Origin of the sequence: Streptomyces liliifuscus (assembly GCF_016598615.1) — a bacterium.
GTDB classification, from domain to species: domain Bacteria; phylum Actinomycetota; class Actinomycetes; order Streptomycetales; family Streptomycetaceae; genus Streptomyces; species Streptomyces liliifuscus.
Map to the genome: position 1 here is coordinate 8,535,677 of NZ_CP066831.1, position 57,671 is coordinate 8,593,347.

The 57,671-nt window shown below is 71.6% G+C and carries 43 protein-coding genes and 1 tRNA gene (2 of these 44 running past the window's edge); 30 read left to right on the forward strand and 14 right to left on the reverse strand.

The window, feature by feature from the left end; genetic code table 11:
• From JEQ17_RS36845 to JEQ17_RS36935, 19 genes are all read left to right on the forward strand, one after another.
• Nucleotides 1-302, forward strand: the 3' portion of a protein-coding gene (locus tag JEQ17_RS36845) for a phage tail protein (protein WP_055614510.1). It extends 223 nt beyond the left edge of the window; 302 of the gene's 525 nt are visible here — the last part of the coding sequence; the start codon falls outside the window, past its left edge; its stop codon occupies nucleotides 300-302.
• Between the two features lie 66 nt (nucleotides 303-368).
• Nucleotides 369-1,097 carry a T4 family baseplate hub assembly chaperone gene (locus JEQ17_RS36850; protein ID WP_200399295.1) on the forward strand — a complete coding sequence of 243 codons (729 nt, stop codon included), beginning with the start codon at nucleotides 369-371 and terminating at the stop codon, nucleotides 1,095-1,097.
• The gene (locus JEQ17_RS36855; RefSeq protein ID WP_200399296.1) at nucleotides 1,090-1,869 is read left to right on the forward strand and encodes a hypothetical protein; all 780 of its coding nucleotides are present in this window, start codon (nucleotides 1,090-1,092) and stop codon (nucleotides 1,867-1,869) included. Before JEQ17_RS36850 ends, JEQ17_RS36855 begins: the two co-directional genes overlap by 8 nt.
• Before the next feature lie 76 nt (nucleotides 1,870-1,945).
• Nucleotides 1,946-2,986 (forward strand): DUF4255 domain-containing protein, encoded by a 1,041-nt coding sequence (locus tag JEQ17_RS36860; RefSeq protein WP_200399297.1) that lies wholly within the window; start codon nucleotides 1,946-1,948, stop codon nucleotides 2,984-2,986.
• Between the two features lie 33 nt (nucleotides 2,987-3,019).
• A complete protein-coding gene (locus JEQ17_RS36865; RefSeq protein ID WP_234048501.1) occupies nucleotides 3,020-5,185 on the forward strand; it encodes an ATP-binding protein in 2,166 nt (721 codons plus the stop codon).
• Nucleotides 5,176-5,508 carry a hypothetical protein gene (locus tag JEQ17_RS36870; protein WP_200399298.1) on the forward strand — a complete coding sequence of 111 codons (333 nt, stop codon included), beginning with the start codon at nucleotides 5,176-5,178 and terminating at the stop codon, nucleotides 5,506-5,508. The genes JEQ17_RS36865 and JEQ17_RS36870 overlap by 10 nt, the downstream gene beginning before the upstream one ends.
• Nucleotides 5,505-12,305, forward strand: coding sequence for an eCIS core domain-containing protein (locus tag JEQ17_RS36875; protein WP_200399299.1), 6,801 nt, complete (start codon nucleotides 5,505-5,507; stop codon nucleotides 12,303-12,305). The genes JEQ17_RS36870 and JEQ17_RS36875 overlap by 4 nt, the downstream gene beginning before the upstream one ends.
• A 29-nt stretch (nucleotides 12,306-12,334) precedes the next feature.
• Nucleotides 12,335-13,042 carry a hypothetical protein gene (locus tag JEQ17_RS36880; protein WP_200399300.1) on the forward strand — a complete coding sequence of 236 codons (708 nt, stop codon included), beginning with the start codon at nucleotides 12,335-12,337 and terminating at the stop codon, nucleotides 13,040-13,042.
• A complete protein-coding gene (locus JEQ17_RS36885; protein ID WP_200399301.1) occupies nucleotides 13,039-13,740 on the forward strand; it encodes a hypothetical protein in 702 nt (233 codons plus the stop codon). Before JEQ17_RS36880 ends, JEQ17_RS36885 begins: the two co-directional genes overlap by 4 nt.
• A gap of 10 nt (nucleotides 13,741-13,750) precedes the next feature.
• Nucleotides 13,751-14,185: a hypothetical protein gene (locus JEQ17_RS36890; protein WP_200399302.1), complete on the forward strand. Its 435-nt coding sequence runs from the start codon at nucleotides 13,751-13,753 to the stop codon at nucleotides 14,183-14,185.
• Nucleotides 14,178-15,317, forward strand: a complete 1,140-nt coding sequence (locus JEQ17_RS36895) for a hypothetical protein (RefSeq protein ID WP_200399303.1) — start codon at nucleotides 14,178-14,180, stop codon at nucleotides 15,315-15,317. Before JEQ17_RS36890 ends, JEQ17_RS36895 begins: the two co-directional genes overlap by 8 nt.
• Nucleotides 15,318-15,371: 54 nt before the next feature.
• The gene (locus JEQ17_RS36900; protein ID WP_200399304.1) at nucleotides 15,372-15,908 is read left to right on the forward strand and encodes a phage baseplate assembly protein V; all 537 of its coding nucleotides are present in this window, start codon (nucleotides 15,372-15,374) and stop codon (nucleotides 15,906-15,908) included.
• 20 nt (nucleotides 15,909-15,928) lie between these two features.
• Nucleotides 15,929-16,282, forward strand: coding sequence for a hypothetical protein (locus JEQ17_RS36905; RefSeq protein WP_383390876.1), 354 nt, complete (start codon nucleotides 15,929-15,931; stop codon nucleotides 16,280-16,282).
• Nucleotides 16,279-16,665, forward strand: a complete 387-nt coding sequence (locus JEQ17_RS36910) for a GPW/gp25 family protein (RefSeq protein WP_200399305.1) — start codon at nucleotides 16,279-16,281, stop codon at nucleotides 16,663-16,665. Before JEQ17_RS36905 ends, JEQ17_RS36910 begins: the two co-directional genes overlap by 4 nt.
• Nucleotides 16,662-19,856, forward strand: coding sequence for a putative baseplate assembly protein (locus tag JEQ17_RS36915; RefSeq protein ID WP_200399306.1), 3,195 nt, complete (start codon nucleotides 16,662-16,664; stop codon nucleotides 19,854-19,856). The genes JEQ17_RS36910 and JEQ17_RS36915 overlap by 4 nt, the downstream gene beginning before the upstream one ends.
• Entirely contained in the window at nucleotides 19,853-23,887 is a 4,035-nt protein-coding gene (locus tag JEQ17_RS36920) for a putative baseplate assembly protein (RefSeq protein WP_200399307.1), read from the forward strand. The genes JEQ17_RS36915 and JEQ17_RS36920 overlap by 4 nt, the downstream gene beginning before the upstream one ends.
• Nucleotides 23,888-23,924: 37 nt before the next feature.
• On the forward strand, nucleotides 23,925-26,066 hold the full coding sequence (locus JEQ17_RS36925; protein ID WP_200399308.1) for a hypothetical protein: 2,142 nt from the start codon (nucleotides 23,925-23,927) through the stop codon (nucleotides 26,064-26,066).
• A 90-nt stretch (nucleotides 26,067-26,156) separates the two neighbouring features.
• On the forward strand, nucleotides 26,157-27,752 hold the full coding sequence (locus tag JEQ17_RS36930; protein ID WP_200399309.1) for a DUF6519 domain-containing protein: 1,596 nt from the start codon (nucleotides 26,157-26,159) through the stop codon (nucleotides 27,750-27,752).
• Nucleotides 27,752-28,645 carry a peptidoglycan-binding protein gene (locus tag JEQ17_RS36935; protein WP_200399310.1) on the forward strand — a complete coding sequence of 298 codons (894 nt, stop codon included), beginning with the start codon at nucleotides 27,752-27,754 and terminating at the stop codon, nucleotides 28,643-28,645. Before JEQ17_RS36930 ends, JEQ17_RS36935 begins: the two co-directional genes overlap by 1 nt.
• A 79-nt stretch (nucleotides 28,646-28,724) precedes the next feature.
• Here the strand turns inward: JEQ17_RS36935 and JEQ17_RS36940 are convergent, their stop codons facing one another.
• From JEQ17_RS36940 to JEQ17_RS36950, 3 genes are all read right to left on the reverse strand, one after another.
• Complete coding sequence (locus JEQ17_RS36940) at nucleotides 28,725-30,179, reverse strand: M1 family metallopeptidase (protein WP_200399311.1); 1,455 nt, start codon at nucleotides 30,177-30,179, stop codon at nucleotides 28,725-28,727.
• A complete protein-coding gene (locus tag JEQ17_RS36945) occupies nucleotides 30,167-34,042 on the reverse strand; it encodes a Pls/PosA family non-ribosomal peptide synthetase (RefSeq protein ID WP_200399312.1) in 3,876 nt (1,291 codons plus the stop codon). The genes JEQ17_RS36940 and JEQ17_RS36945 overlap by 13 nt, the downstream gene beginning before the upstream one ends.
• Nucleotides 34,043-34,347: 305 nt before the next feature.
• A tRNA-Leu gene (locus JEQ17_RS36950) sits at nucleotides 34,348-34,432 on the reverse strand.
• 145 nt (nucleotides 34,433-34,577) lie between these two features.
• Here JEQ17_RS36950 and JEQ17_RS36955 point away from each other — a divergent pair.
• From JEQ17_RS36955 to JEQ17_RS36965, 3 genes are all read left to right on the forward strand, one after another.
• Nucleotides 34,578-35,957: a M20/M25/M40 family metallo-hydrolase gene (locus tag JEQ17_RS36955; RefSeq protein ID WP_407700113.1), complete on the forward strand. Its 1,380-nt coding sequence runs from the start codon at nucleotides 34,578-34,580 to the stop codon at nucleotides 35,955-35,957.
• A gap of 181 nt (nucleotides 35,958-36,138) precedes the next feature.
• The gene (chpH, locus tag JEQ17_RS36960) at nucleotides 36,139-36,372 is read left to right on the forward strand and encodes a chaplin ChpH (protein ID WP_055613317.1); all 234 of its coding nucleotides are present in this window, start codon (nucleotides 36,139-36,141) and stop codon (nucleotides 36,370-36,372) included.
• A 208-nt stretch (nucleotides 36,373-36,580) separates the two neighbouring features.
• Nucleotides 36,581-37,390, forward strand: a complete 810-nt coding sequence (locus JEQ17_RS36965; RefSeq protein WP_200399314.1) for a chaplin — start codon at nucleotides 36,581-36,583, stop codon at nucleotides 37,388-37,390.
• A 132-nt stretch (nucleotides 37,391-37,522) separates the two neighbouring features.
• Here the strand turns inward: JEQ17_RS36965 and JEQ17_RS36970 are convergent, their stop codons facing one another.
• Entirely contained in the window at nucleotides 37,523-37,711 is a 189-nt protein-coding gene (locus JEQ17_RS36970) for a DUF5703 family protein (RefSeq protein WP_030778823.1), read from the reverse strand.
• Nucleotides 37,712-37,758: 47 nt separating this feature from the next.
• On the opposite strand from JEQ17_RS36970, the gene JEQ17_RS36975 reads away from it, so the two are divergent.
• Nucleotides 37,759-38,463, forward strand: a complete 705-nt coding sequence (locus JEQ17_RS36975; RefSeq protein WP_200399315.1) for a hypothetical protein — start codon at nucleotides 37,759-37,761, stop codon at nucleotides 38,461-38,463.
• A gap of 282 nt (nucleotides 38,464-38,745) precedes the next feature.
• Here the strand turns inward: JEQ17_RS36975 and JEQ17_RS36980 are convergent, their stop codons facing one another.
• Nucleotides 38,746-41,151, reverse strand: a complete 2,406-nt coding sequence (locus JEQ17_RS36980; protein ID WP_407700114.1) for a helix-hairpin-helix domain-containing protein — start codon at nucleotides 41,149-41,151, stop codon at nucleotides 38,746-38,748.
• Nucleotides 41,148-42,131, reverse strand: a complete 984-nt coding sequence (locus JEQ17_RS36985) for an aldo/keto reductase (protein WP_200399316.1) — start codon at nucleotides 42,129-42,131, stop codon at nucleotides 41,148-41,150. Before JEQ17_RS36985 ends, JEQ17_RS36980 begins: the two co-directional genes overlap by 4 nt.
• Nucleotides 42,132-42,281: 150 nt before the next feature.
• Here JEQ17_RS36985 and JEQ17_RS36990 point away from each other — a divergent pair, with 150 nt between their 5' ends.
• Nucleotides 42,282-43,337, forward strand: a complete 1,056-nt coding sequence (locus JEQ17_RS36990) for an LLM class F420-dependent oxidoreductase (RefSeq protein ID WP_200399317.1) — start codon at nucleotides 42,282-42,284, stop codon at nucleotides 43,335-43,337.
• A gap of 245 nt (nucleotides 43,338-43,582) precedes the next feature.
• The gene (locus JEQ17_RS36995) at nucleotides 43,583-44,371 is read left to right on the forward strand and encodes a ferritin-like domain-containing protein (RefSeq protein WP_200399318.1); all 789 of its coding nucleotides are present in this window, start codon (nucleotides 43,583-43,585) and stop codon (nucleotides 44,369-44,371) included.
• Between the two features lie 64 nt (nucleotides 44,372-44,435).
• On the opposite strand, the gene corA is transcribed toward JEQ17_RS36995, so the two are convergent.
• Entirely contained in the window at nucleotides 44,436-45,434 is a 999-nt protein-coding gene (corA, locus tag JEQ17_RS37000) for a magnesium/cobalt transporter CorA (RefSeq protein ID WP_200399319.1), read from the reverse strand.
• A 62-nt stretch (nucleotides 45,435-45,496) separates the two neighbouring features.
• Between corA and JEQ17_RS37005 the strand changes: the two genes are divergently transcribed.
• The 4 genes from JEQ17_RS37005 to mshC all read left to right on the forward strand — a co-directional run bounded on the left by JEQ17_RS37005 (nucleotide 45,497) and on the right by mshC (nucleotide 48,986).
• Entirely contained in the window at nucleotides 45,497-46,183 is a 687-nt protein-coding gene (locus tag JEQ17_RS37005; RefSeq protein ID WP_200399320.1) for a histidine phosphatase family protein, read from the forward strand.
• Between the two features lie 103 nt (nucleotides 46,184-46,286).
• On the forward strand, nucleotides 46,287-46,877 hold the full coding sequence (locus JEQ17_RS37010) for a DUF3090 domain-containing protein (RefSeq protein ID WP_055613325.1): 591 nt from the start codon (nucleotides 46,287-46,289) through the stop codon (nucleotides 46,875-46,877).
• Complete coding sequence (locus JEQ17_RS37015; protein WP_200399321.1) at nucleotides 46,841-47,656, forward strand: SCO1664 family protein; 816 nt, start codon at nucleotides 46,841-46,843, stop codon at nucleotides 47,654-47,656. The genes JEQ17_RS37010 and JEQ17_RS37015 overlap by 37 nt, the downstream gene beginning before the upstream one ends.
• A gap of 100 nt (nucleotides 47,657-47,756) precedes the next feature.
• On the forward strand, nucleotides 47,757-48,986 hold the full coding sequence (mshC, locus tag JEQ17_RS37020) for a cysteine--1-D-myo-inosityl 2-amino-2-deoxy-alpha-D-glucopyranoside ligase (RefSeq protein ID WP_200399322.1): 1,230 nt from the start codon (nucleotides 47,757-47,759) through the stop codon (nucleotides 48,984-48,986).
• 97 nt (nucleotides 48,987-49,083) lie between these two features.
• Here mshC and JEQ17_RS37025 read toward each other — a convergent pair whose 3' ends face one another.
• Entirely contained in the window at nucleotides 49,084-49,743 is a 660-nt protein-coding gene (locus JEQ17_RS37025; RefSeq protein WP_200399323.1) for a hypothetical protein, read from the reverse strand.
• A gap of 97 nt (nucleotides 49,744-49,840) precedes the next feature.
• Complete coding sequence (locus JEQ17_RS37030) at nucleotides 49,841-51,589, reverse strand: S8 family peptidase (protein ID WP_200399324.1); 1,749 nt, start codon at nucleotides 51,587-51,589, stop codon at nucleotides 49,841-49,843.
• A gap of 383 nt (nucleotides 51,590-51,972) precedes the next feature.
• Here JEQ17_RS37030 and JEQ17_RS37035 point away from each other — a divergent pair, with 383 nt between their 5' ends.
• Nucleotides 51,973-52,959 (forward strand): SMP-30/gluconolactonase/LRE family protein, encoded by a 987-nt coding sequence (locus JEQ17_RS37035; protein WP_200399325.1) that lies wholly within the window; start codon nucleotides 51,973-51,975, stop codon nucleotides 52,957-52,959.
• A gap of 72 nt (nucleotides 52,960-53,031) precedes the next feature.
• Here JEQ17_RS37035 and JEQ17_RS37040 read toward each other — a convergent pair whose 3' ends face one another.
• The 5 genes from JEQ17_RS37040 to JEQ17_RS37060 form a co-directional block, all read right to left on the reverse strand.
• Complete coding sequence (locus JEQ17_RS37040; RefSeq protein ID WP_200399326.1) at nucleotides 53,032-54,222, reverse strand: PAC2 family protein; 1,191 nt, start codon at nucleotides 54,220-54,222, stop codon at nucleotides 53,032-53,034.
• Nucleotides 54,223-54,495: 273 nt separating this feature from the next.
• Entirely contained in the window at nucleotides 54,496-55,167 is a 672-nt protein-coding gene (locus JEQ17_RS37045; RefSeq protein WP_143635689.1) for a FadR/GntR family transcriptional regulator, read from the reverse strand.
• Between the two features lie 97 nt (nucleotides 55,168-55,264).
• Nucleotides 55,265-56,599, reverse strand: coding sequence for an amidohydrolase (locus JEQ17_RS37050; protein ID WP_234048503.1), 1,335 nt, complete (start codon nucleotides 56,597-56,599; stop codon nucleotides 55,265-55,267).
• Nucleotides 56,596-57,348, reverse strand: coding sequence for a nucleoside phosphorylase (locus JEQ17_RS37055; RefSeq protein WP_200399327.1), 753 nt, complete (start codon nucleotides 57,346-57,348; stop codon nucleotides 56,596-56,598). The genes JEQ17_RS37050 and JEQ17_RS37055 overlap by 4 nt, the downstream gene beginning before the upstream one ends.
• Nucleotides 57,345-57,671 carry the final stretch of an ABC transporter permease gene (locus JEQ17_RS37060; RefSeq protein ID WP_200399328.1) on the reverse strand. 543 nt of this gene lie beyond the right edge of the window, so 327 of the gene's 870 nt are visible here — the last part of the coding sequence; its start codon lies off the right edge, out of view; it ends in the stop codon at nucleotides 57,345-57,347. Before JEQ17_RS37060 ends, JEQ17_RS37055 begins: the two co-directional genes overlap by 4 nt.

The following is a 57,671-nucleotide window of genomic DNA, read 5'->3' on the forward strand; positions in this document are numbered from 1 at the left end:
ACGACCCCGAGTTCGACCGCTGGGCCAACAAGGTCTGGCAGGTCGGGGCCGGTCTCGGCTCCGAGGTGTCCCTCGCCGACTTCCGCAAGGACATCGTGATCCAGGTCCTCAACGAGGCCGGTCAGGTCGCCGTCTCGCACAAGCTCTACCGGACCTGGCCGAGCGAGTACCAGGTACTCGGCGAGCTGGACGCCAACGCCAACGCGGTGGCCATCCAGTCGCTGAAGCTCGAGTGCGAGGGCTGGGAGCGGGACTACGAGGTGCCCGAGCCGGAGGAGCCCTCGTTCCTCAACCCCGCCTGAGCGGCGGCGGGTTGAGCAAGAGATGGGCCGTGGGGGCAGCAGGGCGGGTACGGAACGGGGGCGGGCATGACGAACACTCGGGCGGCTGAACTGCTCACCACCTGGGAGACCGGGCTTGCCCAGGCCCCGTCCGGACGCGCCCTGCTGCTGCACCGCGCCGCACGCCCCGACACCGGTGGCGAGACGCTGTCCGCGCTGCCGGTCGGCGAGCGGGAGGCGGACCTCTTCGCACTGCGCCGGGCCCTGTTCGGCGAGCGGATGCAGGTGCGCCTCGGCTGCTCCGCCTGCGGCGAGGACATGGAATTCGACCTGGACGCCGGGGAGTTGGCCCGGTCGACAGGCGCTCCCGCCGAGCCCTCGGTACGAGTCGCCGAGGACGGCTGGGAGATCGAGTTCCGGGTGCCGGGCGTCGCCGACCTGACGGCGGCCGCCCGGCACCCGGATCCACGGCGGGCACTGCTCGCCCGTTGCGTCGTCTCGGCGGTGCGCGGCGGGGTGGACGTCCCCGCCGACGCGCTGCCCGAGACGGTGCAGCGGCGGCTCGCCGAGGCGGCCCAGGAGGCCGACCCGGGCGCCGACGTCACGCTCAACGTCAACTGCCCCGAGTGCGGCGCGGCCACCCGGGCCGAACTCGACATCGCCTCCTACCTGTGGACCGAACTGGACGCCTGGGCACGGGACGTGCTCCTCGACGTCCATCTGCTCGCCACCGCGTACGGCTGGAGCGAGCCGGAGATCCTGGCGCTCAGCCCACTGCGGCGCCGCTACTACCTGGAGCTGTGTGCGGATGTCTGACTCCGTGGGAGGGCACCCCGTCAAGGACGGGGACGTGGGGGAGTCCCGGGCGCCCGACTTCTTCGACCGGCTGCTCGCCCGGCACACCCCGGCCGCTGCGCCGCGCCCCGGCGTGGCGCGCGTACGCCCGCGACTCGCCGGACCCTTCGAACGGGTCGAGGCGGTACGGGCCGGCGCACAGGAACCGGAGGCGGCGGAGCCGCTGTGGCCGACCTCCGCCCAATCACCCACGTCCGACGGCGACTTGGCACGCCCGGCGGTCCGCGAGGTCCAGTTCCGTACGGAGCGCGAGCGGACCCTCGTACGGCCCGAGCGGGCGCCCTCGGTCGAACCCGCGCCCCGGGCCGTGGCGCGGGACCTGCCCGAGGCGCCGCTGCTCAGGCCCGCGGTGCCGGTGGCGCCGGGGCCGCGGCCCGTTCCCGACACCGGGCGGCGCTCCGCCGGGCGGGGCGAGCCGGAGCGGTCCTCCTCCCAGAGCGCGGTGTCCGTGCCCCTCCCCTCGGGTGCGGCCACCGCTTCCCCTGCCGCCGTGTCCGCCGCGCTGCGACCCAGCTCGGCGGACACGGCGGCGGCCCGGGACGCCGTACGGCAGGCCGCGGGCCGACGGTCGGGCCGCGGGGGAGAGCAGGTGGTGCAGGTGCAGATCGGACGGCTCGAAGTGAAGGCGGCGGGTCCCGCGGGCGCGGGAGGCGGGAGCCGGGGCCCCGCTTCCCCGGCGCGGCAGGGTGCGACGGTGAGCCTGGCGGAGTACCTGGCGAGGGGGCGCGAGTGAGGAACGTACGACGAACCCGGAGCACCGAGGGCGGACACGGTGATGCCGAAGAACCTGGGACTGAGGAACTGACGTCATGAGCAACGCACTTGCCATCGCCCACGTCACCCAGGCCCTCGCCCTGCTGATCGAGGCCAATCTCCAGCCCGAGATCGACATGGCCGTCAAGGTCGAGCCCCGCAAGCCGTCGGCGGATCCGCCGGCCGAGCCGACGATCACCGTGTTCCTGTACCAGGTCACGCCCAACACCTCGCAGCGGAACAACGACCTGCCGACCCGCGCCTCCGACGGCACGCTGCTCAAGCGGGCCGCCGCGGCACTGGACCTGCACTTCCTGATCAGCGCGTACGGCGAGGAGTCGGAACTGGTCGGGCAGCGGCTGATCGGTTCCGTGGTGCGCACGCTGCACGAGATACCCGTCCTGCCCAAGGACATCATCGAACTGGCCGCGGAGAAGCCCTACTTGGCGAGCAGCGACCTGGCCGAGGCGGCGCAGCGCGTGCGGTTCTCACCAACGGTGATGGACATCGACGAGACCTCGAAGCTGTGGGGGATGCTCCACCAGACCCCGTACACGCTGTCCGTGGTGTACCAGGCCGCCCTCGTCCTCATCGAGGGGCGCGAGGTGCCTGTGCCGGCGAAGCCGGTGGAGCGGGCTGGGGTGCGGGTGTTGCCGTTCGGGGCGCCGGGAGCGCCGGGAGCTTCGGTTCCGGCCGGCGCGTCCGCGGATGGGTCCGTGAATGGGTCCGTGTCCCCGGAAGGCGGGGGTTCCGAAGAGGCGTCCGGTGAGGCGGGGGCGAAGGTTGCCGCCCGAACGCCCGCCAAGTCCGAGGCCAAGCCCGAGCCTGAGCCCAGGGCCAAGCCTGCCGCGAAGGTCCCGGCCAAGACGCCGGCGAAGGCTCCCGCGAAGGCACCGGTGAAGGCCGCCGCCAAGACGCCGGCTCGCTCCCGCAAGGAGGGACAGCCCAGCAAGGCTGCCCAGTCGGGCAAGTCGGCCCGGTCCGGCAGGTCGGCGCACGGCGCGGCCAAGAGCACGGGAGCCGCGCCCTCCCCATCAACCGGGTCCTCCGCGGACGGCTCGACGGCCGACGACGGCCCCGAGGGCACGGAGGACTGAGGCGGCGTGGGAACGACGGGGGCAGGTGAGGGCATGGGGACGAACGGGACGGGCACACCCGGCACGGCGGGCGGCGGCACGACGCTGACCGCTGAGATCCGCCGTGTCCTGGCCCGTGTCGACGCCCACGCGGCTCATGCGGCTGGTGCGGCTCATGCGGCCCGTGCCGCCGAGACGGGTCCGGGAACGGGAAGGGGCACGGGGCCGGAGCCGGAGCCGGGATCCGGCTCTGGAGAGGGCGGCTCGGAAGCGGGATCCGGCTTGGGAGCGGGCTCGGCGCCCGAGTCCGACGATGGCACCGGCACTGGCACCGGAACCGGCGCTGGCCTCAGCCCCGGCCCCGGTCCCGGTGAGCCGGAGGACGCCGGTCACCCCGTGCAGCCCCCGGCGGGCCCCGCCACCGCGCCCCTCGACGCCCTGGTCGCCTGCTTCGGGCTCAGCGTCTTCGAGCGGGACCTCGTACTCCTCACCGCCGCCTACGAGTTGGACGCCACGACCGCTGCCCGGTGTGCCGCGGCGAGCGGTGACCCGGAGCGCGCGTACCCCACCTTCTCGCTCGCGCTGGCAGCCCTCGCCGAACCGCACTGGAGTGCGCTGACCCCGGTCGCGCCCCTGCGGCGCTGGCGGATCGTGGAGCTGGACGACGACTCGCGACTGACGCTGTCCCGGCTGCGACTCGACGAGCGCATCCTGCACTTCCTGCTCGGCTCGCCCTACCTGGACGCCCGCCTGCACGGCCAGTTGCGCCGCACTCCGGTGCCGGACGAGCTGCCGCCTTCGTACGACCTGGCCGCGAGCCGGGTCGCCACGGGCTGGACGACCGGTGCGCGGCCCGACGCGCCGCTGCTCGTCGAGGTGGTCGGCGGCGATCTGCGCAGCCGGGCCGACATCGCCGCCGCTGCCGCCGCCCGCTCGGGGCTAGGGCTGTACGCGATGAGCGCCGAGGACATCCCCACGGACCCCGCGGACCGCGACCGGCTGGCCCGGCTGTGGCAGCGCGAGGCGATCCTGCTGCCCGCCGCCCTGCTCGTCGAGGCCGGCGAACTCGACCGTGACCAGCACGCGGCCACCGACGCGTTCCTCGCCGGAGCCGCCGTCCCCGTGGTCGTGTCCAGCGCCGACCCGCGCCAGACGGACCGCCCGCACGGCGAACGGGTGGCCGTGCCGCGACTCGACGACGAGGAGCAACTCGGCCTGTGGACCGGCGCGTTCGAGGGCGTCGCAGAGATCCCCGAAGGCGAACTGCGGTCGCTGGTCGCGCAGTTCCATCTCCCGCCCCATGTCGTACGTGCCGCTGCCGCCGCCGTACGCCGTGATCTGCCCGTCGAGGACGAGCTGGACGCCGGTCGACTGGCCTGGCGGGCCGGAATGAACGAGGCGCGTGTCGGCATGGACGACCAGGGCCGCCGTATCGAGCCCGAGGCGGGCTGGGACGACCTCGTGCTGCACGAGCGGCAGACGAGCGTGCTGCGCGAGATCGTCGCGCACGTGCGTCAGCGGGCAACTGTGCACCAGGAGTGGGGATTTGCGGCCACTCTGCGCCGAGGGCTGGGCGTGACCGCCCTGTTCGCGGGCGGTTCGGGGACAGGCAAGACGCTCGCCGCCGAGGTCATGGCCAAGGAGCTCGGTCTCGACCTGTTCATCGTCGACCTGTCCCAGGTGGTCAGTAAGTACATCGGAGAGACCGAGAAGAACCTGCGGAAGGTGTTCGACGCCGCCGAGGCCGGTGGCGCGCTTCTCCTCTTCGACGAGGCCGACGCCCTGTTCGGCAAGCGCAGCGAGGTCAAGGACAGCCACGACCGGTACGCCAACCTCGAAGTCAGCTATCTGCTGATGCGGATGGAGGCCTACCGCGGGCTCGCGATCCTCACCACCAACATGAAGAAGGCCCTGGACACGGCGTTCATGCGCCGGATCCGGTTCGTCGTCGACTTCCCCTTCCCAGCTGAGGACGAGCGCGCCGAGATCTGGCGCCGGGTGCTGCCGTCGCGGACCCCGACGAAGGGCATCGAGCCGGAACTGCTGGCCCAGCTCACCGTCGCGGGCGGCTCGATCCGCAACATCGCCCTGTCCGGCGCGTTCCTCGCAGCCGAGGAGGGCGACCGGCTGCAGATGCGGCACATGCTCGCCGCGGCCCGCACCGAATACCTCAAGCTGGAGCGCTCCCTGACGCCGGGGGAGGTCCGCGGATGGGTGTGAGCAGGGACGCGGGCAGAGGCGTGAGCAGGGACGCGGGCCGGGGCGCAGGAAGGGAACCGAGCGCGATCCGGGTCAACGTCGGCGAGCTGGTCCTCGACGGCTTCCGGGTGGACCCCGACCGGGTGTCGGCCGCGTTCGAGCACGAACTCGCCCGGCTCGTGCGCGAGCGTGGCGTACCCCTGGCGGCGAACGGCGAGGTGAGCGTGGACGCGCTGTCCGGGCTGCCGCCGCTGCCCGCCGGGCTGTCCGCGCGACGGCTCGGCCAGGAACTGGCGCGCGCGGTGCACGCGGGGCTCTCCGGCCGTGGGGAGGTGACGCCGTGAGCAGCAACAACTCCCAGACACAGGAAGACCGTTCGGAACAGTCGGCCGAGGAGCGCCGCCGTAAGCGCAAGGAGCGCGCGGCCAAAGCCCGTACGCCCGAACCGAAGGACATCGTCAGCGGCGCCGGACAGCCTCTCGACGTCGGCGTACGAAGGGAGTTGGAGGAGCAACTCGGCCACGACCTCAGCCGAGTACGGCTGCACACCGGGCGGGACGCCGGGCAGCTGACGGAATTGCTGGGCGCGGACGCGGTCGCCGTCGGCCAGGACATCTTCTTCCGCGAGGGCGCCTACCGTCCCGGTACGGCGGATGGCCAACGTCTGCTCGCCCACGAGCTGTTGCACACCGTGCAGAACCCGGACGGCCTCGGCGCATTGCGCGCAGGCCGCGATCCGGGCGCGGTGAGCCTGCCCCAGCAGGCCATCGAGCGCGAGGCGGAGTCGGCAGCCCAGGACCTCGTACGTCCGGCCGCCACTCAGGAGTCCACGCCGGAGGTGGAGGAGGGGCAGGCCACGCCCGGCTGGCTGCGGTACGCCACCGTCGACGCGGACCGGAACCGGCTGGAGCAGATCGACCCCGCCACTCTCGTCGACCGGCTGACGAACTCGGTCGTGCGCTCGCTGCGCGGCGACCCGGAGGACCGCTCGAAGCGCACGCGCAGGCAACTCGCCCGGCTGCCCGAGGAGTTGCTGGACGGCGTCCTCGACCGCCTGGAGGACCGGCTGCTCGGCCCGGAGCACGACCGGGTGCTCGACCTGGTCGACGAGATCGAGGCCGACGGGGATCTTCCGGAGGAGACGGACTCGTACGACGCTCCGGCCGTCGAGCCGGACGCGGCCGAGGAACTGCGAGTCGAGCGGGAGAGCGAGCAGCGGTCGGTCGCGGAGAACCGGGAAGAGGAGCAGAGGCCCGGGGCGGCTCCGGGGCCGGAGAAGGAACCGGCCGGTGGGGAAGGGGCCGCCGGGTCGACGCCGGAGAACTCGGCGCCGGAGAACTCGGCGCCGGAGAATTCGGCGCCGGGGAACGGGAACACCGCGCCGGGCGGCGATCGGGAGCCGGGCCCGGGTGCCGGCACCGGCACTGAGACCGGCACCGGGACTGGGCCCGGGGCTGAGGTCGGCAAGGGGAGCGAGGGCGCGAGGCAGCCCTCGGGCGGCGGCACGGCCGAGAGCGCGCAGCAGACCGGCGGGAAGCCGGCCGCGGGCTCCGCGCAGGGCGAGGCGGCGAAGTCCGAGCAGGGAAAGGGAGAGAAGAAGGAAGCCGGCGAAGGCAAGGCTGCCAAGGAGGACAAGGGAGCCAAGGGGGAGAAGGAGGCTTCGGAGCGGCAGGAGGCTCCGGCGGCAGGCAAGGAGGAGTCCGCGGCCAAGAACCGGCCGGGCGCGGTCGACGCGCTCGTGGCGGGTCAGAAGGTGAAGCCGCAGGACAAGGCCGGGCAGCCGAAGCCCACGGGTTCTCCCACTGCGGCGGGCAAGGGCGGCCAGCAGGTCGGCCCACTCAGCAGGCTCGACGGTGTGCGCAACCAGGATCTCGAAGGCCCCGAGGAGACGGCGGACGAGGACCCGTTCGGCTCCGGCAGTGAGTCCGAGGTCGAGGTCGGCGGCGGGGAGAAGAGCGCCTGGGACATCAAGCTCCAGCCCGAGGACTTCATCCCGGAGCAGGATCCCGACGTCTCCGGCGTACCGACCGCCGACGAGGCGGATCCGGCCTCCGCGGCCGGGGCGGCCGTGTCGTCGTCCGCCGCGCCTCCGGTCACGAAGGCCGACAAGGTGCAGGCGGAGCGGGATGCGGAGGACGCTGAGGACGCTGAGGCGGAATCCGAGTCAGAGTCCGAGGGGGACGACGCCGCAGACTTGGAGGCCGCGCCCGAAGCTGAGCAAGCCACCACCGTCGGAGACGGGCAACTCGGCGGCCTCGCGCTGGAACAGGCCGCCGCCCCGCCTCCCGTACCGGGCTCGGTGTCGAAGGACCCGAAGAGCGGCGCCGATCCCAAGGCCGGACCCGTGGCCGCGCAGACGGCGGTGCAGGAGGCGCCGGGCAGGTCCGAGGACGGCGGTGAGGCGCAGGAGACGGCCGCCAAGGAGGAGAGGGGCACTCCGGCCGCGGGCGACAAGTCGGCCGGTGCGCAGGAGAAGGCATCCCCGCAGGCGGGCGGTGCCCAGTCGGGCGGGGCCGAGGCTTCGGGCCGACAGGAGCAGAAGAAGTCGGACTCGGGTCAGACGGCGGCTGCGGCTTCGGGCGGGCAGGCTCAGGGGACCTCGGCGTCCTCGTCCTCGACCTCGTCGACCGGGTCGGCTTCAGGGGGTACGGCGGGCAGGAGTGAGCCGGCGTCGGACGCTTCGAGTGCCTCGGCCGCGCGGGACAGCCATGTCTCCGGCGGCTCGTCCGGAGGCGGCGTCCAGAGCCAGTCGTCGGGCGGGGCGAGTGCAGGTGGTACGGGGAGTGGTGCGCAGGTCGCGGCGGTGCAGGAGCCCGCTCCTGCCGCTCCGGAACCGGCTCAGGCGTCCGAGCCGTCGGCGCAGGACGAGCCCGCCACGGTCGCCGCGCCCTCTCCCAAGGCTGCCGCGGCGCCGAAGGCGACCAAGTCGGCTCCCGCCGCCAAGGGTTCGCGGGGTGGCGGCGGAGGCGGAGGCGGCGGTCGTGGTGGCGGCAGCGCGGCCGTGCCCGCCGGCAAGGGCAGGGGAAAGAAGGACTCGGGCCCGGCGCCGAACCTCTCCCAGGTGTCGCCGGAAGCGGGCCTGTCCACCGCCTCGAATCTCAAGCCCCACAAGGCACTTGAGGCCATGGGCGGTGTGGGCGGCTCGGTGGACCGTACCGTCGGCGACGAGCACAAGGCTCTCGCCGCCGCGCCGCCGTCGATGCAGCGCCCGGCCGGTGCGCCACAGACGCTCCAGGGGAAGCCGAAGGCCGACGCGCCCGCCCAGTACTCCCAGGACCCGGCGCAGAAGTCCGAGGCGCCCGCGGAGGAGAAGGCCGAGGTCAAGGGCGCCAAGGAGCCCGAGGGCCAGATCGAGGCCGAGAAGGCGGAGGAGCCGGGCGGCTGGGACACCTTCAAGATGGCCCTGGGCTTCGGTATCGGCTGGATCGCGGACAAGCTCGGCTTCGAGGTGGACGCGCAGGAGCTGGCGGCCAAGTTCGCCGGGCTGCCGACGAAGGACGAGGCGCTCAAGCAGGCCCAGGCGGGCAACGCGCCGGGTGTCGAGCTGCAGGGCGAGGCCGATCAGACGGCGGGCGAACAGGGTGCCGCGGTCGACACCAAGGGCCAGGAGACCGTCACGACGGGCCGTGACGACGCGGCCCGCCCGATGGGGGAGAACCAGGTCTACCCCGACGTCCCCAAGGAGCAGTTGAAGGCGAAGGTGCCCGGCCCCGAGGGCGGCAAGGGCGGTGTGCCGGAGGGCGGCGCGTCGACGGGGACCGTACCCGCGGAGGCCGCGTCCGAGGTGGCGGAGCACGATCGGGGGCCGCAGTTCAAGGCCGCGTTCAGCGACGGCCAGCAGGGCATGTCCGAGGGGCGGCAGACCAAGGACCGTGACTTCCGTGACTCGCAGGCGAAGCACAAGCAGAAGGTCGACGCCGAGGTCGCGGCGAACACCGAGAGCCAGGCGGGCGAGCGCGACAAGGCCCTCGGCGATGTCACCGCGCAGCGTGCCGACTGGCGCAAGGAGCAGGACGAAGAGCTCAAGAAGCTCGGTACGAAGAAGAGCGAGCGGCACGACAAGGTCCGTAAGGACGTCCAGGACAAGGAGAAGAAGACCGACGACGACGTCGACAAGGAGAAGAAGGACGGCGACAAGAAGATCCAGGACGAGAACACCAAGGCCGAGCAGGACGCGGAGAAGAAGCGCGACGACAGCGTCAACGATTCGGGCAACTGGATCAGCAAGGCCTTCGACTGGATCAAAGAGAAGGTCATCGAGATCAAGAACGCGATCGTCCGCGTCATCAAAGCGGCGCGTGACGCGGTCGTCGGTTTCATCAAGAACTTCAAGGAGACGGTCGAGCGCTGGATCAACGAGGCGCGCAAGTTCATCGTCGACGCGATCAAGAACCTCATCGACGACCTGATCGAATTCGCCAAGGCGCTGGTCCGGGGAATCATCGAACTGGCCAACCGTATCCGGAAGTTCATCAGCGGGCTGATCTCGGCGGCGATCGCCATGGTGAACCGGCTGGCGAAAATGCTGAAGCAGATCATCACGGATCTGCTGCACGCCATCGGCAAACTGCTGGGCAGCATTCTGAGCATCCTGAAGAAGATGCTGCTGGACGTGATCAAGGCAGTCATCGCCGCGGTCAAGACCGTCCTGGAGTACGCGTCCAAAATCCTGGGCGCGCTCGGCGAGTTCATGATGATCGCCGTCGATTTCCTCTCCGACCCGGGCGGTTGGCTGAGCGGCGCCAAGAACTCCGCCGTGGACGGTGCGAAGAACCACCTCTTCCGTGAGGTCCAGGCTGCCGTCAAGCAGTGGTTCCAGTCGAAGATCGAGGAGATTCTCGGCATCCCGAAGGCGATGATCGACAAGCTCATCAAGGGTGGCTTCACCCTGGAGCGGATCGTCAAGGAGACGTGGGACGCGATCGTCCCCCAACTCCCCTTCATCATTGGCGAGATCGTCATCACGAAGGTCATCGCGAAGCTCATCCCCGGCGCGGGCTGGGTGATGGCGGTCATCGACGCCATCCGCACGGCCATCGGCGCCCTCAGCGAGATCCTCCGGGCGATCGGCGCGGTCATCACCTGGCTGAAGGCGGTCCGCCAGGGCGGGGCGGGCATCCTCTTCGCGAAGGCGGTCGCGGCCGGCATCGTCGCCCTCCTCGAACTCGCCTACGAGTTTCTGCTGAACGGCATCGGCAAGTACGTCGCCAAGGTGGGCCGCCGCCTCAAGAGCGTGGCCATGAACCTGGGCAAGGAGAAGCCGGGCGGGGGCCGGGGTCCGGCGGGCCAGGGGTCGGACGACCGGGGCGGCGACAAGAAGTCCCAGCCGCAGCCTTCCGCCACGACCGGCCCGAGGTCCGGCACCCCGACCCCACGCCCGACAACGAGCCGCCAGACCACGCCCCCGACGACGAGCCGCCCGACGACCGCCGGGTCGCGCCCCGGTGGGACGCCCGCCCCGAGGAAGCCGGGGACCACCACCCCGGCGAAGCCCACGTCACCCGGCGCCCCCGCGAAGGACGGCACCAAGCCCGGCGGCCCCGCCACTCCCAAGACCCCGGCCGACGTCAAGAGGCCCACGGGCAACGACAAGAACGGCCGCCCGAAGGACAAGGAGGACGACAGGCCGGACACCCGCCCGACCCCGTCCCCGAAGCCCGAGCCCCAACCGACCCCCCGGCCGAAGCCGAAACCAGAACCGGACACGAGCCCCCGCCCGAAGGACGACACCCAGGGCAAGCCCAAGGACGATCAGGGCTCCACCAAGCCCAAGGCCGACGACAGGGCCTCGGACAAGCCCAGGGAGCAGGACCCGAACAGGCCCACTGGCAAGGACGGCCCCGGCGACAAGGACGGCCCCGGCAAGCCGAAATCCGACAAGGACGCCCCGGGCAAGCCCCGCTCCGACAAGGACGACAACAAGCCCGGCAAGTCCAAGGACGGCGACGGCAAGAAGTCCAAGCACAGCAAGGACAACGACGGGAAGCCGAAGGACAGGGACGGGCAGAACAAGCAGGACAAGAAGGATCAGCGGAAGCAGGAGGAGGATTCCTCCGAGTCCAAGCAGCAGCAATTGAACCGGATCATTGCCCGGATCCGCCCTCCGCTCCAGGAAAAGCTCAGCAAGGGCATGGACGAGTCCGTTCATGCATCCCTGCTTGATGCGTGGCGAGCCTGGTACCGCCTCACCAGCCTCAAGAAGGCCGGTTATCCGGACTTCAGCGTGACAGCGAAGCTCAATCCTTCGGGAACCGTGACCCCCGGATACACCGAAGCTGAGGATCAGCGGACGTACAAGCGGGTGAGGCACGCGGACTACATGAAGAACCAGCCCGAACCCGACCTTCCGTATCCCAGGATCCCGGATTTCCAGGACGGTGCGCTCGCCAGGAACTTCAAGGCGGAGTACCTGAACAAGCATCTCTACAAGAAGACCCCGAGCGACACGGGAATCAGCGCACCTGCCGGCAAGGCGGACAAGCAGGAGCCCATTGGCTTCCGGTACATCAACAAGTACGACCTCAACAGGGACACCAGTAATCAGTGGGTTCGCATGCACCTGCTCACCGAGCGCCTCGGTGGCCCGGCAAAGGGCACCAATCTCGTACCGGCACGCAGCAAGGTGAACAACCCCTTGTTCAAGAAGGCCATCGAGGAGTTTCCCGAAAAGGCCTTGTCCACCGGGGCGAGGGACATGGTCTGGTATCGGATCAACCTCACCTACCACAGCGGTGAGATCCCTGGTTTTCCGCAGACCATCAGTGCGGCATGGGGTACCTATTCCTATGACCGTGCCCGCAAGAAGTGGAACGAGGAACCTGCTATTGCCGGTCAGCCGGCCACTTATACGACGCCCACTCTGGAGAAGCCGCCTCCTTACGACGGCCAGAAGAGTCGCGTCTACGTGAACAAGGACACCGCGACCCGTATGTTCCGCATGCTGGATGTGAGCGCGTCGTTCGCCAAGGCCATCGTGGAAGTTCGTAAGCACGGACCCAGTGATCCGGGCCCCAGCAACATCATCGAGTTGACGAACCGATTGATCGCTCACCCTGGAAGGGGGCGAATTCCCGACTTTGTGAGGGCAATCGGAAGGCTCACCAGACTCGACGCGCAAGGCAACATCAAGTACCGGGACTGACGTGACAGGTCGCGAAAGGAGGAGTCCGGATGCGGGAACCAACGCAGCTTGAATCGGCGCACATCGACTCGTTCAACGAAATTCTCAACAGCGAGTCGATCGACGTGGAGCATGAGGATTTCAGGGAGCTCGGAGAAGTGCTCGACGCCACACCGGGAGTCTTCTCCCTGCTGCCCGAGTGGCAGGATGTCATCCTTGGGCCCGAGCTCTACAGGGCGACGCCGCGCTTCAATGGGCTGGGCTGTCATTGGAACACCAGCGAGCCGCTTCCTTCCTTTGGCGGAGAGTTCTGGATCACGGATCTCTATGTCTCGCTTCTGCAGGATCCCCCGGATCTGGCGTGGGACGGATCCCCGGAGGAGGAGCGGCGCCTGTTCGAGGAGTTCCGGGTCATCGACTCGACGCCCAGTGCCGCGACGGGGCAGATGACGGCAATCCGCGCCCAACCCAACGTGGACCCGTTGGAGATCTGGTATTTCGACATGAATCTCAACACGGTGGAAGGTTGGGACCGGCAATACGTACGAATGAACCTGACGTACCCGGAATATCTTGAGGCTCTGCTTCTGACGAAAGGGACTTTTGGGTGGCAGTACCTGTATTCGGATGTGTCTCTGCGGAGTGATGGGTTCGAAGGCGTGGTGTTTGCGCTGGAGAGCATGATCGAAGTTTTCCCCGATGTCTTTCCAGGACATGACTACACCTCCCTGGCAGACCGTCTCCAGGAGCGCCAATGACCCGCTACGCCGACATCCCCAAGCCCATCCGCTCCGGAATAGTCGTCGTCGACCCCGACCGGGGAACGCCTCAGCGGATCATCGTGCTTCAGTTCAACCCGGACACCCTCGAACGCAGCCTCAGTCCGCAGTCGGCAGGAGGCAGTGGGGACTCCGGTGGAGGAGGGAGCGGGACCGGGGATCGTAATGAGGCGCTCCGGCTCAAGGGCCCCGCCCAGGAGACCTGGAAGTTCACCGCGGAGATCGATGCCACCGATCAATTCGAGGTCGCCGCGCCCGACGGTATTCACCCCCAACTCGCCACCCTCGAAATGCTGGTGCAGCCCACGACCCAGCAGCTACGGGACGCCTCGCGGCTCTCGCAGAAGGGGACCATCGAGATCAGCCCGATCGAGATGCCCTTGACGCTGTTCACGTGGGGCAGCAAACGCGTCATGCCCGTACGGCTGACCGAACTGTCCATCAACGAGTCCGCCTTCGACGTGAACCTCAACCCGATCCGGGCCTCGCTCGGCATCGGGCTGAAGGTGCTCACCGTGAGCGACCTCCCCGCCGGACACCGGGGCGCCGACCTCTACATGGCCCACCTCGCCCAGAAGGAACGCCTCGCGGCGGCCGCCCGCCGAGGCAGCCTCGGCGGACTCGGGCTCACCGGCGGCGACATCGGCGGCACGGCAACACTGAGCGGAAGGGGCTGAGGCGGCAGCCATGGCCGACATCGAGCCCTACGAGAACGCCCTGGACGCGATCCCGGGCGCCCACCCCTACCCCCGCACCAGCCGCTACCACGACGCCGAGATCGGCATCCACCGACAGCCCGACGGCACCGAAGTCCGTTACACCAAGCGCCGGTTGCTCCCACCCCTCCCCGAGAGCGGGACCGGAAGTGGGACCGGAAGTGGGATGGCAAACGGGAGCGGGATCGGAAGCGGGGACGAAACCCAGAGCCACACCGTCAGCAGCGGCGAGCGGCCCGACCTCCTCGGGCAGCGCTACTTCGGCGATCCCGCCCAGTGGTGGCAGATCGCCGACGCCAACCCCGTACTCGATCCACGGGAGTTGACCGACGAGGCGGGCAACGTCATCGAGATCCCCCTCGCCGGCGGCTTCCCGCGGGCGGACCGGGGAGACCGGCGTGTCTGAACTCCCCGTGGGCCGGGGGCCCGTACACATCACCCTCCAGATGGGGCCGAAGCTCACCCGCCCCGTCCCCGCGGAGGTCACGGAAGCCCTGCTCTCCGCGCAGATCACCGCCACCGCGGGCGACCGCAGCGGCTTCCAGCTCGCCTTCGACCTCACCAAGAACGGGCTGATCAACCGCACCCTGCTCCCGGAGGGGTTCTTCGACCCGAAGACCCGCGTCATCGTCTCCGTGAGTGTGAGGGGCACGCCCGAGGTGCTCCTCGACGGCCTGATCGTGCGGCAGGAGGTCGGCGCCAGCAACCAGCCGGGGCACTCCACGCTCACCGTCACCGGTGAGGACCTCTCCCTGCTCATGGACCTGGAGGAGCGGACCGACCGCTACCCCAACCTGCCGCCGTCCGAGCGTGTCCTGGCCATCCTGCGCCGGTATTCCGACTACGGCATCCGGCCGGACGTCTACACGGAGAAGGTGTCCCAGCCCCCGCACCAGGACCTCCGCGTCCACTACCAGACGGGCACCGACCTCCAGTACGTCAACGAGCTGGCCCGCGCCAACGGCTACACCTTCTATCTCGAACCAGGACCCAACCCCGGGCAGTCGTCCGCCCGTTGGGGACCCGAGGTCAGGCTCGGCATCCGCCAGCACGCCCTGAACGTCAACATGGACAACAACTCCACCGTCGACCAGCTGACGTTCGCGTACGACGGTACGGCGCGGGAGGAACCGCAGGCCCGCTGGCAGGACCCCGGCACCCGGCAGTCCACCCTCCTCCCGCAGCCGCCGATCAGCCCGCTGCGACCGCCCCTCGGCAAACGGCCCACCCCGGCGCTCAAGCGCAGGACGCTGTCCGGTACCGCCAAGCAGCAGCGCGAGCAGGCCGAGGCCGAACTCCTCGCCAGGGCCGCCGTGTCCGCCGACGTCATCTCGGGCTCCGGCTCGCTCGACGTCAACCGGCACGGCTACCTCCTCGCGCCCCGCCAACTGGTCGGCGTGCGCGGCGCCGGACGGGCCTACGACGGCGACTACTTCGTCAAGTCCGTCACGCACACCCTGCGGCCGGGCTCGTACCAACAGAACTTCACCCTCTCCCGGGAGGGCCTCGAAGCCCGCAGCGCCTACGTCAGGCCCTGACCCACCACCGCACCCACGGCACCGCAACACCCCACAGAGCAGGAGCAGTTCAGCATGGCGGCAACCGGCAATCGCTTCCTCGGCAAGTTCCGCGGCCGGGTGATCGACAACAACGACCCGCTGCACATCGGGCGGATCACCGTCGAGGTCCCGGACGTCCTCGGCGACGAGCCGTCGACGTGGGCGCTGCCCTGTCTGCCGTTCACCGGGCCGGAGGCGGGGCAGTTCGTGGTGCCGCCGCCGGGAGCGGGTGTGTGGGTCGAGTTCGAGCAGGGTGATCCCAGCTTCCCCGTGTGGACGGGGTGTTGGTACGGCGAGCAGAGCGAACTGCCGCCGGACGCGCGCCGCCTCGTCCAGCCGGCCTCGCAGGCCAAGCCGGTCGTGGTGCAGACGCCGGGCGCGCACAAGATCGTGATGAGCGATCCGCCGGGCGCGGACCAGGGAATCCTGCTCCAGGCCCAGGGCGGCGCCTATATCCGCATCACCAAGGAAGCCGTGGTCATCGCGACCGGCGCGGGCGCCGAGGTCCTGCTGCGCGGCAACCAAGTGACGATCAACGAGGGCCAGTTGACCGTGCTCTCCAAGCGATAGGAAGACGGGGGACGAATCACGTGTCCAGCGCAACAGGGGCATCCGGCGGTCTGCTCGGCACCGGTGCCATGATCAGCTGCCCGCACGGCGGCCGCGCCACCACCGCCACCACATCCGGCTCCGCCGTGCTCATGGACGGCATGCCCGTCGCCACGGCCGAGCACGGGTATGTCGTCACCGGCTGCCCGCACACCGTCGACGGCGTGCCCGTGCCGTGCGTCACCGTCCGCTGGACGGCCCACGGCTCCGGCGTCACGGTCGACGGCTCGTCCGTGCTGCTCGACACCTCCGCGGCCGAGTGCTTCACGGCGGCCTTCGTGCCGCAGGGGCCGCCGGTCGTCCGGGCCGAGCGCCGAAGGGTGGCCGTCCGATGAGCCCACGCACCCGCCCCCGCAGCGACATCGCGTTCCCGTTCCGGGCCGACCGCCGTGGCCGCACCGCGCATGCCCGGCAGGACGAGCACGTCCGCGACCTGATCGAGCAGGTGCTGTTCACCAGCCCCGGCGAGCGCGTGATGCGCCCCGACTTCGGCTGCGGACTGCTCGACCTGGTGTTCGCGCCCAACAGCCCCGAACTCACCAGCACCCTCGAACTCTCCGTGCAGGCCTCCTTGCAGCGCTGGCTCGGCGACCTCATCGACGTGGAGGACCTCGACGTGGTCAGCGAGGACAACGTGGTCCGCGTGCATCTCGCGTACGCCGTGCGCTCCACCGGAACGCGCCGCGACGACGTCTTCGAAGGGAGGGCCGCGGCATGACGGGCACGAGCACCACCATCTCCACCACCTCCCGGCGGGCAAAGGTAAGAGCCGCACAGCTCAACGGAGTTGACGCCGTCGAGGTCGGCGACGACGGGCTCACGCTCACCGTCACCTTCCTCGGCAAGGCCCCGCACGGCCTGTGCGCCGAGAACGTACGCATCGACGGCGGCCGCCGCATCACCGGAATCGAAGCCGTCGAGGTGAGCGTCGAGCGCGAGGACGACCCCGAACTCGACGACCGGCTGTACGTCACGCTCGACAAGGCCGGTGACACCTCCCGCTACCGGCTCTCCCTGGTGGAGACCGACCCGTACGGACGCCCCGGGACCGAGCCGTACCGGGGCTTCGATCAGCGCTACCACAGCGCGGCCTTCGCCTTCCGGCCCGACTGCCCGACGCCCTTCGACTGCGAGGACGGGCACGAGCGGGAGGGGGCCGCCTTCCCGGAGGCGCCCGTTGTCGACTACACCGCGCGCGACTACGAGACCATCCGCAAGCTGCTCCTCGACCGGCTCGCGCTCACCACCCCCGACTGGATCGAGCGCAACCCCGCCGATCTGGGCGCGACGCTCGTCGAGCTGCTCGCGTACACGGGCGACCAGATCAGCTACCAGCAGGACGCGGTCGCCACGGAGGCGTACCTCGACACCGCGCGCCGCCGTGTCTCCGTGCGCCGCCATGTCCGGCTCATCGACTACGCGATGCACGACGGCTCCAACTCCCGTGCGTACGTGACCGTGGAAACCGCGGGTGAGCACACGCTGCTGCCCGGCACGTACCGCTTCGCCTCCGTCGACGTACGCAGCCTCGACCCGCACGACCGCCCGGAGCCCGGCACGGTCATCGACGACGGGGACCTCGCCGAACTCGACGAGCGCGGCTCGGTGGAGGTCTTCGAACCGGTCGCGTCCGCCGACCCGTTGGAGCTGCGCGCCGCCCACAACGCGATCCGTCTGTGGACCTGGGGCGGCGAGGTGTCCTCCCTTCCGAAGGGCACGACCGCCGCGACCCTGCGCGACGAGTGGCGCGACGCGGAGACGTGCGAGGAGCGCCAACTCGACCTGAATCCGGGCGACTTGCTCGTACTTGAAGAGGTGAAGGGCCCGCGCACCGGCACCCCGGGCGACGCCGACCCCGCCCACCGGCAGGCCGTCCGTCTGACCTCCGTCACCCCGGGCGTCGACCGGATCGAGGACCAGCCGGTCCTGGAGGTCACCTGGGCCGCGGGGGACGCGCTGCGCTTCCCGTTCTGCCTCGTCACCCGCGGCGGACGCGACTGCGAACCCGTCGAGGACGTGACACTCGCATGCGGAAACGTCGTCCTCGTCGACCACGGCCGGTCCCTGAACTGGTGCGGCGACGGCCTGCCGGAGACGGTGACCGTGCCGCCCGTACCCGCCGTCGTCGGATCCTGCGATCCCCCGGCCTTCGGCTGCCGGGACCGCGACGAGGGCAACGCGCCCGCCCGGCTCATCAACTCCCTCACGGACAAGGCCGAATGCGGCGACCCTCTCACCCCGGACGACGTCCGCGAGCTGTTCGACGTCGTCGGCGAGAACGCGACCGTACGCGCCGGCCTGGGCCTGGAACTCGCCGGGCAGCGGCAGGAAAGGGTGGTGCCCGGCACGGCGTACGCCCAGGCCGCGGCCCTGCGGACCCTGCTCGCCCAGTCGGTCCGTCCCGGCATCGCACCCCGCTTCCGGCCCGTCCTCGGCCGCTCGCCCGTGACACAGGCCGTGCCGTTCCCGGACCCGCGGACCGTGGCCGTCGGCCAGGCCGAGCGGATCGCCGCCATCCCCGGACGGGTCAGGCAGCGCCTCGTCGAGCTGTGGCGCAGCGCCCGCGACGGGCTCGGCGAGCAGGAGATCACCGAACTCGCCGTGATCTACGGCCTGAAGACCCTGGAGCACCTCGAACTCCACCTCCACCCTGTCCGCGCCCTGCGTGAACTCCTCTTCCGCAGCGACCAGTTGCTCGACGCGAAGCTGCGCCGCGTCGAGGTGCTCACGGCACGGGCCCGCGCGGGGACGGTCCTCGACGGCCACATCGCCTGGGAGATCGCGCACAGTTGGGGACCGGTGTACGCGTCCGGACTTCACCCGGACGAACTCGTGCTGCGCGGCCCCGCCTCGGCGGCGCTCCGCCACGACCCGCGCCAGGCACTGCCCGCCGTACGGCTCCACGACGGCGACAGCGAAGGTGGCGGCGACAGCTGCGGTGGCGGTGAAGTGACCTGGGAGCCGCGCCGCGACCTGCTCGGCAGCACGCCCCGCGACCGGCACTTCGTCGGCGAGTTGGAGGACGACGGACGCCTCGCCCTGCGTTTCGGCGACGGCCGGCACGGCGCCCGTCCGACCCCCGGTGCCCGCCTCGAACTCCGCTACCGGCTCGGCGGCGGCACCGCCGGAAACGTCGGCGCGGAGGCCATCAACCACCTCGTCCTGTGCAATGACGGTGACGGCGGCCACGGCGGCGGGCGCGAGGAACCGCCGGTGGCCGGCGTCCGCAACCCGCTGCCCGCCGTGGGCGGCACGGAGCCCGAACCGGTCGAGCAGGTACGCCAGTTGGCCCCGCTCGACCTGCGCCGCACCCGTCTGCGCGCGGTCACCGCCGAGGACTACGCGGCCCTCGCCTCCGCCCTGCCCGGGGTGCAGCGCGCCGCCGCCGCGATCCGCTGGACCGGCAGCGTCCAGGAGGCCCACATCGCGGTCGACCCGTACGGCACCGGCGCCCCCTCGGAGGGGCTGCTCGCCGAGGTGGCCCAGGCCCTGGAGGCGTACCGGCGCATCGGCCACGACCTCGTGGTCGGGCCCGCCCGGCTCGTACCGCTCGACATCGAACTGAAGGTGTGCGCCAAGCCCGGCCACCAGCACGGGCAGATCCTGGCCGAGCTGTACCGCGTACTCGGCAGCGGCCGCCTCCCGGGCGGGCGGCTCGGCTTCTTCCACCCGGACGCGCTGACCTTCGGCGAACCCGTCCGGCTCAGCCGGCTGGTCGCCGTCGCGGCCGCGGTGCCGGGCGTCGAGAGCGTCGAGGTCACGCGGCTTCGAAGGCTGTTCCACGAGGACCGAGGAGAGAGGGAGGACGGCGTGCTGCGGCTCGGCCCGCTGGAGATCGCCACCTGCGACAACGACCCCGACCGGCCGGAGAACGGCCGCCTGGCGATATCCCTCGGAGGTGCCCGATGAACCACGACGACTGCACCTGCGGCGGCGCGTGCGGCGACAGCCTGTCCGGTGGCGGCCTGTCCGGCGGCGGTACCTGCGATTGCGGCGGCGCGTGCGGAGGCCACGACGAGCGCCTCGCCCCCGCCCCGCTCCACAACCCTCCCGGCCGCACGGCCCTCGACTACCGCGTCGGCGAGTACGGCTCCTTCCTGGCCGCCCAGCTCGACCGGCTCGCCTCGCCCGCGTACCCGGCCCTGAAGGGGCTCACGGTCCGCACCCCCGACGACCCGGCGATCGGCCTGCTCGACGCCACCGCGGTCCTCGGTGACCTGCTCACCTTCCACTCCGAGCGGATCGCCGACGAGGCCTATCTGCGGACGGCCAACGAGCACCGCTCGCTCGCGCTGCTCGGCCGGCTGGTCGGCCACCGGCCGCGGCCCGGCGTCGCCGCCTCCACCCATCTCGCGTACAGCCTCGAACGCGATCCGCGCGCCGAGACCCTGCCCGTGGTGATCCCGCGCGGCGCGCAGAGCCACAGCGTGCCCGCGTCGGCCGACGAGGAGTCGCAGACCTTCGAGACGAGCCGCGATCTGACGGCCCGCTGGGACTGGAACGAGCTGAAGGTCCGGCGCCGCCGCCCCTCCCTCGTCACCCCGGCCGACCTGGAGCGCCGTTCGGAGCTTTTCGTCGAGGGCACGGCCAATTCCCTCCAGGCTGGCGACCAGTTGCTCTTCGTGTTCGGCGAACAGGCGGCCTCCGAGCCGAAGTTGCTGCCCGTCGCGAAGGTGCGGATCGACCGGGACGACGAGATCACCGCGATCGGCCTGGCCCGGTCGGCCCCGCCCACGCTCCGGGAACTCGTCGACGAGGTACGGCGCTGGACCTCCGAGCCCGAGGCGCCGGGCGACCCCGGCGACGAACCTCCCACCCCGGAGGTCCCCAACCCACGCCCGGTCAGCCGCCTCATCGAGGACTTCGACGACCAGGTCCTCGCCCCGCTGCGCACCGACCTGGACGGGATCAAGACCCCGGAGAGCCTCGCGTCCCGTCTCACCGAGCCGGTGGCGCGCCTCGGTGAGGCCCAGGTCCTCGCGACGCCGTACGAGGATGTCGCGGCGTGGTTCGAGCAGCTGGAGGCGGTACTCGCCGAACTGGCCGAGCGCGCATTGGAGTTGGCGCCCTCCCAGCCGGTGCCGCCGACGGAGGGGCAGACCTCGACGGCGGCCTCGGTCGGCCAGGGCCAGGCGGGAGCCATCGACCACAGCCCGGCGGGAGTCATCGGCCAGGGCCAGGCGGGAGCCGTCGGCCAGGTCCCGCCATCAGCCGCCGCCCCGAGTCCTTCGGCCCTCTCCGCCCCAAGCCCGACAGCCGTCGCTACCCCCGGCCCGGCAGCCCCGGCCGCCGCTCCGAGCCCTACGGCCTCCGCCACCCCAGCCCTCCTGGGCCACCACGAAGCCGCCCTCCAAGCACTCGGCTCCGTCCTCCCCGCCCTCCGCGGCAAAGCCCCGGCCCCGACCACCGGCGCCGAACAGCCCCGCCGGCCGGGCGCGGACACGGCCCGGCTGCTCTCCGCCCTGAACCCCGGGCTGAGCGGCCTCTACCCGGCCTGGCGGACGGCCGCCGCCCCCGGTACCCCGGGGCTCCTGCGGGAACTCCTCGCGATGCGCGTGACCACGGCCCCCTTCGGAGCGATGGCCCCGCTCAAGCCGGTCCAGGACGACCGGGGCCGCGTCATCCGCACCGCGGACTGGCCCCTCACCGGTGCCGCCCTGGTCAGCATGCGCGTCGTGTTCGACACGGCGGGCAAGGTCCCGGTGCGCGCGGAGTTCCAGTACGTCGAGGGCAGCAGCTCCGACCAGCGCGCGGAGAACCTGCCGGTCGCGATGCCGGTCACCTTCCGCCTCGGCGCGGGCGAGGTGGACCTGTCCACCCGCGCCGGCCAGGACCGCGAGCTGAGCTGGCTCAACCGACGCCCCACCGACTCCCAGGAGCCCGGCGTCACCGCGGTCCTCCGCGAAGGCCTGCCCAACCGCACCCTCTTCGTGTCCCGCCCGGACGACGACGGCCTCGTCCACGTGGGCGTGCACAACGGCACGTCCGAGCAGGTCGCCCTGCGGCCGGGCGTCCCGGAGCGGTTCACGCACGGCGAGTACGAGGTGAGCCTCACGTACACCGTGGGCAGTGCCGCGCCGAACGTGGAGGTGGTCATCGCGTCGAAGCCGGAGCCCACCAACCGCCGTGTTCTGCAGCTGGACCGCGTGCACGACGGCATCACGGTCGGCAGCTGGGTCGCGATCCAGCGGCCCGGCAAGGGAGTTGAGGGCGGCGTCCCGGGCGACAAGAAGCTCGCGTTCGTCACCACGAAGGTCGTGTCCGCGCGGACGGCGGCGTACACCAACTACGGCATCACCGGACGCGGCACCGAACTCGTCCTGGCCGAACCGTGGTTGGACGAGTTCGACGTCCTGCTCTCGCACATTCGCGACACCACCGTCCACGCGGACGGCGAACCGCTGCGCCCGGCCGACGAGCCACTGGGCGAGGACGTGCACGGCAACGAGATCGAACTCGCCGAGCTGTACGACGGGTTGCGGCCGGGCCGCACACTGATCGTCGCCGGCGAGCGCAGCGACATCCCCGGCACGGCAGCCGTCCGGGCCACGGAGGTCGTCACCATCGCGGCCGCCGACCCCGCGGTCGACCCCCAACTCCCGGGCGACCACGTCCACACGAGGCTGACGCTCACCGCGGACCTCGCGTACCGCTACCGCCGGGAGACCGTGCGGATCCTCGGCAACGTGGTCGAGGCGACCCACGGTGAGGGCCGGGACGAGCCGATCGGCAGCGGTGACTCGGACCGTACGAACCAGACGTTCGCGCTCTGGCAGTCCCCGCTCACCTGGCTCGCCGACGACAACCCCCTCGGTGCCACCCCCGTCCTGGAGGTGAGGGTCGACGGAGTGCTCTGGCACGAGGTCGACAGCCTCGCCGGGCGGGGGCCGCGCGAGCGCGTCTTCATCACCGGGACCACGGCCGACGGCCGCACCACCGTGACCTTCGGCGACGGCGTCCACGGCGCCCGTCTGCCCAGCGGCCACGAGAACATCCGCGCCCGCTACCGCTTCGGCACCGGCAGGGCCGCCAACGTGGCGGCCGGCCGCATCACCCAGGCGCTCACCCGCCCCCTCGGAGTCACTGCGGTCACCAACCCGCGCCCCGCCACGGGCGGCGCCGACGCCGACGGTCCGGGACTCACCCGGCGCACGGTCCCGCTGGCCGTCTCGGCTCTGGACCGTCTGGTCTCGGAGACCGACTACGAGGACTTCGCCCGCTCCCGGGCCGGCATCGGCCGGGCCGCCGCACGCGAACTCTTCGACGGACGGCGGCGCGTACTGCATGTGACGGTCGCGGGCACGGACGACGTGCCGATCGCCGACGACTCGGACCTCCTGCGTGCCCTGCGCGGCGCGCTCACCGAGTACGGCGACCCGAACCTCCCGGTCCGCGTGGACGTCCGCGAACTCGTCGCGCTTCTCGTCGCCGCGAAGGTGAAATTGGCGCCCGACCACAGCTGGCAGGTCGTCGAACCCCGCCTGCGCCAAGCACTCCTGCGCCGACTCGGCTACGAGGGAAGGGAGTTGGGGCAGCCCGCCCGCCTCTCCGACATCCTGGCCACGGCCCACCAGGTCCCCGGCGTCGACTACATGGACGTCGACGTCTTCACCGGCGTCCCCGCCTCCGCGACCGCCGAGGAACTCACCGAGCTCCTCGCGAACCCCGGCCTGCCGAAGGCATCGGTCCCGGCGCGCGGAGCCACGTACGACGAGAAGACGTACACAGTCCGCGCGAAGGACGGCGAGACGCTGTCGGCGATCTGTGCCCGGCACGGTGTCCCGCTCGCCGAACTCCTGCGCCTGAACCCCGACATCACCGACACCCGCCGCCTGGCGAAGGGCCGTTCGGTGTACGTCTTCCGCGGCATCCGCCCGGCCCAGCTCGCACTGCTGTCGCCGAAGGCCGCGGACACCCTGATTCTGACGGAGGTCAAGTGATGTCCCGGGACACCCAGTTCGAAACGGAGGCCGTGTGATGTCCAGGGAACCGGACGGACTCGCCGAGCTGCTGCCCCAGTGGCACCGGCTGCGCGACGCCCAGGAGGGCGAACCGCTGCGCGCCCTGCTCGCCGTCATGGCCGAGCAACTCGACCTCGTACGCGACGGAGTCGAGCAGGGCTACGAGGACCTGTTCGTCGAGACGGCGGCCCCCTGGGTGCTGCCGTACCTCGGCGACCTCGTGGGCTACCGAACCCTGCCGGGCTACGAGCGCGTTCTCACCACCGGTCTGCGGGGCGGGAGTTCGGCCGCGCTCACCGAGGCCGTCGCACCGCGCCGCGATGTCGCCGCGACCGTCGCCAACCGCCGCCGCAAGGGCACCCTCCACCTCCTCGAAGAACTCTCCGAGCGGGTCGCGGACTGGCCCGCACGCGCCGTCGAACTCTCCCGACACGTCTCCCACCACCAGCCCGTGAAGCTGTACGGGACCGGCGGCGCCGAGCGAGGGACCCGCGGCCGTACGGTCGACCTCAGGGACAACTCGGCACTCGACCTGGCGGGCGGCCCCTTCGGCGCGGTGGCCCGCTCGGTCGACGTACGCCGGGCCGACTCCCGTCACCGACAAGGGGGTTGGACCCCGGCGGGCGTCGGGCTCTTCGTATGGCGGCTGAAGGCGTACTCGCTGACGTCCTCACCGGCGTACTGCGTCGACCGGGCCCGCAACCTCTACACCTTCTCGATCCTGGGCAGCGACACCCCGCTGGTCACCAAGCCGGTCCCGGAGCCGTCGCCCACCCACATCGCGACCATCGACAACGTCCCGGCCCTCATCCGCCGCCGTCAGCTCCACGACCGCCTCGCCGACTACTACGGCCCCGGCAAGAGCTTCGTCATCCGGCGCGACGGCGAGGACCGGCCCGTACCGCCCTCCGACATCGTGGTCGCCGACCTGTCGGACTGGCGCTACCGGCCCAAGCGCGGCCAGGTCGCCGTCGACCCGGAGCTCGGCCGGATCGCCTTCGGCGCCCGCACCGCGCCCCGCAAGGGCGTCTGGGTCGACTACCACTACGCGTTCGGCGCCGACATGGGCGGCGGCGAGTACGTACGGGACCGCGAACCGCGTCCGGACGCCACCGTGTTCCGGGTCGGCCCCGGCGAGACGTACCGGCAGATCATGGACGCCTACCGGGCCTGGCAGAACGACCGCCGGGCGGGCCGCTGCGGTCCCGAGGGCGTCATCGAGATCACCCACAGCGGTGCCTACCAGGAGCAGTTGGACTTCGACCTCGACCCGGGCGACCGCTTGGAACTGCGCGCGGCCGAGGGCACCCGGCCCGTGATCCGTCTCCTCGACTGGTACAGCAACCGCCCCGACGCCCTCAACATCCGTGCGGTGTCGGAGGATTGCGCCCCCGGCGAGCGCCCGCGGATCGTGCTCGACGGGCTGCTCGTGGCGGGCCGCGGCATCAACGTCACGGGTCCGATGGGCGCCGTCGTCGTACGCCACTCGACGCTGGTGCCCGGCTGGTCGCTGGAGCCGGAGTGCGACCCGCACTCGCCCGAGGAGCCGAGCATCGTCCTGGAGCGCACCACCGCGTGCCTCCAGGTCGAGCACAGCATCCTTGGCACGATCGAGGTCATCGGCGACGAGGTCTCCGAGGAACCCCTCGACATCCACCTCCGCGACAGCGTCCTCGACGCCACCGCCGACGACCGCGAGGCCCTCTCCGCCCCCGACTGCCGGCACGCCCACGCCGTCCTGCACCTGCACCGCACGACCGTCATCGGCGAGATCCACACACACGCGGTCCGGATCGCCGAGAACTCCGTCTTCACCGGACGCCTCCACGTGGCCCGCCGAGGCATCGGCTGCATCCGCTTCTCGTACGTGCCCACCGGGTCCCGTACGCCACGCCGCTTCCGCTGCCAGCCGGACCTGGTCGGCCCCGAACAGGCCGACCGCGTAAGGCCGTTGTTCACCTCCCAGCGCTACGGGACGCCCTGGTACGCGCTGTTGGCCGACAGTTGCGCCGAGGAGATCAGGCGCGGCGCGGAGGACGGGGCCGAACTGGGCGCCTTCCACGACCTGTACCGGCCGCAGCGCGAGGACAGCCTGCGGGCACGGCTCGCGGAGTACACGCCCGCGGGGACGGACGCGGGGATCTTCTTCGTGACCTGACCTGACCTGACCTGGCCCCCTCCCGGCCCCACGCGCACCCGACGCGCCCCAGAACCCGCACGCAATTCCTGAACCAGGGGGATCCCCTTCATGCACGCAGACCTCTCCCGCTCCACGTTCCGCCCGGAGCGGCACTACTCCGCGGTCATCGCCCAGCAGGGCCGCGTCCAGCTCGACGCCGACGCCAACGAGCAGACCGCGATCCAACTCCACCAGGCCCGCGCGCTCACCGCCGACCTGATCGGCCCGCACGGCGGCCCGCGCGACGCCGCCGGCTTCCGTATCGAGTACGTCGGCGGCAGGCACGACATCGACACCCTCCACATCCACGGCGGCCGCTACTACGTCGACGGCATCCTGTGCGACGCGAACCGCCCGGCCCCCGGCGTCCCCGTACCGGACGAGGACGACGACGAGCAGGAGAAGGAGAGGGCGCAGGACACCGCGCAACCACCCGCCCACTGGACCTACTGGGACCAGCCCGACGGTCACCGGGACCCCGAGAAGCCCGGCGACCGGCTGCCCTCGCCCGCCCAGGCCCCGTTCGTCGTCTACCTCCAGGTGTGGGAACGCTCGGTCACCGCGGCCGAGGACCCGGCGCTGCGCGAGGTCGCGCTCGGCGCGGCCATGCCGGACACCGCCGCCCGCGCCAAGGTCGTCTGGCAGGTCCTGCCGCTGGCCCTCGACGAGTTGGAGATCGAGGAGAGCGAGCCGTCCAGGGAGGTGGTCCGCGCGGCCTTCGCGCGCTGGGCGCAGAAGCAGGCCGCGCCCTCGGCCCGCCTCGCCGCCCGCGCCGAACGGCCCGACCACGCCGACGAGGACCCCTGCCTGGTCAAGCCGGACTCCCGCTACCGCGGCCCCGAGAACCAGCTGTACCGCGTGGAGGTCCACGAGGGCGGCACGGCGGGCGAGGGGACCAGGGGCAGCGAGCCGAAGGGCGCCACCTTCAAGTGGTCCCGCGAGAACGGCTCCGTGGTCTTCCCGGTCGACGAACTCGACGGCACCTGGGTCCAGTTGGCGTCCCTCGGTCATGACGACAAGCTCGACCTGGACGTCGGCGACCGGGTGGAGTTCACCGACACCGCGTACGCCTCCCGCCTCGAACCCCTCCCGCTGCTGAGGGTCGAGGAACTGGACCTGCCCGGCCGCCGCGTACGCCTGTCCGCCGAGCCGGAGCCGGGCGTCGGACGTCTGCCGCACCTGCACCCGTTCCTGCGCCGCTGGGACCACCACGAGGGCCCGAGGCGCAAGGGCCGCTCAACCGCCCTGCGGGGAGGGGCGGTTCCCGTCACCGAGGGGGAGTGGCTGCCCCTGGAGGACGGTGTCAAGGTCTACTTCGCCAAGGGCGGCACGTACCGCACCGGCGACCACTGGATCGTCCCCGCCCGGACGGCCACCGGCAGCGTCGAGTGGCCGGTCGACCCGGCGCGCCGCCCGCTGCTGCAGGGCCCGGCGGGCATCGCCCGCCACTTCGCGCCGCTCGCCCTGGTGAAGGGCGAGGGGGAGGCCCTGGACCTGCGGCTCGCCTTCGGCCCGCTCGCCAGCAGCATCCCGGCGGCGGACGAGGCGACGCTCGCGGCGGAGACCCGGGCGCGACAGGAGGAACAGGCGGCCGAGGCCGACCCCTCCGGCGGGAGGTCGCAGACCACCGCCGAGGCGGAGGCAGCCGTGGAAGGAGACAAGTAATGGCGAAGCCCCTGACCGCGTCCAAGCTGGTGGAGATCCTGCGCGCTGAGGGCCTCACGGTCCACGAGGTGCGCAACTGGCGCCGCCACAACCGCAATTCGAAGGGGCCCTGGGGTCCGATGAACGGTGTGATGATCCACCACACCGTCACCTCCGGCACCGCCGCCTCCGTCGACATCTGCTACGACGGCTACTCGGGCCTGCCCGGACCCCTGTGCCACGGAGTCATCGACAAGAAGGGCCAGGTCCACCTCGTCGGCAACGGCCGCGCCAACCACGCGGGCCTCGGCGACGGCGACGTCCTGCGCGCGGTGGTCAACGAGACGAGACTGCCGTCCGACAACGAGGCCGACACCGACGGCAACCGCCACTTCTACGGCTTCGAGTGCATCAACCTCGGCAACGGCAGGGACCCCTGGCCCGAGGCCCAGAAGGAGGCCATCGAGAAGGTCTCCGCCGCGATCTGCCGCGCCCACGGCTGGACCGAGCGCTCCGTCATCGGCCACAAGGAGTGGCAGCCGGGCAAGACGGACCCGCGCGGCTTCACGATGGACGGCATGCGCAAGCGCATAGCCGAACGGCTGCGCGGCAAGGGCGACAGCGGCAAGCCCGCCCCCGACCCGAAGCCCGCGCCCAGGCCCTCGTACGAGCCCTTCCCGGGCGGCGGCTTCTTCCACATCGGCCAGAAGTCCGCCGTCATCACGGCCATGGGCCGCCGTCTCGTCGCCGAGGGCTGCGGTCGCTACGAGTCCGGCCCCAGCCCCGACTGGACCGAGGCCGACCGCAAGTCCTACGCGGCCTGGCAACAGAAACAAGGCTTCAAGGGCAAGGACGCGGACGGCATCCCCGGCAAGGTCACCTGGGACGCCCTGAAGGTACCCGCGCCCCGTTAGGGGCGCCCTCCAGGGGCGCGGGGAACTGCGCGATCAGCCACATCCGACCCGCGGCCGCCGTACGACCCCAGCGGAGTGCTCACGCTCCGCTGGGCGGATACGGCGGCCGAGCCGGAATCACCGCGGACCGCGACGGCAACGCAGGCAACGCCGTCTCATGCAGCCACGACCGGAACAGGTCGTCCAACGGCTCGGTCGCGAACCGAGCCACATGCGTGGTGAAGGCGGCGGTGGTGACCGTGCCACCCCGGTGCACCGACGCCCACCCCCGCAGCATGCGGAAGAACGCGTCGTCGCCCAGCGCACACCGCACCGCGTGCAGCAGCAGCCCGCCGCGCTCGTAGAGCCGGTCGTCGAACATCAGCTTGCGGCCAGGGTCGGACAGCCTCAGGTCCTGCGGCAGCGCGGACAGCTTGCGGTGCGAGAGGCTCGCGAGCGCCTGGGCATTGCGCCCACCGGACCGCTCCGACCACAGCCACTCCGCGTACTTCGCGAACCCCTCGTTCAGCCAGATGTGCCGCCAGTCGGCGATGCTCACACTGTTGCCGAACCACTGGTGGGCCAGCTCGTGCGCCACCAGCCGCTCCGAACTCCGCGCCCCGTCCACGTGGTTGGCGCCGAACAGGGAGAGCCCCTGCGCCTCCACCGGGACGTCCAGCTCCTCCTCGGTGACGACCACCGCGTACTCGCCGAACGGGTACGGGCCGAAGAGCTCCTCGAACAGCTGCATCATCGAAGGCTGCCGCGCGAAGTCCCGGGAGAACTCGGTGAGCAGGTGCGCCGGAATGTGCCCGGCCTGCGGGACACCGCCGAGACCCGGATCGCCGAGCAGCACGGTCTGGTACTTCCCGACGGACAGCCCGACCAGATAGCTGGACGTGGGCGCCGACTGCTCGTACACCCAGGTCGTGGTGGACGCCTTGGTCGTACGGGTCAGCAGCCGGCCGCCCGCGACCACCGAGTACGCCGAGGGCGTGGTGATCGAGATCTGGTACGAGGCCTTGTCGGCCGGGCGGTCGTTGCAGGGGTACCAGGACGGCGCCCCGACCGGCTGGCTGGCCACCAGCGCCCCGTCCTCCAGCTCCTCCCAGCCGAGCCCGCCCCAGGGGCTGCGCACCGGCTTGGGGTTGCCCGACCAGTGGACCTCCACGGTGAACGCGGCGCCGGCCCGAATCGGCTTCGGCGGGCGGATCCGCAGCCTGCCGCCGCGGTGCGTGTAGTGCGTCGCCCGCCCGTCGACCCTGACCCGGCCGATCCTGAAGTCGGCCAGGTTCAGCTGGAATTCGGCGACCGGCGACCGCCCCGCTATGGCGTTCAGGCGTGCGGTGCCGGACAGCCGGTTGGGTCCCGGACGGTAGTCCAGGGCGAGTTCGTACCGATGGACCCGGTAACGGGGATCACCGTTCGCCGGGAAGTACGGATCCGCTCCCACTGTCTGCTGAACCACTGAAGTGTCTGCTCCCTGCGCTGTGCTCGTACGGCGTGCCGGTGTTCCCTCCCCGGGCGCCGTACGGGCCGCGCCTAGGGACGCCATGCCTCGATCGGGTTGCCCAGCCAACGGGTGTCGTCGGGAACGGATTCCGCCGCCATGACGAGGGACGCGGGTCCCAGTGTGCTGCGCGCCCCGACGGTGCTGCCGGGCAGAACGATTCCGCCCGGGCCCAGCGTGGCGCCCTCACGGAGGACCACAGTATCCGTCCGCAAGATCCGGTCGTGGAAGAGGTGGGTCTGCAGCACACAGCCTCGGTTCACCGTCGCCGCGTCCTCGAGCGTCACCAGATCCGTCTCGGGCAGCCAGTAGCTCTCCACCCAGACGCCCTTGCCGATACGGGCACCGAGGCCGCGGAGCCACAGGTTCATGACGGGAGTACCCGGCACGGACCCGGCCAACCACGGCACGGCGACGACCTCGACGAAGGTGTCGGCCAGCTCGTTGCGCCACACGAAACCGCTCCACAGCGGGTGCTCACCGGTGCGGTGGCGCCCCACGAGCACCCACTTGGCGATCACGGACAGCAGCCCGGCGGCGGCACCGGCGCCCAGCAGCACGATCCCGGCGAGTGCCCAGGCCCAGGCCCCGAGCGCGCTCAGCGCCGCCACCGTCAGCACGGCCAGCGCGGCCGAGCAGAAGACGGGCACGATCCGGCACAGCTCGACCAGACCGCGCGCCCACAGCAGCCGCGCGGGCGGGTCGTACGTACGGCTCTGGTCGCCGCCCTGCGTGGAGCGGGGCAGCTTGACCGGCGGCAGGCCCAGGTAGGAACTGCCCTTCTTGGCCTTCTTCGGCGTCGCGGACAGCACCCCGACCAGGCCGCCGTCCGGCACGGAACGGCCCGGCGCGGTCATCCCGGAGTTCCCGAGGAAGGCGCGGCGCCCGATCTCCGCCCGCCCGATCCGCATCCAGCCGCCGCCGAGCTCGTACGGCGCGGTCAGTGTGTCGTCGGCCAGGAACGCGCCCTCGCCGACCGTCGTCAGACTCGGCAGTGCGAGCACCGTCGACACCTCGGCACCCCGCCCGATCCGCATGCCCAGCAGCCGCAGCCACACCGGCGTGGCCAGCCCGGCGTACAGCGGGAACAGCGTGTCGCGGGAGCGGTCCATCAGCTGCGTGACCGTCCACGCCTGCCAGCCGATCCTGCTGTGCGTCGGATGCGTACCGGGCCGCAGCCCGAGACTGAGCAGCCGTACGTTGACCAGCAGGATCAGCGCGTAGGTGAGACCGAAGGCCAGCGTCGCCGGCACCAGCGCGACCGCGGCACCCCGCAGCGCCTCGCCGAGACCGGCGTCCGGCGAGACGAAGACGCTCGCCACGAGCAGCGCGGCCAGACCCGCGACCAGCGGCAACGCGGAGAGCGCGAAGCCGGTGGCGCCGTACATCACGCGCCAGTACGTACCCCGCTGCGGGCGCTCCTTGGGCCAGTCCCGCTTGGCCTTGCCGAGCTTGGCCGCGGGAGCCCCGGCCCACCGCTGACCGGTCGTGATGTGTCCGGACACGGCCGAACCGGGGGCCACCTCGGACCGCTTGCCCACCCGGGCGCCCGGGAAGAGGATGCTGCGGGTGCCGACCACGGCGTGCGCGCCGACCTTGACCGGGCCGATCTCCAGGCGGTCGCCGTCCAGCCAGTGGCCCGACAGGTCCACCTCGGACTCCACGGCGGCACCCCGGCCGAGCTTGAGCATGCCGGTGACCGGCGGCAGCGAGTGCAGATCCACGTCGGACCCGACCTTCGCGCCCAGCGCACGGGCGTACCGCTCCAGCCACGACCCCGTCAGCGAGGTCGCCCCGCTGAACTCGGCGAGCCGCTCGGCCGTCCACAGCCGCAGATGCACGCTTCCGCCCCGCGGATACCGCCCGGGCTTCAGACCGCGCAGCAGCAGCCGCGCACCGCCGGCCGCGATCGCGAGCCGCCCCGGCGGGCTGAAGAGCAGCCCGGCCCCCGCCGCGACGACCCACCACGAGGCGGTCGGCACCCACGGATACGGACCGAACCAGTGCAGTACGTTGCCCAGCGCGGCCAGCGCCACGGTCCAGCGCAGCCCGAGCAGGGTGAACAGCGGGACGAGCACCAGCAGTTGAACGACCTTGGCGCGCAGGGGCACCGGCGGGATCTCGCGGGTGGCCCCGTCACCCTGAACGGACTTCTCCAGATGCCGGGCCAGCTTGCGCAGCACGGGCTGCTGGTAGATGTCGACGACGGCGGCGCTGGGGTAGCGGGTGCGCAGCCGGGTGGTGAGCTGGGCGGCGGCGAGACTGCTGCCGCCGATCGCGAAGAAGTCGTCCCGCGCCGAACCGACGGGGATGCCGAGCACCTCGCTCCACTGCTCGGCGAGCCATGCCTCGGTGCCGTACAGCTGCTCGGCGGGTCCGCCGGTCTCCAGGCCCTCCAGGGGCCACGGGAGGGCGTTCCGGTCGACCTTGCCCGAGGTGCGGGTCGGCAGGTCGGCGACCGGCGCGAGCAGCGGGACCAGGGCGGCGGGCAACTCGGCGCGCAGCTTCTCGACGGCCGTCGAGTGGTCCCAGCCCTCCTGGGTGACCACATAGCCGACGAGCAGCTGGTTGCCGCTGCGGGCGGTACGGACCGCGGCCGCGGCACCCGCTACCCCGGGCAGCGCCTGGAGAGCGGCGTCGACCTCGCCGAGTTCGATGCGGCGCCCGCCGAGTTTGATCTGCTCGTCGGCCCGCCCGAGGAAGACCAGCCCCTCCGGCTCGGCCTTGACCAGGTCACCGCTGCGGTAGGCGCGCTCCCAGCCGAGCGACTCCAGCGGGGCGTACTTCTCGGCGTCCTTCTCGGGGTCGAGATAGCGGGCCAGGCCCACTCCGCCGATCACGAGCTGACCGCTGCCGCCCATGGGCACCGGCTCGCCGGACTCGTCGACGACGGCCAGCTCCCAGCCGTTGAGCGGCAGCCCGATACGGATCGGCTCCTCGCCGGTCATCAGGGACGCGCAGGCGACGACGGTGGCCTCGGTCGGCCCGTAGGTGTTCCAGACCTCGCGGCCCTCGGTGACCAGCCGCTGCACCAGCTCGGGCGGGCAGGCCTCACCGCCGAAGATCAGCAGCCGGACCTCGTTGAGAGCCTCCGGCTCCCACAGGGAGGCCAGCGTCGGCACGGTGGAGACGACGGTGATCTCCTGCTCGACCAGCCAGGACCCCAGATCGGCGCCGCTGCGCACCTGGGAGCGCGGCACGGGCACCAGACAGGCCCCGTACCGCCAGGCCAGCCACATCTCCTCGCAGGACGCGTCGAAGGCGACGGAGAGACCCGCCATGACCCTGTCACCCGGGCCGATCGGGTCGTCGGTCAGGAACAGCTCTGCCTCGGCGTCCACGAAGGCGGCGGCGCTGCGGTGGCTGACGGCCACGCCCTTGGGCCTGCCGGTCGAACCTGAGGTGAAGATGATCCAGGCGTCGTGCTCGACACCGGGCCGCGTGGCCGGCGTCTCGCTGCGTCCGTTGACGGTCAGCTCGTGCCCGGCGCCGACGACGGCCCGCACCCCGGCCTCGCCGAAGACCAGCTCGGCCCGCTCGTCCGGGTCCTCGGCGTCCACCGGCACATAGGCGGCGCCCGCCGCGAGGACGGCCAGGATCGCCACGTACAGCTCGTTGGTCCCCGACGGGACCCGGACGCCCACGCGGTCCCCGAGGCCCACCCCGGCGGCGCTCAGCCGCCGCCTCAGGGCCTCGACCTCGACGGCCAGGGCGCGGTAGCTGAGGCAGCGATGACCGTCGTCCAGCGCGGGCTCGTCGGGGTGGGCCCGTACGGACGCGTCGAGGATGTCGACGAGGGTGCGGGGCGAGGCGGCGGAAGCGGCGGTGAAGCGCGCCGGGTCGCCGAACTCCGCGCGCACCTCTTCGTCGAACAGCGCGAGTGCGGGTCCTTGCTCGAGGGCTGCCATCGGGTCCTCACGTGTCGTTCCCGGACGTCCGGGGGAGCCGGCGGGCCCGCAGGTATGCCTGGGGATGTTCCGGTCAGCTCCGAACAAGCGTGTAATTTTAGTACGACGCTAGCTCCGGACCTGCGGCTCAGCCATGCGAGGAGGCCCCGGGAGGGGCTGAAGGGCCTCTGTTCCAACGCTCTGACGTGGGGGTATGTCATCCTGACGAGATCTGCCCCACACATGGCCGTAACACCGCTGAGCCAGGGGTCGTAGACAATGAGTGAGGGCCGCGACCAGTGGTCGCGGCCCTCACTCGTGCGATGTGTCCGAGGGGGGACTTGAACCCCCACGCCCGATAAAGGGCACTAGCACCTCAAGCTAGCGCGTCTGCCATTCCGCCACCCGGACAAGGTGTCTGTCGCGCGGGTTTCCCTCGCGGCGACGGAGGAAACATTACCAGGCTTTCGAGGGCCCCCGATCACGGGCCGGCGGGCGTGAACGACGTGTGACGGGCCTGGTCCGCCCTTGGGGTGGGCAGGGTCGGAGAGAGAGGATGGAGGCACCGCCGACGGGAACACCGCCGGCAGGCAGCGTGGGAGGAAGCAGCGTGAGTGAGCCGGACAGGACCAGGAGCGTCACGGGTGAGGACGAGGTCGTCGACCTCTGCCGCGAGCTGATCCAGATCGACACCAGCAACTACGGCGACCACTCGGGCCCGGGTGAACGCAAGGCCGCCGAGTACGTCGCGGAGAAGCTCGCCGAGGTGGGACTCGAACCGCAGATCTTCGAGTCCCACCAGGGCCGCGCCTCCACGGTGGTCAGGATCGAGGGGGAGGACCGCTCCCGGCCCGGGCTGCTCATCCACGGCCACACCGACGTCGTACCGGCCAACGCCCAGGACTGGACGCACCACCCGTTCTCCGGCGAGATCGCCGACGGCTGCGTGTGGGGCCGTGGCGCGGTCGACATGAAGGACATGGACGCGATGACCCTCGCGGTCGTACGCGACCGGGTGCGCAGCGGCCGCAAACCGCCCCGGGACCTCGTGCTGGCCTTCCTGGCGGACGAGGAGGCGGGCGGCAAGTTCGGCGCCAAGCACCTCGTCACCAAGCACCCGGACCTCTTCGAGGGCGTGACGGAGGCGATCGGCGAGGTCGGCGGGTTCTCCTTCACGGTCAACGAGAAGCTGCGGCTGTATCTCGTCGAGACCGCCCAGAAGGGCATGCACTGGATGAAGCTGACCGTGGACGGCACCGCCGGACACGGTTCGATGATCCACCGGGACAACGCGATCACCGAACTGTCCGAGGCCGTCGGGCGGCTCGGCCGGCACAAGTTCCCGGTGAGGGTGACGAAGACGCTGCGGCACTTCCTCGACGAACTCGGCGACGCGCTGGGCACCGAGCTCGACCCGGAGAACATGGACGCGACGCTCGCCAAGCTCGGCGGTATCGCCAAGCTCATCGGCGCCTCGCTCCAGAACACCGCCAACCCGACCCAGCTGGGCGCCGGCTACAAGGTGAACGTGATCCCCGGCCAGGCGACCGCCCACGTCGACGCCCGCTACCTGCCGGGCTACGAGGAGGAGTTCCTCGCCGACCTGGACCGGATCCTCGGCCCGAACGTGAAGCGCGAGGACGTGCACGCCGACAAGGCGCTGGAGACCACCTTCGACGGGGCCCTCGTGGACGCCATGCAGACCGCGCTGTCCGCCGAGGACCCGATCGCCCGGGCCGTCCCGTACATGCTCTCCGCCGGCACCGACGCCAAGTCCTTCGACGATCTCGGCATCCGCTGCTTCGGCTTCGCCCCGCTGAAGCTGCCGCCGGAGCTGGACTTCGCCGGCATGTTCCACGGTGTCGACGAGCGGGTCCCGGTCGACGCCCTCAAGTTCGGAGTGCGGGTCCTGGACCGCTTCATCGAGGCGTCCTGAACCCCCGCTTCCTCGAAGCGTCCTGAATTAACCCGCTGAAACGACACTCCAATAATCGCCAGCGCGTACGGGGCCGACTGAGAAGAGTGAATGCGCTCATAGGCTCGTAGCCCTATTACTCCCTCCTCGTTACAGGTGATGCGATCCGCGGCTGGGATCGCATTGCCAACAAGGAGGAATAATGATCAAGAAGATCGTCGCCGCTGCTGCTGCCACTGGTGGCATCGTTCTCGCCGGTGCGGGTATCGCGGCTGCCGACTCCGGTGCTCAGGGTGCTGCCGTGCACTCTCCCGGTGTGCTCTCGGGCAACGTCATCCAGGCGCCCATCCACGTGCCGGTGAACGTCTGCGGCAACACGGTCTCCGTGATCGGGCTGCTGAACCCTGCCTTCGGCAACACCTGCACCAACGTCTGACGTTGTGCCCACCTCATGAGGGCCTGCACCCCATGAAGGCCTGAAAACCCATGAGGGTCTTAAGTCCGCGGCCCCGGAGCGCACGCCATGCGCTCCGGGGCCGCCGACATTCCGTGTTCGGCATTCCGAATTCCGCGCTCGCGCATCCCGGCGCGTGCGCGTTCCTGAAGCCGCAGGGCTCACAAGGATCACAAGGCAGGGAAAAGCTATGCGACAGGTCACCCGCAAAGGCCTGATGACGGTGGCGGCCGCGACCGGCGTTCTCGCCGCCACCGGCGGTTACGCGCAGGCCGACTCGGGGGCGCACGGCAGCGCCTCGGACTCCCCGGGCGTGCTCTCGGGCAACTCGGTGCAGGCGCCGGTGCACGCGCCGGTCAACGTCTGCGGCAACACCGTGAACGTGGTCGGGGTGCTCAACCCGGCGGTGGGCAACAAGTGCGCCAACAAGGGCGGCGGCTCCGGGCACCACCACTCCGGCGGCGGATCGCACGCCGGGGGGCACACGAGCAACTCACCCGGCGTGGGCTCGGGCAACCACGTCCAGGTTCCGGTGGACGTGCCGGTCAACGTCTGCGGCAACAGCGTCTCCGTCGGCGGTGTCGGCAACGCGGCCACGGGCAACGACTGCTCGAACACCGGCGGCGGGCACGGGTCGACGCCGCCCGGCTACGGGGAGCCCAACCCGCCGGGCAAGCCCGGTCAGCCGGGGGACCCCGGGGACCCGGGTCAGCCGGGGCAGCCCGGGGACCCGGGCAACCCTGGTGACCCGGGCCGGCCCGGTGGACCCGACGGTTCCAACGGCTCCGACGGTCCTGGTGGACCGGGCCGGAACGGTGGCGTGGATCTTGGCGCGTGGAACCCGAACTACCCGGGCGCCCAGGCCGTCTCGCAGCCCAAGGGTTCCGAGCAGCTGGCGCAGACCGGCAGTGAGCTGCCGCTCGGTCTCGCGCTGCCGGTGGGCGCGGGTGCGCTGCTGACGGGAGCCGTGCTCTACCGCAAGGCACGCGCCTCCGCGTGACACGAGGCCATGACACGGCAAACGGTGTCATGGCACCACAAAAGCCCCCAGGGGCAGGTGGACACGCCCCCGCGGGGGTCGACGGAGCGGGCCCCGCACGCGCGGGGCCCGCTCCGTTTCAGCCGTCCCTCGTCACCACGTGGCTCGCACCTGGCGGATGATCCGTCGGCGCAACCGCACCCTGCGGCTGCCGTCCGGGTGGAGGCTGAGGCGGTCCAACTCCCAGTGTCCGTACTCGGCATGGTCCGTCAGCAGTCGTGTCGCTTCCTTGCGGGTGACCCCGCGCGGCACGTACACGTCGACAAATTCGTATTCCGGCATCGCATCTATTGTGCGTGCGGAGGCCGTGTACGGATAGCGTCTGCACTATGTCTGATGCTGCGCAGCCCACCGCTGCCGAGGTACGCGCCGCCGCCGAGGCGGTCAAGGCCGCGCTCGACCGTCACCTGGCGGCGGTCGAGCGCAGGTCGGGTGAGGACGACCCGGCCGTCTACGAGGCGTTCAACGAGCTGGCCGCGGCCGCCGAGGAGTACGACGAGCTCCTCTACGACCGCTATGACGAGGTCACTCCCTTCGAGATCCCCGGCACCGAGGACGCGCTGCCGTACACCGGGCCGGAGGAGCCCAACGCGCTGAGCGTGCTGATCCGCCGGGACTACACGGTGGTGGAGCCGCAGCGGCTGCTGGCGCAGGCGCAGCGGGTGGAGGCCGTGGAGGAGTCCGGGGCCGCGGCCGCGGGCTTCGACGCCGCTTCGGGGACCGTGCACGGTGCTCTGGGCGTCCTCTTCGGCGAGTTCGAGCCCGACGAGATCGCCTCGCGGCACAAGGAGTTCGGTCTGGAGGAGGCCGACTCCACGCTGTGGGTCACCGCCGCGGACGAACCCGCCGAGCCGGGCGAGTGGCTGGAGGCGCCGTTCGACCACGCCGATCCGCATCAGGTGGTGTGCCGCTTCGACGTCAGCGCCGTCTTCGACGAGGAGACCGGGGCCGACCTCGACGACGACATCGAGGACGCCGTCGAGCCGGAGCTCGACGAGGACGAGGACTTGGAGCCACTCGACGCGGACCGCTGAGGCCCCGCCGGTTCTTACGGTGGCGGTCACCGGGCGAGGAGCCCGGTGACCGCCACCGGTGCGTCTGGGGCCCGGAGGCCGGGTCCGAGGCGGGCGCCCCGGACCCGTGGGCCCGGGGCGGGCGTCAGCCGATGGCTGGGCCCTGGGTCCTGAGCAGGGCAAGACAGCCGGTGGTACGCGGCTTGGTGGTGACCTCGGCCACCGCGCGGTGGCCGGGCCCGTTGGCCGGGTTCGAAGCTGGGGCCCCGGACCCCGGCCCCCCGGGGCCGGGGGCGGAGGGCGTCAGCCGGTGGCCGGGACCTGGGTTCTGAGCAGGGTCGGCAGTCGGGTCGTACGCGGCTTTGCGGCGGCCTCGGACACCGCGCGCGGCAGGGCCTGGTCCACGCCGTGGACCACGGAGAGGTGCTGTTCGGCGCGGCCGAAGGCGGTGTAGATCCAGGGGCGCGTGAGCGCCTGGGCGGCGTCCCCCGGCAGGACCACGACCGCGGCGGGCCAGCGGGCGCCGACCGCCTGGTGCGCGGTGAGCGCCCAGCCGTGTCGCACGGCCTGCTCGACCCGCTCCTTCGGTACGACGACGGGAGCGCCCGCGCATTCCAGGTGCAGCCCGTCGGCGTCGGCCTTCACCACATGGCCCGGGACCGTGCGGCCCGGCGCGGGGGAGTACGCGATCCGGTCACCCGGGTCGAAGCCGCCGAAGCGGCCGGGGCCGGGGTTGAGCCGCTCCTTCAGCGCGATGTTGAGCGCGCGGGTGCCCGCCGCACCGCCGTGGCCCGGGGTGATCACCTGGGTCTGCTCGGCCGGGATGCCGATGGCCCGCGGCACCGAGTCCGCGATCAGCTGCACGGTCCGGTGGACCGCCTCTCCGGCGTCGCGCACCGGGACGATCACGACTTCCTTGCCGGGGGCCGCCACCTGGTTCAGCTCGCCGATGCCGATGCCCGAGACCAGTTCGCCGACGGGGCCGGGGTCCGGGGTCCGCGAGGCGACCTGCGGGCACGCGCGCGCGGCGAGCAGATCCGCGAAGACCCGGCCGGGGCCCGCCGACCACAGCACCCCGGGGTCCCCGCTCAGCACCAGCCGGGCCCCGTCGGGCAGCGACTCCGCCAGCATCGCCGCGCTCTCCACGTCGAGCTGCGGCGCGTCGAGCACGATCAGGAGGTCGGTCCGCAGCATGCCGTCCGTGTCCCGCCCTGGGCCCTCGCCCCCGGAGAGCAGACCGGCGACCGTGGTCACGGCCTCGGCGGTCACGGCTTCGTGCGGTTCGGCCCCGCCGGGCGTCCCAGCCGTGCTGCCGGGCGTCCCGGCCGGGCTGTCCTGCCGCTCGTCCGGTGCGGTCGTGCCTCGCGCTCCCTCCGCGGTGGCGAGCAGCGCGCCGAAGCGGCGGCGGCCGTCCGGAGTGTGGGCGGCCGCGCACACCCGCAGGCCGAGGGACCGGGCGACCGCGGCCAGGGCCGCCGGTTCCGCACGGGACGCCTCACCGCCGGTGTGCAGGACGAGACCGTGGCCCGCGACCGCACGGATCAGCTCGGCGGCGGAGCCGGTCGCGGCCGACTCCCAGTCCGCGGCCGAACCGTCCTCCTTGGGCAGTGAGTTGACCACCCGGGCGAGACCGTCGGCGAGGCTCTCCTCGGCGAGCGCGTACCGCTCAAGACCGATGAGGACGCGGACCGGACGCTCCGCCTCGCCCTCTTCGTCCTCGCTCTCGCCCTCGTCCGCGGAGGGCGCGGGAGCCGGCGGTGCGCCGGGCTCGTCCAGCGCGTCCTGGAAGACCAGGACGTCCCCCTCGGCGAGTGCGCTCTGCACGGCGGCATCGGGATCCGGCACCGAGCGCTGGGCGAGCGCCGTGTGGAGCGCCTGGGCCTCCAGGGCCGTGTGCCCGGCGAGGGCCGCCTGCTCCAGGAGCCATACCGTGACCGCCCGGCCCCGCCGCTCGTCGTCGGGACCGCACTCCGCGCCGAGCAGTGCCCGGGCGAACCCGTCGGTCTGCTCGGGCCTGACCCCGGCCACACGCAGCAACTGCCAGGGGTCCTCGCGGAGTTGCGTGTCGGCCCCCTCGCCGAGGACGGCGGCGACCTGCGCCGCCAGCGCCTCCGGGGCGCCGCCCTCGACGAGCACGGCCCGTACGGTGTCGACGGCCTCGGCGGCCACCGGCGCGGGTGCGGCGGAGGGCATGGCCTGCGGCTGCCGCACCGGCTCCGGCGCGGACCTGCGCGGCGCGGGCTCCGGCTCGGTGAAGACGCTCGCCGGGGGCTTCTCCCCGCTCTCCACCGCCCGCACTGCGGCAAGCAGATCGGCGGCCTTTCCGCTCAGGCGTGCCCCGGCCTGGATCGGCCCCTCCTTCTCCGCCTTCCGCCGCTCGATCCGCTCCCGCAACTCCCGCTGCGCGGCCAACTCGGCCTCGGCCTCGGACAACTGGGCCGCGGTGTCGGTGTCGGCGGTGCCGTCGCCGGAACCGCCGTCCGCGGCGGGACCTCCCGCCTCCGACGGCCCGCCTTCACCGCTGCCGGTGTCCGTCGAGTCCGTCGTGTCCGTCGCGGCTGCGGCCGCTTCGTCGCCGGGGTCGGCAGGCGCGCCGCTCCCGTCCGCGGAACCCCTGTCGTCGTCGGCCCCCGGCCCGGCTCCGGGCCCCCCGGGCTCCGGGCCGGTCACCGGCTCGGTTTCCTCCGCGGCAGCGGGATCCGTGGTCACAGCGTGCTCCAGTCGTGATCGGGATAGTGGTGCACGGGCGCTGACACATCGTCGAGCGCTCGGCAGATCTCGTCAGGAAGACTAAGGGTCTCCACTGACAACGCGGCCGTGAGCTGCAGCGCGTTGCGCGCGCCTATGATCGGGGCGGCCACGCCCGGCCGGTCGCGGACCCAGGCGAGGGCCACCTGGAGCGGGGTCACTGCGAGGCCGTCCGCGGCCGTCGCCACCGCGTCCACGATGCGGCTGGCCGCGTCGTCCAGGTACGGCGCGACGAACGGCGCCAGCTGTTCCGACGCGCCCCGCGAGTCCGCGGGTGTGGCGTGCCGGTACTTGGCCGTCAGCACTCCCCGGCCCAGCGGAGAGGACGGCAGCAGACCGATGCCCAGGTCCAGCGCCGCGGGCAGCACCTCGCGCTCGACACCGCGCTGCAGCAGCGAGTACTCCATCTGCGTACTGGCCAGTCGCGTGCGTGTTCCGGGCGCCGCGAGCTGCCAGGTGGCCGCCTTGGCGAGCTGCCAGCCGCAGAAGTTGGAGACCCCGGCATAGCGCGCGCGGCCGCTGCTGACAGCGATGTCGAGAGCCTGGAGGGTCTCCTCCAGCGGCGCCTCGGGGTCGAAGGCGTGGATCTGCCAGAGGTCCACGTAGTCCGTGCCGAGCCGGGCCAGCGAGGCGTCGAGCGCGGACAGCAGATGGCCCCGCGAACCGTCGAAGCGCCGGTCCGGATCGGGCACGCTGCCCGCCTTCGTCGAGATCACCAGATCCCGGCGAGGCACCAGACCCTCCATGAGCTGCCCGAGGAGGTACTCGGCCTCCCCGTCCCCGTACACATCGGCCGTGTCGACGAGGGTCCCGCCCGCCTCCCAGAACCCCTTCAACAGGTCCGCGGCGTCGTGCTCGTCGGTGTCCCTGCCCCAGGTGAGGGTGCCGAGTCCGATGCGGGACACGCGAAGGCCGGTACGGCCGAGATGCCTCTGCTCCATGTGGGCTGAGATTACTGGCCACAAGTCGGTGTGTGGGCCCCTGTGGACAACCAGGATCACATGATCCCCAACCCGGTCCCTGCCGCTGCGCCCACCGGCGCGCTAGGGTGCCGCACAAGGGACGTTACTGATCAGTAAGGGGAATCGGCCATGCAGCTCGGGATCAACCTCGGCTACTGGGGTGCCGGAATGGACGCGGACAACCTCGCCGTGGCCAAGGAGGCCGACCGGCTGGGCTACGCGGTCTGCTGGGCCGCCGAGGCGTACGGATCGGACGCGGCCACCGTGCTCACCTGGGTCGCCGCCCAGACCGAGCGCATCGACGTCGGCTCGGCCATCTTCCAGATCCCGGCCCGCCAGCCCGCGATGACGGCGATGACCGCCGCCACCCTCGACTCGCTCTCCGGCGGCCGCTTCCGCCTGGGCCTCGGCGTCTCGGGACCGCAGGTCTCGGAGGGCTGGTACGGCGTCAAGTTCGACAAGCCGCTGGCCCGCACCCGCGAGTACGTCGAGATCATCCGCAAGGCGATGACCCGCGAGCGCCTGTCGTACGAGGGCACGCACTGGACCCTCCCGCTGCCGGGCGGCCCCGGCAAGCCGCTGAAGCTGACCGTGCACCCGGAGCGCGAGCACATCCCGCTCTACATCGCCGCGATCGGCCCGAAGAACCTTGAGCAGACCGGCGAGATCGCCGACGGCGCCCTGCTGATCTTCCCGTCCGCCGAGCACCTGGAGGACACCGCGATCAAGCACCTGCGCGCGGGCCGCGAGAAGGCCGGGCTGACCATGGACGGCTTCGACGTCTGCCCGACGCTGCCGCTGGCACTGGGCGAGGACAAGGACGTACCGGCGCTGGCCGACATGTTCCGCCCGTACACCGCGCTCTACGTGGGTGGCATGGGCAGCCGCAAGCAGAACTTCTACAACCAGCTCGCGCAGCGCATGGGCTACGAGAAGGAGGCCGCCGAGATCCAGGACAAGTACCTGGCCGGCGACAAGGAGGGCGCGGCCGCCGCCATTCCGCAGCAGCTCATCGACCAGACCACGCTGCTCGGCTCCGTGGACCGCATCGCGGACCGCATGAAGGCCTACGCGGCCGCCGGGGTCACCACGCTCACGCTGGCCCCCGCGGGCTTCACACTGGACGAGCGGATCGCCTCGCTCCGGGCCGGGACGGACGCCCTGGAGCGGGCCGGACTCGCATAACACCGCCCGCGGCGGGACGGGAGAGGTTCAGCGGCCGTGGTGGGGGCTCGGGGGGTCTTCCCCGCCACGGCCGTCACGGAGAACAACGCGCCAGGGCCCGCTCGGTTACGCGCCTCTCATGCCCCTCGCGTCCACCGTTCGGCGGAATTGTCCGACACAGGTGTTGCCGCACCCCTGGCTGCCCATTTGACTCTTTCTTTGCGGAGTCCCGCATGGAGGCGGGAGCCCGCATGGAGGTGGCACACATGCTTTCGGCCAAGAGTCTTTTCCAGGAGATCGTCGACAACGACGAGTCGTTCCGGCTCTTCTGTTCCATCGCCGCCAGCGGGGAGACCCAGGGAGGCTGGGAGAACGCGCGGATCGCGGCCCTCGTCCCGGAGAGCGAACGCGCCCTCGCACCCAAGATCACCCGGCACGGTGCCGACGAGGACAAGCACGGGCGGATCTTCAACGCGCTGATGAGGAAGCGGGGTGTCACACCCGTCGAGATCCCGCCCGAGACGGACTACACGATGCTCCTGGAGAAGCACGGCATCGGCCTCGCGCACGACAAGCTCAAGCGCGACGAGCCGCTCACCGTGCAGGACATCGTCACCTACCTCTCCCACAGCAGGGTCACCGAGCAGCGCGCCGCGGACCAGATGGTGATGCTGCGCAAGGACTTCGGCGACCACCCGGAGATCGGCAAGGCCGTGCGGATGATCTCCAACGACGAGGACAACCACCTCGCGTACTGCCACGAGGAACTGCTGCGCTTCGCGGCCGCGGGCCACGGCCGGGCCATCCAGCGGACCCTGCGCGAGTGCGCGCTCGCCGAGATCGGCATCTACCGGGACGTCAGCCTCGCCGTGATGGGCCACATGGGGCGCATCCTCGGCTGGTCCAAGCCCAAGGCGGCGCTGCTCGCCGCGGGCATCCATGCCATGTACCTGTACGAGCGGGTCCTCGGCTGGCGGCGCATGGTCTCGCTGACCGTGCCGGAGCGCCGCGACGCCCTGGGCGGCCCGGCGTCGGCGGCACCCGAGTTCGCGTGAGCGTGGCCCACGCGCGCGTGCTGCCTCGTACGCGGCACGCGCGCGTGGAGCTCGTCGGGCGCGGCTACAGCCAGCCGCGCCGCTTGAACAGCCGGAACAGGAGCACCTCGAGCACCGCCATCAGCAGGATGACCGCCGGATAGGCCCACACCCAGTGCAGCTCCGGCATGTGGTCGAAGTTCATGCCGTAGATCCCCGCGATCATCGTGGGGACCGCGGCCATGGCCGCCCACGCGGAGATCTTCCGCATGTCGTCGTTCTGCCGGACGCTCATCTGCGCGAGATGTGCCGACAGGACGTCCGAGACCAGCCGGTCCAGGCCCTCCACGGACTCGTTCACCCGGGTCAGATGGTCACTGACGTCACGGAAGAAGGGCTGCGCCTTGTCGTGGACGAACGGCACCCCCGGACCGGAGACGCCCGAGCCCGCGAGGCGGGACAGCGGCACGGCCAGCGGTCCGGTGGCCCTGCGGAACTCCAGGATCTGCCGCTTGAAGGTGTAGATCCTGGACGCGGTGTGCCGGGAGCCGCCGTCGTTCGGCGAGAACACCTCCGCCTCGACCTCCTCCAGGTCGGTCTGCAGCTCGGTCGCCACCTCCAGATAGTGGTCGACGGTGTCGTCGGCGATGGAGTAGAGCACCGCCGTCGGGCCCAGGCGCATCATGTCCGGGTCCTGCTCAAGACGGCGTCGTACGGCCTTGAGCGGCGAGCCCTCGCCGTGCCGCACGGTCACCACGAAGGAGTCGCCCAGGAAGAGCATGAGCTCCCCGGAGGAGACGGCGTCGCTGTCCGGCTCGTACGTCACCGGCTTGAGCACCACGAACAGGGAGTCGTCGTACACCTCCAGCTTGGGCCGCTGGTGCGCCTTCAGGGCGTCCTCCACCGCCAGCGGATGCAGTCCGAACTCCTCGGTGACGAGATCGAACTCGCGCTCGGTCGGCTCGTACAGCCCGATCCACACGAACGCGTTTCCCGAGGCACGCGCGGCGTCCAGGGCGTCCGAGAGGTCCTCCGGGCCCTCCGTCCGGTGCCCGTCGCGATAGATGGCACAGTCGACGATCACGGAGCGTATTCTCCCGTCGCCGGGGACCCGGCGCACTCGGGCCGCGGCCTAGGCTGGGCCGCATGCCCACCTTGATCCTCGTACGGCACGGACGTTCCACCGCCAACACCGCGGGGCTGCTCGCCGGGTGGACGCCCGGCGTGGCCCTCGACGAGCGAGGGGCCGCACAGGCCGCCGCGCTGCCCGGGCGTCTCGCGGAACTGCCGATCGCCGAGGTCGTCAGCAGCCCCCTGCAACGCTGCCAGGAAACGATTCGGCCGCTCCTCGACGCGCGCCCCGAACTGCGGGTCCACTCCGACGACCGGATCGGGGAGGCCCACTACGGCGACTGGTCCGGGCGCAAGCTCGCCGAGCTGTCGGGCGAGCCGCTGATGGAGGTCGTGCAGAGTCACCCCTCCGCCGCCGCGTTCCCGGGCGGCGAGTCGATGCGCGCCATGCAGACCCGGGCCGCCGAGGCCGTACGGGAATGGAACGCGCGTGTGGAGCGCGATCACGGCGGTGACGCGGTATACCTCATGTGCTCGCACGGCGACATCATCAAGTCTCTTGTCGCGGACGCCCTCGGTCTTCATCTGGACCTCTTCCAACGGATCTCCGTAGAACCGTGTTCCATCACCGCGATCCGTTACACACGACTGCGGCCATTTCTCGTTCGCCTCGGCGACACCGGCGATTTCACGTCGCTCGCGCCGCGCGAGGAACCCCCGGCCGGTGACGCCACGGTCGGGGGCGGTGCGGGCGCACCGTGATCGTCGGCCGCAGTAGGGTGAAGCGGTCGAAGCAGCGCAGCAGTTGTCAGCAGCAGACGCAGTCGACGGCAGAAGCAGTCGATCGATCCAATGGAGACAGGACGTGTCCCGTCAGGTGTTCCTCTACGACCCGCCGGACCGTTTCGTAGCCGGCACGGTCGGGCTGCCAGGGCGCCGTACCTTCTTCCTGCAGGCCTCCTCAGGACCCCGGGTGACCAGTGTGGCCCTGGAGAAGACGCAGGTCGCGGCGCTCGCCGAACGGATGGACGAGCTTCTCGACGAGGTCGTACGCCGTACCGGGGGCAGCGCTCCCGTCCCGGCGATGGCCCCGACGGAGGTCTCCGACACCGCCCCGCTCGAAGCTCCTGTCGAGGAGGAGTTCCGGGTCGGCACCATGGCGCTGGCCTGGGACGGTGACGAGCAGCGCATGATCGTCGAGGCTCAGGCGCTCGTGGAGCTGGACGCCGATTCGGAGGAGGACCTCGCCGAGGCGGAGGAAAGGCTCCTGCAGGACGAGGAGAACGGTCCGCCGATGCTGCGGGTCCGCCTCACCGGTGCCCAGGCCCGTGCCTTCGCCAAGCGCGCCCTCGACGTCGTGAACGCCGGCCGGCCGCCCTGTCCGCTGTGCAGTCTCCCGCTAGACCCGGAAGGACACGTATGTCCGCGCCAGAACGGATACCGCCGCGAAGCGTGACCACGGCCGAGCTGCTCGCCGAGGGCGAGCTTTCCGTGCGCGGACGCATCCGTGAGGCCTCCAACGCGGTGCTGCTGTGCGACGTGACGTACGAGGGACAGAAAGCTTCCTGCGTCTACAAGCCGGTCGCCGGCGAGCGTCCGCTGTGGGACTTCCCCGACGGGAACCTCGCACAGCGTGAGGCCGCCGCCTACGAGGTGTCCGAGGCGACCGGCTGGGGGCTCGTCCCGACCACGATCCTGCGCGACGGGCCGTACGGCGAGGGCATGTGCCAGCTGTGGATCGACCAGGTGTCCGAGGGCGCGGAGCTGCTCGCGCTGGTCGACGGCGAGGAGCCCGGCGAGGGCTGGAAGGCCGTCGGGTTCGCCGAGGTCGGCGAGGGGCGCACCGCGCTGCTCGTGCACGCCGACGACGAGCGGCTGCGCAGGCTGGCCGTCCTCGACGTGGTGATCAACAACGGCGACCGCAAGGGCGGGCATTTGCTGCCCGCGCCCGAGGGCAGGCTGTTCGGGATCGACCACGGGGTCACCTTCAACGCCGAGAACAAGCTGCGGACGCTGCTGTGGGGCTGGGCGGGGGAGAAGCTCACCCCCGAGGCCGTGGAGGTCCTGGAGCGGCTCAGGGGTGCCCTGGACGGGACGCTGGGCGTGCGCCTGGGGGAGCTGATCACCGTGGCCGAACTGGACGCCACGCGCGCGCGTGTGGCCGGCCTGCTCGCCTCCGGACGGCACCCGCAACCCTCGGGGGACTGGCCCGCGATCCCCTGGCCCCCCGTTTAGCCGAGAACGCACACCCCGGCTCCGTACGCAAGAACGCCTTCCCGGCCATCTGGCCTGGTCCGGTTCGTATACGGAACATCCGTCCGGTTAGGCTCAAGACATGCATGCCTGGCCCGCTTCCGACGTCCCTGCCCTGCCCGGCAAGGGCCGCGACCTCCGGATCCACGACACCGCGACCGGTGGTCCTGTGACCCTCGACCCCGGTCCCGTCGCCCGTATCTACGTCTGCGGCATCACTCCGTACGACGCGACCCATCTGGGTCACGCGGCGACCTACAACGCGTTCGACCTCGTTCAGCGCGTGTGGCTCGACACCAAGCGGCAGGTTCACTACGTCCAGAACGTGACGGACGTCGACGATCCACTGCTGGAGCGCGCCGCACGTGACAACGTCGACTGGGTCTCCCTCGCCGAGAAGGAGACCACCCTCTTCCGCGAGGACATGACCGCCCTGCGGATGCTGCCCCCGAAGCACTACATCGGCGCCGTCGAGGCCATACCCGGGATCGTCCCGCTGGTCGAGCGGCTGCGGGACGCGGGTGCGGCGTACGAACTCGAAGGGGACGTCTACTTCTCCGTCGAGTCCGACCCGCACTTCGGCCGGGTGTCCAACCTGGACGCGGCGGCGATGCGGCTGCTGTCCGCCGAGCGCGGCGGCGACCCGGACCGTCCGGGCAAGAAGAACCCCCTCGACCCGATGCTGTGGACGGCCGCCCGCGAGGGCGAGCCGAGCTGGGACGGCGCCTCGCTCGGGCAGGGCAGGCCCGGCTGGCACATCGAGTGCGTCGCGATCGCCCTCGACCACCTGGGCATGGGCTTCGACGTACAGGGTGGCGGCTCCGACCTCGCCTTCCCGCACCACGAGATGGGCGCCTCCCACGCGCAGGCGCTGACCGGCGAGTTCCCGATGGCCAAGGCGTACGTGCACGCCGGCATGGTCGCGCTCGACGGCGAGAAGATGTCCAAGTCCAAGGGCAATCTCGTCTTCGTGTCGGCGCTCCGCCGGGACGGCGTCGACCCGGCGGCCATCCGGCTCGCCCTGCTCTCGCACCACTACCGGGCCGACTGGGAGTGGACCGACCAGGTGCTCCAGGACGCCCTCGCGCGCCTGGAGCGCTGGCGGGCCGCCGTTTCGCGACCCGACGGCCCGTCCGCCGAGGCACTCGTCGAGGAGATCCGCGAGGCCCTCGCGAACGACCTGGACGCGCCGGCCGCGCTCGCGGCCGTCGACCGCTGGGCCGTGCTCCAGGCCGAGAAGGGCGGCACGGACGAGGGCGCCCCCGGCGTCGTCTCCCGTGCCGTGGACGCCCTGTTGGGCGTGGCCCTCTAGCAACGCCGGGCGCCGGACGGGTCGTTGCCCGTCCGGCGCCCTCCGTGCGGTGGGTCGTCCGTCCTGCTGCTCGGTGCTACTTGCCCACGACGACGGCCTACTTGTTCACGATGACGGCCTGGAGCGTGTTGCTCGTGGAGTCGTAGATCCCGATGACCTGCTGGCCGAAGGCGAAGGCCTCCTGGACCTCGTCGTGCGTCACCTGGTTCGGGTTGACCAGCGGACGCCAGCCCTGGTTGATGTACAGGTAGAGGATCGACGGCTGGCCCGGCAGCGGTGTGACGACGTCCCAGAAATGCTCCGCCACACCGCTCGTCAGCGCCGCGGCCTCGACCGCGCTGCGCACGATCAACGGCTGGCCCTGGCCCTGTTCCTGCCCCTGCTGTTGCTGCTGCCCGCCGAGCTGGTGAAGCAGCTGCTGGAACGGCTGCTGCTGGCCGAGCTGCTGGAGCTGCTGCTGCAGGTGCTGCGGAATCTGGTGCTGACCGATGCCCTGCTGGCCGTAGCCCTGCTGACTGATGCCCTGCTGTCCGAAGGGCTGCTGCTGGCCCATGCCCTGTTGCCCGAACGGCTGCTGCATCTGCTGTCCGAACGGCTGCTGTTGCTGCTGCCCGAACGGCATCTGCTGGCCGTAGCCCTGCTGTTGGCCCTGCCCCTGCTGCGGGGGAGCCGTGCTCGGGCCCTGCTGCTGACCTTGCCGGCCCTGGTGCTGGCCTTGGTACTGGCCCTGCTGGCTCATCTGCGGGGTGGTGCTCATGCGGGTGCCACCTTCCCTCAATGGTTGAGCGACGGTTGGTCGTTGAGCGATGGTCGGTCTCGTGCGGGAGGCTGGTCCGGGGAAACGGCGGGTCGCGTCAGCCCGTGACGACCAGGCCGACGATCTCGTCGTCCGAGAACCAGACACGTACGTCGGGCCGTCCGCCCGCGAAGGCGGAGTGCACCGCCTGGCGGATCTCGGCGGACGGGTTGTTCAGGCTCCGCCAGCCGCCGGCCACGAACAGCCGGAGCCTGGGCGGGAGTTCACGGGGATACGGCAGCAGCTCGTCCCAGTACCGCTCGGCCTGGCCCGAGCCGACCGCCTCCGGCAGCAGATGGGCGACCGCCGCCTTGATGTCGGGCCGGTTGCCGATCCGCTGCGACGCGGGCCGGCCCGGCGCGTCCTGCTGCGGGGAGCCCGTGGCCCGCAGCAGCCCGCGCGCCCGCTCCGGGTCCATCGGTTCCTGGCCGACCGCCCTGAGCATGCCCTGCAGCGCGGCCAGGGCGCCCACCACCACCGGAGAGGCGGAGGAGGTCCCGGAGAACGTGTCGGTGAACCAGGCGATCTCCTCGGCGCCGCCCTGCAGATCACCGGGCTTGTCCCAGAAGCCGCCGGTCGTGGTGACCTCGCGGCCCCAGCCCTGTGCGTCCACCCGCGCCCCGTAGTTGGAGAACGCGAGACGCGAGCGGTCCGGGCCGTGGTCGCGGCCGTGGGTGCCGGGCGGCGGCGCGCCCGCGCCGACCACGATCGCGCCGGAGGACTGGTTGGACGGGTTGAACGGATTGCGCCACCACTCGGGGAACTCGTCGGGCCGACGCTCGTACACCGCGTCGTCCAGGGACTCCCCGCCGTTGCCCGCGGCCTCCACCACCAGGACGCCCTTGGCGGTCGCGTACCGGATGGCCGCGAAGTCGTCCGGCCACCATTCCAGGGCGATGTAGCCGCGCTGGTCGTCGCGCACCGCGAAGTCCAACCGCGGTCCCGGGCTGTGCAGTTCGATCAGGATGATGTCCCCGGCGCCGAGCCGGTCGGCCGCCGCGTGGATCGCGGCCGCGGAGCCGATGCCGTGGAACGACGCGGCGGCGGTCACCGTGTCCGGCACGATGCCGGTGATCCCGTACTCGTTGCGGTCGCCGCCGATCACACCGATGACGGCGGTGCCGTGGTTGCGCCAGGCCAGGTCCTGGATCGGGGTGCCGACCACGACACCCGCGAGTTTCGCGGCCAGGTCCTCGTGGCCGAGCTGCCAGGCGCCCTCCACGTCGATCACGGTGACGCCCTGGCCGGAACCGCCGGGCCGCTGCCAGGCCCAGTACGCGTCCACGCCCTCGGGCGCCGGGCGCAGATAGCCCTGGCGGCTGGTGAAGTCGGGGGTGACGGGGGCGCCTTCCTTGCGCCGCCGGCTCTCGTCGGTGCTGTGTCCCACGGATCCCAGCGAGGCCGGTACGGCACCCGGCTTCACGTACGCCGTGGCGATCTCGGGCAGTGCCGCGATCCGCGAACGCAGCTCCTGGGCCCGGCTCTCGACGCCGCGCACCCGGTAGAAGAGCCCGAGATCGGGCAGTGTCTCGGCGCCCGGGGCCGAGGGCTGGGCCGCCGACTGCAGGCGTTCCTCGTTGCCGAACAGCGGTTGGAGGGCGAGCTGTTCGTCGCTGAGGAACATGTTCAGTGCCGACACGTCGGCGCCGGCCGCCGAACGTACCCCTTCGGCCTCGGCGCGCAGCCGGGCCTCGGGCCGTGCGACGACGATCAGTTCCTGCTCGGCTCCTCGGTAGGTGAATCCGGCTCCGTCGGGCCCTGGCCCGGACGCTCCCGGGCCCTGCGCGGGCTGTGCCTGGTCGGTCATCGCGTGCCGCTCCCTTCGGTCCGTGCGGGTGCAGGTGCGGGTGCAGGTGCAGTGCAGGTGCTGGAGTTGTCGAGCGTTGTGACCTCGGTTCGGGTCCTAGGGGCGTGAGCTCTGGGCGTGTGCTGGGCGTGCGCTCGATTCGTTCCTCGGGCCGTTTCCTCCGGGGCACACCTTGCTCCTCCCGGACCGACTCGTCCACCCCCGAGTTCGCCAACTGCGTTTGAAAACAAGTTGAATTGGGTACCGTGCGCAATCCGTCCTGAAAGAGATGTCACGCCACAATCCGGCCAAAGACAGCGGAGGCGGTTGTCATGTGATGGGGTGACAGCGTCTGTTGACCGTCGGGCCGGCCCCGCGTCGGCCCTCTCGCGGAAGGACGCACAGTGACACTCGCAGACCGTTCCTTCGCACGTCGAAGACTCCTCACCACGGCCGCCGCCCTGGGAGGAGCGGCACTCCTGGGCGGCACGGCGCACGCGGCCGAAACGCCGGGGCAGGGACCGCAGAAGGGATCGAAGGATCCGCAGAAGCACTGGCCGGACCGGTTCCCGCTGCCGAACGGCTTCCAGCCGGAGGGCATAGCCATCGGCTCCGCTCCGTTCGCGTACTTCGGGTCGCTGGCCAACGGCGACATCTACCGCGCGAGCCTCGCCACCGGGCGCGGCTCCGTCATCAGCAAGGGCCCCGGCGCCGGACACCCCAGCGTGGGACTGAAGATCGACCGGCACGGCCGCCTGTTCGTCAGCGGCGGCTCCGGCGGCGATCTGCGTACCGTCGACGTCCGTACGGGAAAGATCGAGAAGACGTACGCCGTCGGGGGCACGTTCGTGAACGACGTGATCCTCACGCCGGGCGCCGCGTGGTTCACCGACTCCTTCGCGCCCCGGCTCTACCGGCTCGCGCTCGACCGGCATGGCAAGCCCGGCGCCGTCAGCACCGTACCGCTAGGGGGTGACTGGCAGCAGGGTGCGGACTTCACCGCCAACGGGATCGAGCGCACACCGGACGGCAGCGCGCTGTTGGTGGTGAACGCCTTCGCCGACGGCGGCACACTGATGCGGGTCGACCCGCGCACCGGAGCCGCCACCGCGGTCGACCTCGGCGCAGCCAGGATCCCCAACGGCGATGGGCTGTTGCTCCTGGGGCGGACTCTCTACGTCGTCCAGCAACAGCAGAACGCGATCGATGTGTTCCGGCTGAACTCCGCCGGTACCAAGGGCACGGTGATCACCCGGATCACCGACCCCCGCTTCCGGATCCCGACGACGGCCGCGGCGTGGGGCGACCGTCTCTATCTGCCGAACGCGCGCTTCGACGTCGAGCCGACGCCCGACACGGAGTACGACGCGGTGGCCGTGCGCCAGGTCTGACGCGCGAGGGGCGGCGCGCCCGACGCGCGCCGCCCCTTCGCCCGGTCGTTCCTCCCGGGCAGTCTCGCTCGGTCAGTCCTCCGAGGAATCCGACGAACCGGAGTCCGAGGAGCCGGAGGACTCGGAGGGTTCGGAGCCCGAGGATCCGGCGTCCGAAGAGTCCGAAGCCTCCGAGGGACCGGATGTCCCCGTCGTGCCGGACGAACCCGTTGCGCCCGCCGCCCCCGACGCGTCGCCGTCCGAGGAGTCGGAAGGGTCGGCGGTGTCGGAGGTGCCGTCATCGACGGCCCCGTCCGTGGCGTCCGTGCCCTCCGGCCGCTGCGGCTTCGGTGGCCGGACACGGCCGCCCGGGCCGTCCCTGAGATACGAGGCGGGATCGCCGCTCTCCGTGGCGTGGCCGCCGGGCGGCGAACCCGGACCGCCCCCGTCCCGTCTGCGCAGATACCGCTCGAACTCGCGGGCGATCGCCTCGCCCGACGCCTCCGGCAGCTCGGCGGTGTCCCGGGCCTCCTCCAGCGTCTGTACGTACTCCGCGACCTCACTGTCCTCGGCGGCCAGCTGGTCCACGCCCAGCTGCCAGGCCCGCGCGTCCTCGGGCAGTTCGCCCAGCGGGATCCGCATGTCGATGAGGTCCTCGAGGCGGTTGAGGAGGGCCAGCGTCGCCTTCGGGTTCGGCGGCTGGGACACGTAGTGCGGTACGGCCGCCCACAGTGACACGGCCGGTACGCCCGCGTGCGTGCACGCCTCCTGGAGGATGCCGACGATGCCCGTGGGGCCCTCGTACTTGGTCTCCTCCAGGTCCATCGTGCGGGCCAGGTCCGCGTCGGACGTGACACCGCTGACCGGGACCGGACGGGTGTGCGGGGTGTCGCCCAGCAGGGCGCCCAGGATGACGACCAGCTCGACGCCCAGTTCATGGGCGAAGCCGAGCAGTTCGTTGCAGAACGAGCGCCAGCGCATCGACGGCTCGATTCCCCTCACCAGCACCAGGTCCCGCGGCTTGTCACCGCCGACCCGGACCACCGACAACCTTGTCGTCGGCCAGGTGATCTTGCGGACACCGCCGTCCAGCCACACGGTCGGGCGGTTCACCTGGAAGTCGTAGTAGTCCTCGGCGTCGAGCGCCGCGAACACCTCGCCCTTCCACTCCCTGTCCAGATGCGCGACCGCGGTGGAGGCGGCGTCGCCGGCGTCGTTCCAGCCCTCGAACGCGGCCACCATGACCGGGTCGACCAGCTCGGGAACCCCCTCGAGCTCGATCACCCAGCGCCTCCTTCCGACGTGCCCTCGCGTACGCCCCAACCTTACGGCTTGCGTGGGGAGCGCCCGCAGCCCCCTTGCATGGGGGAGTGACCGCATCACTGCCCCGTTCGTCACTTCCGAACACCCCGCAGTCGTCCGAGCTGTCCCCGGCCAACTTCCACCGCGGGCCCGGACGTTGTTTCGAGGTGGCGCCATACGTCGGACGATCGCCAGAGGTCGGATGTCCCAACCGTTCCTGGGCAGAGTGATCATCCGAACGCCGCGCCGGGCCGGTCACAGCGTCGAGCGCAGCCACTGCTCCACGCTCGCGATGTGCACGGTCGCCCAGGAGCGGGCGGCCTCCGCGTCGCGGTCGCGGAGCGCGCTGAGGATCGCGCGGTGCTCATGGAGCGTGCGGCTGACCGCGTCCTCCTGGGTCAGGCCGCGCCAGATACGGGCGCGGGTCGTGGGACCGGACAGGCCGTCGAGGAGGGAGCAGAGCACCGAGTTGCCGGAGGACTGGACGATGCCCCGGTGGAACTCCAGGTCGCAGGCGACGAGCTCCTCCACCGAGGGCGCGGCGCCCAGCGCGTTCAACTGGGCGCTGAGCGCGTCCAGCTGCTGCTCGCTGATCCGCAGAGCCGCCATCGCCGTCGCGGCCGGCTCCAGGATGCGGCGTACCGCGAGGAACTCCAGGACCGTGTCGTCGCGGTGGAAGTCCACGACGAAACTCAGCGCCTCCAGAAGGAGCTGCGGGTCCAGGCTCGTGACGTATGTGCCGTCGCCCTGCCGTACGTCCAGGATGCGGATGAGGGACAGCGCCCGCACCGCCTCGCGCAGGGAGTTGCGGGACAGGCCCAGATCGGCGGCGAGCTCGCTCTCCTTGGGGAGACGGTCGCCGGGGCGCAGTGCGCCGGAGACGATCATTCCCTTGATCTTCTCGATCGCCTCATCGGTGACTGCCATGGCGGGCCTCCCTGTCGATCAGATATGTCGCTCAGACATCCGATGTCTTATTATGCGGCTTCCGTCGCCCCGAAGAGCCCGTCCGTGGCGATCACGATCACACAAGGTCGGACGGTGACACGAGGGCCCCCAGGTCCGCAAGCGCGGCGGCCTCGTCGAGCGTCGTGAGCGTACGGCCGCGCATCAGGATCCGCCCGTCGACGACCGTGTCCCGTACGTCCGAGGCCCGCGCCGAGTACGCAAGGGTCGACCACGGATCGTGGCGGGGCGCCAGATGCGGACCGCCCAGGTCCAGGACGATCAGGTCGGCCCGCTTGCCCGCCTCCAGCGAGCCCAGGTGGGCGTCGAGACCCAGCGCGCGGGCGCCCTCGACGGTGGCCATCCGCACGGCCTGCTCGGCGCCGACGGCGGTCGGGTCCCCGGCCGCCTTGTGCACCAGGGCGGCCGTGCCCAGCGCCCGCAGGACGTCCAGCGTGTTGGAGCTGACCGCGCCGTCCGTGCCGAGACCGACGGTCACGCCCGCGTCCAGCAGCTGTGGCACCGGGGCGATGCCGCAGCCCAGCTTGAGGTTGGACACCGGGCAGTGGGCGACCGAGGTGCCGGTCCGGGCGAGCGCCGCGATCTCGGGGCCGGTCAGGTCCACGGCGTGCGCCAGCAGCAGATCGGGGCCGAGCAGCCCGAGCGAGTCGAGCAGTTCCACCGGGCGTTTGCCGTAGCGCTCCTCGACGGTCGCGACCTCGGCGGCGTTCTCCGCGGCGTGGATGTGCAGCAGCGCGCCGAACTCCCTTGCCAGCGCGGCGATTTCGGTCAGCTGGGCGGGGGAGAGGGTGTAGGCGGAGTGCGCGAAGAGCACGGGACGCGTGCCGGGCCGCGGGGCGCGGCCGGCCAGGTCCCGGCGCGCCCACTCCAGCCGGTCCCCGTACGCCATGCCGTCGGGCGGGGTCGGTACGTCCATGAAGGTCGGCCCCGTGTGCAGCCGCCAGCCCGCCTCGCGCGCGACCTGCTCGGCAGCCTCGTGGAACCAGTACATGTCGAGCGCCGAGGTCACCCCGGCCCGTACGCTCTCGGCGATCGCGATCCGGATCGCCGCCGCGACGTTCTCCGCCGACAGCAGTTCGCTCTCCCAGCGGATCACCCGCTCCAGGAAGCCCTGCAGCGTCACGTCGTCGGCGCGGCCGCGCAGCAGCGTCATCGCCAGATGGGTGTGCGCGTTGACCAGGCCGGGCAGCACCAGGCAGCCGGTCGCGTCGACGTCGTCGGCGGCCGTGTAGCGCGCCCGCAGTTCGGCGGCCGGTCCGACCGCGAGGATCTCGCCGTCGCGGACGGCCACGGCTCCGGCGGGTACGACCGTGCCGGCCGCGTCGACGGTGAGGATGTCGCCGCCGTGGACCAACAGGTCGGCGGGGGCGGTCCGTTGGGCGGGAATGCTCACAGCGCTTCCCCTTCCGCGAGCAGGCGCAGGGCTTCGAGGGAGACCACACTGCCGCGCTCCACACCCGCGGCGACGACCTCGCGGTGCGGGTTGTAGCCACCCGTGGCCTTCTCGTCGACGAGTTCGTCGGCGTTCGCGCCGTCGATCACGAGGACACCGCCCGCGGTCAGCCCGCGCAGCGAGGCCGTGACGAGCAGTGCCGACAGCTCCATCTCGATGGCGGCGAGCCCCGCCCCGTCGTACGAGGGCAGGGGTATCAGCCCCGGCTGGAAGGCGGCCCGCGTCCAGACGAAGCCCCGGTGGTGCGGGGCGCCCTGCTCGCGCGCCGCGCGCTGGAGCGCGAGCACCGCCTCGGGCGCGGCCACCGCCGGATACTCGGGCGGCAGCAGCTGCTGGGTCACCCCGTCGTCGCGTACGGCCGCCTCCGCTATCACCAGATCGCCGTCCCGGATCCCGGGCCGCATCGCACCCGCCGTGCCGAACCGCAGGATCGTGCGCACCCCGGCGTCGGCCAGCTCCTGGAAGAGCAGGATCGCGCCGGGCCCGCCGACGCCGTGCGAGGCGACGACGACCGGCAGCCCCTTCCAACTCCCGCTGAACACACGGTATTCGCGGTGGTACGACACCTCCTCCGCGCCGTCCAGCAGCGCGGCGACGGCCGCGGCACGCGCCGGGTCGCCGACCACGACGGCGTGCGGGGGCAGCCCGGTCCGCGGTATCCGGGTGATGGGCAGCAGATCCTGCGTCATGAAACGACTCCAGTCGTACGGCCGGTGCGGCGGCGGCGCTGCGCCGTGCTGAGGAAGAGGGCGCCGAGCGTGACGACGTACGGCGCGGCGTCGGTCGCCTGCTGGGGCAGGCCGAGGCCCTGCAGCCGGAAGCCCGCGGCCTCGGCGACACCGAAGAGCAGGGCGGCGAGCAGGACACCGAACGGCAGGGCACGCCCGAGCATGACCGCGACGACGGCGATCCAGCCGCGGCCCGCCGTCATGTTCTCGGAGAACAACGTGACGTTCCCCAGGGCCAGTTGGGCCCCGGCGAGCCCGCACAGGACACCGGAGACGAGCACGGC

Excerpts from the sequence above, each read along its gene's own strand:
- JEQ17_RS36850 (WP_200399295.1), top strand. The coding sequence starts at position 369 with ATGACGAACACTCGGGCGGCTGAACTGCTCACCACCTGGGAGACCGGG.
- JEQ17_RS36855 (WP_200399296.1), top strand. The coding sequence starts at position 1,090 with ATGTCTGACTCCGTGGGAGGGCACCCCGTCAAGGACGGGGACGTGGGG.
- JEQ17_RS36860 (WP_200399297.1), top strand. The coding sequence starts at position 1,946 with ATGAGCAACGCACTTGCCATCGCCCACGTCACCCAGGCCCTCGCCCTG.
- JEQ17_RS36865 (WP_234048501.1), top strand. The coding sequence starts at position 3,020 with ATGGGGACGAACGGGACGGGCACACCCGGCACGGCGGGCGGCGGCACG.
- JEQ17_RS36870 (WP_200399298.1), top strand. The coding sequence starts at position 5,176 with ATGGGTGTGAGCAGGGACGCGGGCAGAGGCGTGAGCAGGGACGCGGGC.
- JEQ17_RS36880 (WP_200399300.1), top strand. The coding sequence starts at position 12,335 with ATGCGGGAACCAACGCAGCTTGAATCGGCGCACATCGACTCGTTCAAC.
- JEQ17_RS36885 (WP_200399301.1), top strand. The coding sequence starts at position 13,039 with ATGACCCGCTACGCCGACATCCCCAAGCCCATCCGCTCCGGAATAGTC.
- JEQ17_RS36890 (WP_200399302.1), top strand. The coding sequence starts at position 13,751 with ATGGCCGACATCGAGCCCTACGAGAACGCCCTGGACGCGATCCCGGGC.
- JEQ17_RS36900 (WP_200399304.1), top strand. The coding sequence starts at position 15,372 with ATGGCGGCAACCGGCAATCGCTTCCTCGGCAAGTTCCGCGGCCGGGTG.
- JEQ17_RS36910 (WP_200399305.1), top strand. The coding sequence starts at position 16,279 with ATGAGCCCACGCACCCGCCCCCGCAGCGACATCGCGTTCCCGTTCCGG.
- JEQ17_RS36915 (WP_200399306.1), top strand. The coding sequence starts at position 16,662 with ATGACGGGCACGAGCACCACCATCTCCACCACCTCCCGGCGGGCAAAG.
- JEQ17_RS36920 (WP_200399307.1), top strand. The coding sequence starts at position 19,853 with ATGAACCACGACGACTGCACCTGCGGCGGCGCGTGCGGCGACAGCCTG.
- JEQ17_RS36925 (WP_200399308.1), top strand. The coding sequence starts at position 23,925 with ATGTCCAGGGAACCGGACGGACTCGCCGAGCTGCTGCCCCAGTGGCAC.
- JEQ17_RS36930 (WP_200399309.1), top strand. The coding sequence starts at position 26,157 with ATGCACGCAGACCTCTCCCGCTCCACGTTCCGCCCGGAGCGGCACTAC.
- JEQ17_RS36935 (WP_200399310.1), top strand. The coding sequence starts at position 27,752 with ATGGCGAAGCCCCTGACCGCGTCCAAGCTGGTGGAGATCCTGCGCGCT.
- JEQ17_RS36940 (WP_200399311.1), bottom strand. The coding sequence starts at position 30,179 with ATGGCGTCCCTAGGCGCGGCCCGTACGGCGCCCGGGGAGGGAACACCG.
- JEQ17_RS36945 (WP_200399312.1), bottom strand. The coding sequence starts at position 34,042 with ATGGCAGCCCTCGAGCAAGGACCCGCACTCGCGCTGTTCGACGAAGAG.
- JEQ17_RS36955 (WP_407700113.1), top strand. The coding sequence starts at position 34,578 with ATGGAGGCACCGCCGACGGGAACACCGCCGGCAGGCAGCGTGGGAGGA.
- chpH (WP_055613317.1), top strand. The coding sequence starts at position 36,139 with ATGATCAAGAAGATCGTCGCCGCTGCTGCTGCCACTGGTGGCATCGTT.
- JEQ17_RS36965 (WP_200399314.1), top strand. The coding sequence starts at position 36,581 with ATGCGACAGGTCACCCGCAAAGGCCTGATGACGGTGGCGGCCGCGACC.
- JEQ17_RS36970 (WP_030778823.1), bottom strand. The coding sequence starts at position 37,711 with ATGCCGGAATACGAATTTGTCGACGTGTACGTGCCGCGCGGGGTCACC.
- JEQ17_RS36975 (WP_200399315.1), top strand. The coding sequence starts at position 37,759 with ATGTCTGATGCTGCGCAGCCCACCGCTGCCGAGGTACGCGCCGCCGCC.
- JEQ17_RS36985 (WP_200399316.1), bottom strand. The coding sequence starts at position 42,131 with ATGGAGCAGAGGCATCTCGGCCGTACCGGCCTTCGCGTGTCCCGCATC.
- JEQ17_RS36990 (WP_200399317.1), top strand. The coding sequence starts at position 42,282 with ATGCAGCTCGGGATCAACCTCGGCTACTGGGGTGCCGGAATGGACGCG.
- JEQ17_RS36995 (WP_200399318.1), top strand. The coding sequence starts at position 43,583 with ATGCTTTCGGCCAAGAGTCTTTTCCAGGAGATCGTCGACAACGACGAG.
- JEQ17_RS37005 (WP_200399320.1), top strand. The coding sequence starts at position 45,497 with ATGCCCACCTTGATCCTCGTACGGCACGGACGTTCCACCGCCAACACC.
- JEQ17_RS37015 (WP_200399321.1), top strand. The coding sequence starts at position 46,841 with ATGTCCGCGCCAGAACGGATACCGCCGCGAAGCGTGACCACGGCCGAG.
- mshC (WP_200399322.1), top strand. The coding sequence starts at position 47,757 with ATGCATGCCTGGCCCGCTTCCGACGTCCCTGCCCTGCCCGGCAAGGGC.
- JEQ17_RS37025 (WP_200399323.1), bottom strand. The coding sequence starts at position 49,743 with ATGAGCACCACCCCGCAGATGAGCCAGCAGGGCCAGTACCAAGGCCAG.
- JEQ17_RS37030 (WP_200399324.1), bottom strand. The coding sequence starts at position 51,589 with ATGACCGACCAGGCACAGCCCGCGCAGGGCCCGGGAGCGTCCGGGCCA.
- JEQ17_RS37045 (WP_143635689.1), bottom strand. The coding sequence starts at position 55,167 with ATGGCAGTCACCGATGAGGCGATCGAGAAGATCAAGGGAATGATCGTC.
- JEQ17_RS37055 (WP_200399327.1), bottom strand. The coding sequence starts at position 57,348 with ATGACGCAGGATCTGCTGCCCATCACCCGGATACCGCGGACCGGGCTG.